At 35.5% G+C, this 57,671-nt stretch carries 43 protein-coding genes (2 of these 43 cut by a window edge); 30 read left to right on the top strand and 13 right to left on the bottom strand.

Going from position 1 to position 57,671, the window contains the following annotated elements; genetic code table 11:
• On the bottom strand, positions 1 to 336 hold the 5' end (the start) of the coding sequence (locus tag J7604_RS11585; RefSeq protein ID WP_293895882.1) for a DUF58 domain-containing protein. It extends 537 nt beyond the left edge of the window; only the first 336 of its 873 coding nucleotides appear in the window; the start codon lies at positions 334 to 336; the stop codon falls past the left edge of the window.
• Positions 337 to 399: 63 nt separating this feature from the next.
• On the opposite strand from J7604_RS11585, the gene J7604_RS11580 reads away from it, so the two are divergent.
• Entirely contained in the window at positions 400 to 741 is a 342-nt protein-coding gene (locus J7604_RS11580) for a DUF4296 domain-containing protein (protein ID WP_293895879.1), read from the top strand.
• Between the two features lies 1 nt (position 742).
• Here the strand turns inward: J7604_RS11580 and J7604_RS11575 are convergent, their stop codons facing one another.
• Genes J7604_RS11575 through J7604_RS11555 form a run of 5 tightly spaced genes read right to left on the bottom strand, consistent with a single transcriptional unit; the run spans position 743 to position 4,992 of the window.
• Positions 743 to 1,006 carry a hypothetical protein gene (locus tag J7604_RS11575; RefSeq protein ID WP_293895876.1) on the bottom strand — a complete coding sequence of 88 codons (264 nt, stop codon included), beginning with the start codon at positions 1,004 to 1,006 and terminating at the stop codon, positions 743 to 745.
• Positions 1,007 to 1,008: 2 nt separating this feature from the next.
• Complete coding sequence (locus J7604_RS11570; protein WP_293895873.1) at positions 1,009 to 1,575, bottom strand: sigma-70 family RNA polymerase sigma factor; 567 nt, start codon at positions 1,573 to 1,575, stop codon at positions 1,009 to 1,011.
• Between the two features lie 54 nt (positions 1,576 to 1,629).
• Positions 1,630 to 3,138: a lipopolysaccharide assembly protein LapB gene (locus J7604_RS11565; protein ID WP_293895870.1), complete on the bottom strand. Its 1,509-nt coding sequence runs from the start codon at positions 3,136 to 3,138 to the stop codon at positions 1,630 to 1,632.
• A gap of 4 nt (positions 3,139 to 3,142) precedes the next feature.
• Entirely contained in the window at positions 3,143 to 3,889 is a 747-nt protein-coding gene (locus J7604_RS11560; RefSeq protein WP_293895867.1) for a C4-type zinc ribbon domain-containing protein, read from the bottom strand.
• Between the two features lie 5 nt (positions 3,890 to 3,894).
• Positions 3,895 to 4,992 carry a Nif3-like dinuclear metal center hexameric protein gene (locus J7604_RS11555; protein ID WP_293895864.1) on the bottom strand — a complete coding sequence of 366 codons (1,098 nt, stop codon included), beginning with the start codon at positions 4,990 to 4,992 and terminating at the stop codon, positions 3,895 to 3,897.
• 67 nt (positions 4,993 to 5,059) lie between these two features.
• On the opposite strand from J7604_RS11555, the gene lpxK reads away from it, so the two are divergent.
• The 3 genes from lpxK to J7604_RS11540 all read left to right on the top strand — a co-directional run bounded on the left by lpxK (position 5,060) and on the right by J7604_RS11540 (position 8,694).
• The gene (gene lpxK, locus J7604_RS11550) at positions 5,060 to 6,121 is read left to right on the top strand and encodes a tetraacyldisaccharide 4'-kinase (protein WP_293895861.1); all 1,062 of its coding nucleotides are present in this window, start codon (positions 5,060 to 5,062) and stop codon (positions 6,119 to 6,121) included.
• 54 nt (positions 6,122 to 6,175) lie between these two features.
• Positions 6,176 to 8,011 (top strand): putative porin, encoded by a 1,836-nt coding sequence (locus J7604_RS11545; protein ID WP_293895858.1) that lies wholly within the window; start codon positions 6,176 to 6,178, stop codon positions 8,009 to 8,011.
• A 101-nt stretch (positions 8,012 to 8,112) separates the two neighbouring features.
• Positions 8,113 to 8,694: a tRNA-(ms[2]io[6]A)-hydroxylase gene (locus J7604_RS11540; protein ID WP_293895855.1), complete on the top strand. Its 582-nt coding sequence runs from the start codon at positions 8,113 to 8,115 to the stop codon at positions 8,692 to 8,694.
• Between the two features lie 44 nt (positions 8,695 to 8,738).
• On the opposite strand, the gene J7604_RS11535 is transcribed toward J7604_RS11540, so the two are convergent.
• On the bottom strand, positions 8,739 to 10,001 hold the full coding sequence (locus J7604_RS11535; protein WP_293895853.1) for an asparagine synthetase B: 1,263 nt from the start codon (positions 9,999 to 10,001) through the stop codon (positions 8,739 to 8,741).
• 375 nt (positions 10,002 to 10,376) lie between these two features.
• On the opposite strand from J7604_RS11535, the gene J7604_RS11530 reads away from it, so the two are divergent.
• Positions 10,377 to 11,153, top strand: a complete 777-nt coding sequence (locus J7604_RS11530) for a hypothetical protein (protein ID WP_293895851.1) — start codon at positions 10,377 to 10,379, stop codon at positions 11,151 to 11,153.
• A 335-nt stretch (positions 11,154 to 11,488) separates the two neighbouring features.
• On the opposite strand, the gene J7604_RS11525 is transcribed toward J7604_RS11530, so the two are convergent.
• Entirely contained in the window at positions 11,489 to 13,678 is a 2,190-nt protein-coding gene (locus J7604_RS11525; RefSeq protein WP_293895849.1) for a glutamine synthetase III, read from the bottom strand.
• Positions 13,679 to 13,995: 317 nt separating this feature from the next.
• Here J7604_RS11525 and J7604_RS11520 point away from each other — a divergent pair, with 317 nt between their 5' ends.
• The 18 genes from J7604_RS11520 (at position 13,996) to J7604_RS11435 (ending at position 35,597) form a co-directional block, all read left to right on the top strand.
• The gene (locus J7604_RS11520; RefSeq protein ID WP_293895846.1) at positions 13,996 to 15,831 is read left to right on the top strand and encodes an LTA synthase family protein; all 1,836 of its coding nucleotides are present in this window, start codon (positions 13,996 to 13,998) and stop codon (positions 15,829 to 15,831) included.
• A gap of 13 nt (positions 15,832 to 15,844) precedes the next feature.
• Entirely contained in the window at positions 15,845 to 17,167 is a 1,323-nt protein-coding gene (gene mtaB, locus J7604_RS11515; protein ID WP_293895843.1) for a tRNA (N(6)-L-threonylcarbamoyladenosine(37)-C(2))-methylthiotransferase MtaB, read from the top strand.
• A gap of 416 nt (positions 17,168 to 17,583) precedes the next feature.
• Positions 17,584 to 17,886: a glyoxalase/bleomycin resistance/extradiol dioxygenase family protein gene (locus J7604_RS11510; RefSeq protein ID WP_293895840.1), complete on the top strand. Its 303-nt coding sequence runs from the start codon at positions 17,584 to 17,586 to the stop codon at positions 17,884 to 17,886.
• A gap of 129 nt (positions 17,887 to 18,015) precedes the next feature.
• Positions 18,016 to 22,725: a hypothetical protein gene (locus J7604_RS11505; protein ID WP_293895837.1), complete on the top strand. Its 4,710-nt coding sequence runs from the start codon at positions 18,016 to 18,018 to the stop codon at positions 22,723 to 22,725.
• Positions 22,718 to 23,170, top strand: a complete 453-nt coding sequence (locus J7604_RS11500) for a hypothetical protein (protein WP_293895834.1) — start codon at positions 22,718 to 22,720, stop codon at positions 23,168 to 23,170. Before J7604_RS11505 ends, J7604_RS11500 begins: the two co-directional genes overlap by 8 nt.
• A 5-nt stretch (positions 23,171 to 23,175) precedes the next feature.
• Positions 23,176 to 23,619, top strand: coding sequence for a YbjN domain-containing protein (locus tag J7604_RS11495; RefSeq protein ID WP_293895831.1), 444 nt, complete (start codon positions 23,176 to 23,178; stop codon positions 23,617 to 23,619).
• 197 nt (positions 23,620 to 23,816) lie between these two features.
• Positions 23,817 to 25,280 carry a hypothetical protein gene (locus J7604_RS11490; RefSeq protein ID WP_293895828.1) on the top strand — a complete coding sequence of 488 codons (1,464 nt, stop codon included), beginning with the start codon at positions 23,817 to 23,819 and terminating at the stop codon, positions 25,278 to 25,280.
• A 2-nt stretch (positions 25,281 to 25,282) separates the two neighbouring features.
• On the top strand, positions 25,283 to 26,101 hold the full coding sequence (locus J7604_RS11485) for an SMI1/KNR4 family protein (RefSeq protein WP_293895825.1): 819 nt from the start codon (positions 25,283 to 25,285) through the stop codon (positions 26,099 to 26,101).
• Positions 26,102 to 26,446: 345 nt separating this feature from the next.
• Positions 26,447 to 27,010, top strand: coding sequence for a hypothetical protein (locus J7604_RS11480; protein WP_293895822.1), 564 nt, complete (start codon positions 26,447 to 26,449; stop codon positions 27,008 to 27,010).
• A gap of 14 nt (positions 27,011 to 27,024) precedes the next feature.
• Positions 27,025 to 27,201 (top strand): hypothetical protein, encoded by a 177-nt coding sequence (locus J7604_RS11475; RefSeq protein ID WP_293895819.1) that lies wholly within the window; start codon positions 27,025 to 27,027, stop codon positions 27,199 to 27,201.
• Positions 27,202 to 27,702: 501 nt separating this feature from the next.
• Complete coding sequence (locus J7604_RS11470; RefSeq protein ID WP_293895816.1) at positions 27,703 to 27,891, top strand: hypothetical protein; 189 nt, start codon at positions 27,703 to 27,705, stop codon at positions 27,889 to 27,891.
• 79 nt (positions 27,892 to 27,970) lie between these two features.
• Positions 27,971 to 28,222 (top strand): hypothetical protein, encoded by a 252-nt coding sequence (locus tag J7604_RS11465; protein WP_293895813.1) that lies wholly within the window; start codon positions 27,971 to 27,973, stop codon positions 28,220 to 28,222.
• Positions 28,191 to 28,448, top strand: coding sequence for a hypothetical protein (locus tag J7604_RS11460; RefSeq protein ID WP_293895810.1), 258 nt, complete (start codon positions 28,191 to 28,193; stop codon positions 28,446 to 28,448). Before J7604_RS11465 ends, J7604_RS11460 begins: the two co-directional genes overlap by 32 nt.
• Before the next feature lie 28 nt (positions 28,449 to 28,476).
• A complete protein-coding gene (locus tag J7604_RS11455) occupies positions 28,477 to 29,355 on the top strand; it encodes a hypothetical protein (protein ID WP_293895807.1) in 879 nt (292 codons plus the stop codon).
• Between the two features lie 617 nt (positions 29,356 to 29,972).
• Positions 29,973 to 30,683 carry a cytochrome c3 family protein gene (locus J7604_RS11450; protein ID WP_293895804.1) on the top strand — a complete coding sequence of 237 codons (711 nt, stop codon included), beginning with the start codon at positions 29,973 to 29,975 and terminating at the stop codon, positions 30,681 to 30,683.
• Positions 30,673 to 31,494, top strand: coding sequence for a DUF3365 domain-containing protein (locus J7604_RS11445; RefSeq protein WP_293895801.1), 822 nt, complete (start codon positions 30,673 to 30,675; stop codon positions 31,492 to 31,494). The genes J7604_RS11450 and J7604_RS11445 overlap by 11 nt, the downstream gene beginning before the upstream one ends.
• Positions 31,495 to 31,974 carry a hypothetical protein gene (locus tag J7604_RS11440; protein WP_293895798.1) on the top strand — a complete coding sequence of 160 codons (480 nt, stop codon included), beginning with the start codon at positions 31,495 to 31,497 and terminating at the stop codon, positions 31,972 to 31,974.
• Between the two features lie 152 nt (positions 31,975 to 32,126).
• Positions 32,127 to 35,597, top strand: coding sequence for a DUF2126 domain-containing protein (locus J7604_RS11435; RefSeq protein ID WP_293895795.1), 3,471 nt, complete (start codon positions 32,127 to 32,129; stop codon positions 35,595 to 35,597).
• A 186-nt stretch (positions 35,598 to 35,783) separates the two neighbouring features.
• Here J7604_RS11435 and J7604_RS11430 read toward each other — a convergent pair whose 3' ends face one another.
• From J7604_RS11430 to J7604_RS11420, 3 genes are all read right to left on the bottom strand, one after another.
• Positions 35,784 to 36,656: a transglutaminase family protein gene (locus tag J7604_RS11430; RefSeq protein WP_293895793.1), complete on the bottom strand. Its 873-nt coding sequence runs from the start codon at positions 36,654 to 36,656 to the stop codon at positions 35,784 to 35,786.
• Between the two features lie 12 nt (positions 36,657 to 36,668).
• Complete coding sequence (locus J7604_RS11425; RefSeq protein ID WP_293895790.1) at positions 36,669 to 39,221, bottom strand: circularly permuted type 2 ATP-grasp protein; 2,553 nt, start codon at positions 39,219 to 39,221, stop codon at positions 36,669 to 36,671.
• Positions 39,222 to 39,461: 240 nt separating this feature from the next.
• Positions 39,462 to 41,339 carry a malectin domain-containing carbohydrate-binding protein gene (locus tag J7604_RS11420; RefSeq protein ID WP_293895787.1) on the bottom strand — a complete coding sequence of 626 codons (1,878 nt, stop codon included), beginning with the start codon at positions 41,337 to 41,339 and terminating at the stop codon, positions 39,462 to 39,464.
• 401 nt (positions 41,340 to 41,740) lie between these two features.
• Here J7604_RS11420 and J7604_RS11415 point away from each other — a divergent pair, with 401 nt between their 5' ends.
• The 4 genes from J7604_RS11415 (at position 41,741) to fabF (ending at position 47,904) form a co-directional block, all read left to right on the top strand.
• Entirely contained in the window at positions 41,741 to 44,227 is a 2,487-nt protein-coding gene (locus J7604_RS11415) for a hypothetical protein (RefSeq protein WP_293895784.1), read from the top strand.
• A gap of 509 nt (positions 44,228 to 44,736) precedes the next feature.
• Positions 44,737 to 45,753 (top strand): glutamine synthetase beta-grasp domain-containing protein, encoded by a 1,017-nt coding sequence (locus J7604_RS11410; RefSeq protein ID WP_293895781.1) that lies wholly within the window; start codon positions 44,737 to 44,739, stop codon positions 45,751 to 45,753.
• Between the two features lie 132 nt (positions 45,754 to 45,885).
• Entirely contained in the window at positions 45,886 to 46,230 is a 345-nt protein-coding gene (locus tag J7604_RS11405) for a tRNA-binding protein (protein WP_293895778.1), read from the top strand.
• A 429-nt stretch (positions 46,231 to 46,659) separates the two neighbouring features.
• Positions 46,660 to 47,904: a beta-ketoacyl-ACP synthase II gene (gene fabF / locus J7604_RS11400; RefSeq protein WP_293895775.1), complete on the top strand. Its 1,245-nt coding sequence runs from the start codon at positions 46,660 to 46,662 to the stop codon at positions 47,902 to 47,904.
• A gap of 62 nt (positions 47,905 to 47,966) precedes the next feature.
• On the opposite strand, the gene J7604_RS11395 is transcribed toward fabF, so the two are convergent.
• Complete coding sequence (locus J7604_RS11395) at positions 47,967 to 50,795, bottom strand: Ig-like domain-containing protein (RefSeq protein WP_293895772.1); 2,829 nt, start codon at positions 50,793 to 50,795, stop codon at positions 47,967 to 47,969.
• A 553-nt stretch (positions 50,796 to 51,348) separates the two neighbouring features.
• Here J7604_RS11395 and J7604_RS11390 point away from each other — a divergent pair.
• A complete protein-coding gene (locus tag J7604_RS11390) occupies positions 51,349 to 52,614 on the top strand; it encodes a glycosyltransferase family 2 protein (RefSeq protein ID WP_293895769.1) in 1,266 nt (421 codons plus the stop codon).
• 334 nt (positions 52,615 to 52,948) lie between these two features.
• Here the strand turns inward: J7604_RS11390 and J7604_RS11385 are convergent, their stop codons facing one another.
• A complete protein-coding gene (locus J7604_RS11385; RefSeq protein ID WP_293895766.1) occupies positions 52,949 to 54,118 on the bottom strand; it encodes a glycosyltransferase family 2 protein in 1,170 nt (389 codons plus the stop codon).
• Between the two features lie 126 nt (positions 54,119 to 54,244).
• Here J7604_RS11385 and J7604_RS11380 point away from each other — a divergent pair, with 126 nt between their 5' ends.
• Together J7604_RS11380 and J7604_RS11375 are read left to right on the top strand one after the other, a co-directional pair.
• Positions 54,245 to 56,413 carry an AAA family ATPase gene (locus tag J7604_RS11380; protein WP_293895763.1) on the top strand — a complete coding sequence of 723 codons (2,169 nt, stop codon included), beginning with the start codon at positions 54,245 to 54,247 and terminating at the stop codon, positions 56,411 to 56,413.
• Positions 56,414 to 56,522: 109 nt separating this feature from the next.
• A protein-coding gene (locus J7604_RS11375) for a flippase (protein WP_293895760.1) crosses the window boundary here: on the top strand, positions 56,523 to 57,671 show its 5' portion. 213 nt of this gene lie beyond the right edge of the window; only the first 1,149 of its 1,362 coding nucleotides appear in the window; its start codon is at positions 56,523 to 56,525; its stop codon lies off the right edge, out of view.

The raw sequence follows: 57,671 nt of genomic DNA, 5'->3' as shown, positions 1-57,671 counted from the left end.
TTTAACTGCTGACAAAGCAAGGACAGCACATATTTCTCTGGCAATGTCAATTTTCCTGGTATTTTTTCCTATTTCCTGTGATGCACTTACATCCAGAATGAAGAATACGTTTTGTTCTTTTTCTTCCTTAAAAGTCTTGACAAAAGTACCGTGACCTTTGGCTGAAACATTCCAATCAATAGTCCTAACATCGTCTCCGTACTGATAAGAGCGGACATCGTCAAATTCCAGGCCTGATCCTTTAAATACAGAATGAAAATCACCATGCATGTGATTATTCACTGCTTTTCTAATTTGTATTTCGTATTTCCGTATTTTCTTCAGTAGTTCTTTCATTGCTGAACTTAAACAAGGGAAAGAGACTTTTTAAAATTAGCATTAAAATAAGTAATTTTCGACGTGAAAAAGTTTTTTTTGGTTTTATTATTGGCTGCCGCATCTTGCAAGGGGCCTGCTGAAGAAATTCCAGAGGATATTCTTCCAAAGGAAAAGATGGTTCAGCTACTTATAAGAATTCATATTGCAGAAGCTGCAGTGGGAATTAAAAATTTACCTTCAGACTCAGCTTCAAAGCTTTATAAGTCTTATCAAAATAAAATATTCAAAGAAGAGGCTGTGGAAGATTCGGCTTATGCCAAAAGTTATTCTTATTATGTAGTAAGGCCGGTGTTAATGGATGAAATTTACGGCGAAGTAGTAGATAGTCTGAGTCTTCGGGAGACAAGAGGTAAACTGGATTAGTTTACCTGTCTTGTTCTTGTTTCTGATTTTTCAGGGGACTTTCCGAGGAATTATCTTCATTTTCGGAAATCCAGATTGCTAGAAATACTATTAGGATAATCAGGATTAATCCGAGGAACTTTTTGTCTTTGTATAGTGGCTTTACTGCCTTTTTGTAGTCAGTCAACTGATTATAATTTTTTATTAACTGGTCAAAGTTTTGATGGCCGGCAATTGTATCGTCAGAAGGTCGGGGTTTATTTTTGTTAATTTTAAATTTTCCCATGATCAGGCTTTAAATCTTTGATTAAGGATTTCCCTTAATTTATCTAATATTCTGTACGTTTTTACTTTAGCGTTATTTTCAGTCATTCCTAGTATATATCCAACTTCTTTGAATGATTTTTGATCAAAGAACCTCAGTTCTATTATCTGCATTTCTTTCTCATTCAGATTTTCCATGGCTTTGAGCATTCCATCTTCAAGGTCCTCTGTTTTATCCAGATGAAGTTCTTCCTTCAGTTCCAGGATATCCGTCTCTTCAATGTTAATTGAACGAACTGATTTTGTTTTTCTGTAATACAAATTCACTTCGTTTGTGGCTATGCGAAAAAGAAATGCCGAAAAGGGGAGTCCTTTAAACTCATACTTTTTGATGTTCAAAAGTGCCTGTAGAAATACATGACTGGTTATATCTGCCGTCAGGTCCTCATTGTCAGTTCTTTTATAAATAAACAGGAAAATTTTTCTATAATACTTATCATAAATATGAGAAAAATATTTTGGATCAGACCTTGAGGCCTGTATCCATTCCAGTTCCCTGGCAATTTCTTCTTTGGTCTGATGGTTAATCAAAATAAAAAGTTTATATCATAATACGAAAAATGTAAAAAGATACAGTCTGATCCATTAGATTTTTTTTATTTCATTTAAAGCTCCGCGGGCTTTGTTGTCAATACTGTTTTTATAGTAGTAGTCTTTATAATTAAGAGCTTTTTCAAAGTAAAAAACTGCCTGATCTTTATTGTTCTGATTTCTGAAGATATAGCCCAATTGCAGTGCTGCATTGGGGGCAAAGTATAGTTTTTTGTAGCCCGAAAGGTCAATTGTTTTTTTGTAATGCTTTATAGCCTCTGAGATTTTGTCTGTTTTGTGGTAGAGTCTGGCAAGCCTGTAATAATATTCTATTTCATCTTTTGTGGAGTGAAAATTCTTAGGTGATAATTTTTCCAGTATATCTGCGGCGGAATCGAAGTATCCTCCATCAATGGCCAGCCGGGCTTTCATAATATTTTTATCAGAAAAATCTCTGTTTTCAGCAAAGTAGAGTGCATACTTATCCCCATCATAGATAGCATTACCTTCTTTTATTATCTGCGGCAGTATAAGCATCGCTTTGTTATCTTCATTATTAAGCCAATAACAGAGGAAAATTTTATAATAGGCTTCTTTTTTAAAATTAACACCCCTGTAATCACTAAGAAATCTTTTATATAGGTGAAATGCTTTGGTATAGAAACCTTTTTGTAGATAGATATCTCCAAGCATTAGTTGGAGATAGGCAAAGTTGAGGTAAGTATTGTTATAGGGGCTGTTTTCCAGAATACCAAACGCTTCCTCCGAATGCGCATTTTTCATACAAATGGAAGCATATAAAAAAGTGTAAAGTAAATTGTCTTTATCAGTGAGATATAAGTCTCTTACAGCCTTCTCTGATCCACTTTCCTTTCCTAAGATATAATTTAATACAGCTATCCGTAGTATTTTTGCCTCTGTAGCAAATGGGTTTGAAGATTCAGATAGTATCCGGAGCATTTCTAATCCATCTTTCACACTACCTTCCATACCCATTAGGTTTACAATCCAAGTATATTTTTCAGGAATTGAACCAATTAAAATTTTTAAAAGTCCGATGGATTTATTGTTGGGAAGGAAATCAGGGTGCTTAACTGCATTTTCTGCAAGTGTTTTATACGCAAGTCGTAATTCCCACATGGAACTGATTTCTTCTCCGAACTTAAGTTTTACAAAAGCCCTTTGAAGTTTTATTTCACCTATTACAAATAAATAATAAGGAGAATGTGGGTTTAATCCTGATACTTTGTTTTCTGCAGCTTCAGACTGTTGCTTGTATCTTTCAAGAAGTGCCGGATTTTCTTCTACTAGCATTTTTATAGTCTCGGCAAGATGTTCTATATATATATTTATTCCATTTGCTGTTTGATCCTGTTGTGAAAGAGCTAAGCCGGTTACGGATTTTAGTTTAAGTACTTCGTGATATTTGGCTTTGCTGATTTCGTTGAAGGAAAATTGGGCGTAAAGAGTGGCCGAGATGGAAATGAAAAAAAGTATAAAAAAAGGGCGTACTAGAATAGTCGCCCTTTTTTTAAATATTCTATTAAAAACTTCAAACTTCAAATTGTTATTTTTTTGCAGACTCAAGCACAACAGTTTCAACATCTGCGAAAATACGACCGCAATGTTCGCAAACAATCAACTTTTTCTTATCTCTGATATCTACTTGTCTTTGTGGAGGTACAGTGTTGAAGCATCCGCCGCAGGCATCTCTTTTAACTGAAACAACAGCAAGTCCATTGTTTGCGTTAAGGCGGATTTTATTGTAAGAATTGAGTAATCTTTCTTCTATGGATTTTGAAGCTTTTTCTCTTTCCTTTAAAAGTTTAGCTTCTTCGTCTTTGCTTTCTGAGCTTAAAGTTTCAAGCTCATCTTTTTTAAGTTTTAGATCTTTCTTTCTGTCATCTAGAATTCTTTGAGTATTCGCGATGTCGTCATTTTTCTGATTGATCTTATGCTGGTATTCTTTAGATCTTTTCTCACTAATTTGAATTTCAAGCTGTTGTAGCTCAACTTCTTTAGTGATAGCATCATATTCTCTGTTGTTTCTTACATTTTTCTGCTGATCTTCATATTTTTTAATATTTTTCTCAGCATCCTTTATTGCAAGCTTGTTTTTTGTGATTTCGTCATTTAGGTTTTGGATATCACTAAGATACTTACCAACCCTTGTCTCGTATCCTTCAAGCTCATCCTCAAGATCCCTAACTTCTTCGGGTAAGTCACCTCTTATTTTTTTTATTTCCTCGAGTTTAGAGTCGATGGTCTGAAGTTTTACCAGAGCCTCAAGTTTTTGTGCTATCGTGGTTTCCATTTATTCTAAATATAACTTATGGGGTTTGTGTTAATTTTTGACAAAACGACTGCAATATTAGTAAAATTTTTGTTCAAAAGCTCGCAAATTAGCTCTTTTGTAAAAACTTCACTTTCATAATGGCCAATATCAGCTATGACTATCTTTCCATCTGCATCAAAATACTCATGATATTTGAAATCTGATGTGATAAATACATCTGCTTTTTGCTGGATAGCATTCTTTAAAAGAAAATTTCCTGCGCCTCCACAGGCAGCCACTTTTTTAATTTTTCCTGAAAGCAATCGGGTAAATTTAATTACTGACAGATTCATTCTTTCTTTTAAATATTTCAGAAATGCTTCCGGATCCATGGCTTCGTGCAGCTCTCCTATAACACCGGATCCTGTTTCTAAGTTCTCATTTTCCAATAATAATATATCAAAAGCAGGTTCTTCATATGGATGTGATGTTCGGAGAGCCTGAACTATCTGTCTTTGGAGATGACCTGGGAATATGACCTCTATTCTCGTTTCTGTTACAAATTCTGGCTCATTGGCTTTGCCAATATGAGGATTAGCGTTTTCATTCGGCATAAATGTACCCGTTCCCTCAAGCTGAAAGCTGCAATTGCTGTAATTTCCAATATTACCGGCCCCGGCTTTATAAAGAGATGACAGGACATTTTCTTTATTGGCAACAGGTACAAATGATATGAGCTTTTTTAATAATCCGGTTTTGGGTGCAAGAATTTTTGGATTAAGGAGTGATAGTTTTTCTGCAATTTTAAAGTTTACTCCATTTTTTACATTATCCAGATTTGTGTGAATGGCATACAGACAAATGTCATATTGAATAGCTTTAATCACTGTACGCTCCACATAGTTGCTTCCTGTAAGTCTTTTAAGGCCTCTGAAAATAATTGGATGATGGGCTATAATCAGATTGTATCCCAATGATTTGGCCTCTTCTATAACGTCTTCAGTTAGATCAAGGGTAACTAAAACTCCTGAAAGCTCAGCCGCTGCATTGCCTGTAAGGAGCCCTGAATTGTCATAATCTTCCTGATAGGCAGGAGGGGCAAAAGATTCAAGAAAGGTTATAACGTCTTTAATTTTGGTCATTTTAACACCTTTTAAAAAATAACATGCTATTTTACTAAATTGCGGCCTTGACAGCAATTAAAATGAAATGTTTGTTTTGAAAATATTACTTTGGCCTTTTGCAGTTCTTTATGATGCTGTCACAAGAGTAAGAAATTACCTTTTTGACATTGAGAAAAAGCCTTCTTTTTCTTTTGAAACATTTGTAATCAATGTTGGAAATCTTACTGTTGGAGGGACAGGAAAAACTCCTCATGTTGAATTTCTTATAAGAGTTTTGGCAGATCAATATAAGATTGCTACACTTAGCCGTGGCTATGGCAGAAAGTCCAAAGGATTTTTGCTTGCAGATAAAAATTCCGATGCGAACTTATTGGGCGATGAGCCAATGCAATTTTTTCATAAATATGGAGAAAGGGTCACCATTGCTGTTGGGGAGGAGAGGGCACATGCAATTCCTTGCATTTTACATGAAAGAGAAGATACAAAAGTTATTCTGCTTGACGATGCCTATCAACATCGATATGTAAAACCTGATATAAATATTCTCTTGTCGGATTATTCCAGGCCTTTTTATAAGGATTGGGTTTTACCGGCTGGCAGACTCAGAGAATCCAGAAAAGGTGCGGATAGGGCGGATGCTGTAATTGTTACCAAATGTCCTGATCTAATATCTCCATCAGAGCGAGATGATATCAGCAATAATGTAAGAAAATATGCTGGTAAGGAAAAACCTGTCTATTTTACTACAATAAAGTATCTAAAACCTGTACCTGTTTTCAAAAAAACTGAGGATATCCCAAAGAAAATAGTTTTTTTTGCAGGTATTGCCAACCCATCGCAGGTAATTGAAAAAATCAGTAATGATTATAACCTAAAGGAAAGTGTCAGATTTCCGGATCATCACACTTATACAATAAAAGATGTGGGGCATTTAATAGCAAAAGCCAAGGAATTTGGTAGTGATACCGGATTACTCACAACAGAAAAGGATATGGTACGACTTTTGACCCCGGAATTTGCCGAAATGTTGAAAGGTATTCCTTTTTTCTATGTCCCTATAGAAGTAAAATTCCTTGAGGGAAAACAAAAATTTGAAGATTGGATTTTAAATTCTGTCCATTCTAAATACAGTTCTGACAAGATTTGATTAATATTGAAAGTGACTCTTAGACTACTTTTTATTTTATCCATTAGTTTATTCATGTTTCTGCACAACGCCAGTGCACAGATTCTGGATGATTCTACCAAAAATATTTATGGGCCTACTACTACCAGATACATTCTGGAAGAAGATTTATATAATATAAAAGGCGGACCTCATGGTTTGGATACTTCTCTTACCAATGCACACCTTTATGATTATCTTTATGGCGCAAACCCATATCAAAATCTGGGTATGATTGGTACACCTTTAAATCCGATCTATTATACACCTCCTCAGACCATAGGAAAAAATCTGGGTATTACCATTTTTGATGCTTATGCCTATGATCCTAGTGGTATCAATTATTACGATACTAAATCTCCCTTCAGTAAATTAAGGTATGTGCAGGGGAGCAGAGGTCAGCAGATTCTTGAAGCTGATTTTGCCAGAAATGTTAATCCTCGCTGGAATCTTGGGGTTGATTTTAGAAGAGTAGCATCTATGAAGCAGGTAGGATCTACCATTGCTCGAGATCCTCAAGCCAGTGGTTATGCTGCTGCAGTATATACCAGATACTTTACAAAAAATCAAAGGTATCAACTCTTATTTAACTATACCCACTTACACCAAACTAATAATGAGTTCGGAGGTATTAGAAATATTGATTCAATTAAAATTGAAGGACTAACTAATTACAGGGGGATTGACGGTCAGTTAAATAGTGGTGTAACAAGGGAAAGGCGAAATAACTTTCATTTGTATCATCAATATGGAGTTCTGAAGGATTCAGTATTGCAAATCTTTCATATTGCAGATTACCAGTATAGAGATAATAGGTATCGGGACCTTGCCATAGCCGGTGCTGACACATTGTTTTACCGTAATCTGAATGTAAAGCCAAGAAATTCATTTCAAATGACTGACAGGACTGATTTTGATCTTTTGGAAAATAGAATCGGGTTAAAGGGGCAAATTAAAAGATTAAATTATAAAGCTTATTTCCGGGCAAAGCAATTTACTTATGAGCAGATTTCGGATACTCTTAGTAAGACGATTAAATATAAAGAGAACTTTTTGGGTGGAGAACTTGCATACGTTTTTAAAGACACTTCCGTCTTATCCTTCTCAGGTCAAAAGTATGTGGGGGGAGAAGATTATTACCTAAAGGCATATTATACAGGCAAGTTTTTGTCCGGAGGTTTTTATAGAATAAACTATTCACCTACTCTTGTTCAGTTAAATTATTTAGGTAATTTTTTGAGCTGGAACAATGAAAGTTTTAATAACACTACTACAGATAATCTTTGGGTGGATTTAAATTTGAAAGTTGGAAGGATATTGAGGATAAATCCGGGAATCAGATATACAGGCATAACAGATTATATATACTTTAATGAAAGCTTTGTTCCGGCTCAGGAAAAGAGCAACATTAAGTTGTACATGGCAAGTATGAATTTTTTCTTACGATTGGGGACTTTTAATATTAATGAAAGATTCATTTATACAAAGTATGATGGGGCTCCTGTATTGAATGTTCCGGAAATTTACAGTCACACTCGGGCTTATTTTCAAACGAGAGCATTTCATAAGGCTGCTGTTTTGCAACTGGGACTTGATGCATTCTGGAGATCTACTTACAATGCGAATGGATACATGCCTGTGATACAGCAATTTTATCTGAATAATTCAATACCGGTAAAAAATTATATGCTTGTTGATTTATTTTTTGACGTAAGAGTTAAAAGAGCAAATGTATTTGTGAAAATATCCAATTTGCTTCAAGGAGTAGGCTCTCCCTCTTCGCCGTTTAGGAATACATATTATACTACTCCCGGGTACCCAGGTCTTCCGAGATCCTTTGATTTTGGTATTACGTGGATGTTTTTTGATTAATAAATGGATATAAGCATTAGTTATAATATGAAGGCCGGACGCAATTCCGGCCTTTTTACTTTTTATGAAGAGTCTTATCTTTGTGGTTTATTTAACGAATTATGCTTGGATTAAAGCTTCCTACAGATCCGCGCTGGGTTAATCTTGCGGAAAAAAGTATTGAAGAGATCTTGATAGATCATGCCTATTGTGAGCAAAAGGCTGCTTCTACCTGTATTTCGCTGATTATTCAGTTTCCTGAAAAAGAAAAAATGGTTGAAACTCTAATGCCGATCGTCACGGAAGAGTGGGGGCATTTTCGAATGGTTCTCAAGGAGCTTAAAAAAAGAGGTTATTCACTCGGCCCAAAAAGAATTGATAAATATGTTGTAGAGTTAATGAAGCTGGAAAGAAAAGGCAATAAACTAGAAAGACAACTTATGGATAAATTACTGATTAGTGCCTTGATAGAAGCCAGATCTTGTGAACGATTCAGACTTTTGTCAGAAAGCATTTCAGATTTAGAATTAAGGGATTTCTACAGAGAACTTATGATTTCAGAAGCGGGTCATTACCGTACCTTCCTGGATCTTGCAAAAGAATACATGCCAGAAGATGTAGTGAAAGTAAGGTGGCAAGAGATGCTGGATGCGGAGGCTGAAATCATCACCAATCTTGAGATCCGCGGAGACAGAATGCATTAACCACCAAGGAAAATATCTAGTGAAATTTGCAAAGCAAAAAACAATCAGGTTTTTTGCTTTTTCTTTTTAGCAGCAGGAAATAGAATGTTATTGAGAATCAATCTAAAACCCGGAGAATTGGGATGTAAATTCAGATCTGTTGGTTCTTCTCCTACAAAGTGCTGATAGTCTTCCGGATCATGACCTCCATAAAACGTCCAGGTACCTTTTCCATATGAACCGTGTATATATCTGGCTTCGTTTATAGATTTGGTTTCACCAAGTACTAACACATCAGTTTTTAGCAATTTTTTCTTAAATGCAGTTGTTTGGCCCATAAAACCTTTAATGTTAGATTCATGAGACTGGGTGAGCATTGTTGGCACTGGATCCCACTTTGCAGAAAACTGGAATAAGTTAAAATAATCATTGTTTTCAGCTAGATTCCTTTCCTGAGGAAGATTATCAATATTAGAATATTCGTATTCATAAGGATCCATGCTGATGGTAAAATCTTTGAAAGCAAAAGTTTTTGAGTAGTCCAGTTTCCTTTGAGCAGACGGATCTGCCTGATCTCCATCATACATAGATTCGCAAATATCTACGCCTTCTGCAGAGAGTGCTATGTCATAGGTATCAGTCGCAGAACACATGGCAAAGAGAAATCCACCACCGGCACAGAAATCACGAATCCCTTTTACCACGGCGAGTTTTAGCTGAGAAACTTTATTGAATCCGTGTTTTCTAGCAGATTCTTCATATTCCTGTTGTTGTTTGACATACCATGGCTGAAATTTATACATGGAATAAAATTTACCATATTGTCCTGTAAAATCCTCGTGGTGGAGGTGGAGCCAGTCATATTTGGGCAAGTCTCCATTGAGCACTTCATCATCAAAAACTACTGTGTAAGGAATTTCAGAGTAGGTAAGTACCATGGTCACAGCATCGTCCCAGGGCAATTTGGTTTTAGGGCTGTATACAGCAATTTTCGGAGCTTTTTCCAGTTTAACAACATCCATGTTTACATCGGGACTACTGATTTCTTCAAGAATGGAAAGTTGCTGGGCGTCTGAAATTACCTCATAACTTACACCTCTTATCACAAGCTCATTTTGGAATTCCTGATTTTGTTTGAATAAAAAACTACCACCTCTATAGTTTAATAACCAGTTAACTTCTACTTCTTTGGTCAGAATCCAGTAAGCAATACCATAAGCTTTTAAGTGATTTTTCTGAGTATTATCCATTGGTACCAAGAGGTAGGATGCTTTTACCTCCGAAAGGATAAATAATAAAGAGAAAAAAAACATCAGTCGTTTTAGCATAAACTATAAATCAGAAGTAGTAGAAACTGTTAACTCAAAGAAAAAAAATCTGTAGTTTTTTTTCTAAAAATAGAACGATTTTTTAGAGAATACGATATAAGACTAAAAATATTTTAAACGAATTAAACTCCACTTTTAAAAGAAATAGCTTCTGATTTGTCAACGGAAATATAAAGGATAAGCAAATAAGTTCATTAATTTCTCAGGAAACTGAAAACTTTTTTTAAAAATTTTTGTCTAACAAAAGTGATAAAAATAATAAGTTTTGTTACTTGTAAAATTATTAAATAATGCGCATTTTTGCTTAGATTTGTATTTAATGGATAAGTTTAGGCTTATCAAATTCTTTTGCTTATCAAGAACTGAATGAAATTTATGAAAACCAAATTTTTGTTATTGTCGCTGATTCTCTTTGTTACCGGAGCAAAGGCTGGGATTTTAACAGTTTCAGGCGTTTATCAGGGAAAAAATCTCTATGTGCAGAATCCTTTCACAGGGAACATGAAGGATTTTTGTACTAATGACGTTTTTGTGAACGATGTAAAAGTCATGTCTAATATTCAGTCTAGTGCTTACGAAATTGACCTTTCAAATTTAAAGTTGAATGATCCGGTTACCGTAAAAATCACTCATAAAGACGATTGTAAGCCTAAAGTTCTTAATCCTCAGGTAATTAGGGCCTCTAGTAGCTTTCAGTTCAGTTCATTCAATATCGATCCGGAAAATATCATGTGGGCTACTAAAGGAGAAAAGCCAAGAGGTAAATTCTTTGTTGAGCATTTTATCAATAACAGCTGGGTTACCGTGAAAGAAATATCCGGTAAAGAATCAGGAATGTTAAACAACTATGATATTAAATCAGCTCACCATTCAAAACTAAATAAGTATAGAATCAAATATCTTGAAAATGATGGGCAAGTATTTTATTCTCAGGTTCTAGAGTTTAATTCTGACCTTGCTCCAATCACCTGGTATCCAAAAAGAGTTACTGATAAGATTTACCTTTCAAGAGAAGCTGATTTTGAAGTATTAGATGCATATGGAAATGTGGTGAGAAAAGGTGCTGGGAAAGAAATAAACATGGCTGACTTATCTTCAGGCGTTTATTACCTGAATGTAGATAATACAACTAATAAGGTTTTGAAAAAGTAAGCTTATAGAAAGCAATAAAAAAGAAGAGGCGGCCTATTCAGGCCGCCTCTTCTTTTTTATACTAATATCAAATCATCCTAATTCGGGTGTTTAAATCAGCCCATATGCTTATACATCTGAAACAAGCAAGTTTAATCTCAATAATAAAATATTGAACTTGCTGGATGATCTTAAAATTGGTCCCAAACTCAAGGTGAAGAGAAAGGGCAAAAGAAGGGCTATTTGTTTGATAGGGGGATCAGAAATATAAAAGACCGACTTGAAATGAATCGGAGATCTTGAGGGGGGGAATAAAAAAAACTCCGGAATAATTTGCTCCGGAGTTTTTTTGGAAATTATCTTAAGAATAACATTTCTCTGTATTTAACCAAAGGCCAATCTTCGTCATCAACCAATAGCTCTAATTTGTCAACAGCGTATCTGATAGTCTCAAAATGACCTTTAACGTCACTGCCATACATAATTGCTCTTTTTCTTGCTTCCTCAACGTTGTTAGCTTTCTTTCTAGCTTCAGTCATTTCCTCAACTTCTGTCTGGATGGTACTGATATGCTTAGAGATTTCCTTGATAATATCAACTACAGGTTTAGATTCTTTTTCAAGACCAAGATCTTTCAATCCTTTCACGTTAGTGATAAGTTTGTTTTGGTAAGCGATAGCCGTAGGTATGATATGGTTTAATGCAAGATCTCCAATTACACGACCTTCAATCTGGATTTTCTTGATATAGTTTTCCAGCATGATTTCATGTCTTGCATGAACTTCACGCTCGTTCATTACATCATGTTTCGCAAATATCTTAACAGCTTTTTCAGTAGAGAAGAAATCTAGCGCTTCAGGAGTTGTTTTTACATTTGCCAATCCTCTTTTTTCAGCCTCTTTAACCCACTCTTCTGAGTAACCGTTTGCTTCAAATCTGATTTTTTTAGAAGCAACGATGTAATCTCTCAATACATTGATAATGGCTACTTCTTTCTTAGTTCCTTTTTTAATTTGCTTGTCAACATCTTCTTTGAACTTAGTAAGCGTTTCAGCAACTATAGTATTAAGAACAGTCATAGGAAGAGCACTGTTCTGGCTTGAACCAACCGCTCTGAATTCAAATTTATTTCCTGTGAAGGCAAATGGAGAAGTTCTGTTTCTATCAGTATTGTCCAAAAGAATTTCTGGAATCTTGTTGATTCCAAGTTTCATATAAACGTTATCACCTTTGTCAATTTTGATGTTACCATTTTTCTCTAATTCATCAAGCATTTCACCCAAAGTCTGACCTACGAAAACAGACATAATTGCCGGAGGTGCCTCATTAGCACCTAGTCTGTGGTCGTTACCTGCAGTTGCAATAGATGATCTTAATAAATCTGCATAATCATGTACAGCCTTAATTACGTTCACAAAGAAAGTAAGGAAGATAAGATTCTCTTTTGGTTTGCTGGTTGGTTGAAGAAGATTTTTACCAGTGTTAGTACTTAGAGCCCAGTTATTGTGTTTTCCACTACCATTAATTCCAGAGAATGGTTTTTCATGGAAAAGAACTTTCAAATTATGTTTTTCGGCAACTTTCTGCATCACATCCATCAAAAGCTGGTTATGGTCGCAGGCAAGGTTACACTCTTCGTAAGTAGGAGCTACCTCGAACTGGCTTGGAGCCACTTCATTGTGACGAGTTCTTACAGGAAGACCAAGTTTTAAAGCTTCAATTTCAAAATCAACCATGAAGTTGTTTACTCTCGGAGGAATTGAACCGAAGTAGTGATCTTCAAGCTGCTGACCTCTTGCAGGTGAGTGACCAAATACAGATCTACCCGCCATAATAAGGTCAGGACGAGCCATATATAGGGCTTTGTCGATAAGGAAGTATTCCTGCTCAGCACCAAGGGTTGCAGTAACTTTAGTAATATCTTTATCAAAATAATCACAAACATCAACTGCAGCTTTGTCAATTGCAGCAAGTGATTTTAAAAGCGGGGTTTTATAATCAAGGGCCTCACCTGTATAAGATACAAAGATTGTAGGGATACAAAGGGTGTTGGTTCCTGAGGAATTTGGCATTAAGAAAGCGGGAGAAGAAGGATCCCACGCTGTATATCCTCTGGCTTCAAAAGTATTTCTGATACCACCATTTGGAAATGAAGAGGCATCAGGCTCTTGCTGAACTAGTGCAGATCCTTTGAATTTTTCAATGGCTCTTCCATTTTCATCAGCTTCAAAAAAAGCATCGTGTTTTTCTGCAGTTGCATCAGTTAAGGGTTGAAACCAGTGAGTGTAGTGGGTAGCACCTTTTTCGATTGCCCAGGCTTTCATTGAAGCAGCTACAGCATCTGCAGTAGCACCATCAATTTTTTCGCCTTTTTCAATCGCAGTTATTACTTTTTTGAGGACAGCATTTGATAAAGTCTGTCTCATAGCTTCAGTGCCATAAACATTGGTGCCGTAATAATCAGAAACCTTAATTGAAGGTACTGTTACTTTCACAGTTTCCCTGTTTCCTACAGTTTCAAGCGCCTTAAATCTTAAATAAGCCATATTAGGATTTTTGAATTTTTGGTTTTGTGGTAAAAATATGAAATTTTTATTATTTGGTCGGTTATTCTAATGTTTTTTTGTCGTTTTGACCTAAAAACAGATTTTTTTTAGAAAAATTCCATTAAAAATAAATGAGTTTTTCTAAAAAAACACATTTTTTTGAGTAATTCCCTGTCATAATTGCTTCTTTGTCAGTTCTATCTTTTTAAAGGCCAGAGAATTAGTTTTTTAATATTTTTTCTAATTCTCATAACAAATTTTATGATTGAATTATTTTATCCCCAACTTTGTAATCTAATTTCAAATAATATTTAACTGTGAAAGCTAGAATTGAATATATTTTCAGATACCTGTTTTTCTGGGTAGCTTTTTTCCTTCTTGCAAAGGTTTTATTCTTGATTTATCATTTTAAAACCTATTCAGAATTTGGTCTGGTTAATAGTCTGAAGGTCCTTTTTTATGGACTTAGACTTGATTTGTCTATTACGGCATATTTCTCAATCTTGCCTTTTCTGCTAATCGCTGTTTCTTCGTTTTTTCAGAATTTTAATCTTTTTAAAAAGATTATTAAAATATACACACTAGCGTTGGCTTCCCTGGTGACTTTTCTCCATATAATAGATCTGGAGCTCTTTTCATTCTGGGGGTATCGTCTGGATGCGACTCCACTGAAATATATAAATACTCCAGGAGAAATGCTTGCATCGGCAGGCGCTTCTCCTGTAAGTCTTTTATTGGGAATACTGGCGTTATTAATCTTTTCTTCTTTCTTTCTATTCTATTTAGTTTTTAAAAATGTGGATACAAAAAAGAAAAGTATCGGAGCTATCTTTCTTGTACTTCCTCTTACTGCATCTCTGATCATTCTTATCAGGGGAGGTCTTCAGCTTGCACCTATCAATCAGAGTGCGGTTTATTTCTCAACCAATAGCTTTTTAAATCAGGCGGCTGTTAATGTTCCATGGAACCTTACTCATTCGCTTCTTGAGAAAACTTACAGTACTAAAAACCCTTTTGTGTTTTTGAGTAAAGAAGATAGTGAGAATGTTGTCAATTCATTATACCAAAAAGAGAATACACCTTCTATAAGAATTTTAAAAGAAGGGAAGAAAAATATTATCCTAATCATATGGGAGAGCTTTACTGCAAAGGCTTTGAATGATGTAGAAGGAAAGCAGATTACTCCAAGGTTTAAAGAGTTGATCAAAGAAGGGGTTTACTTTGATAATATTTATGCAAGCGGTGATAGAAGTGAAAAGGGAATCATCGCTTTGCTGAGCGGATATCCGGCACAGCCAACAACATCTATCATAACATTTCCCGGAAAGACGACCAAATTGTCAACACTTCCATCACAATTTAAGAAGGATAAATACTATACTTCTTTTTATTATGGAGGAGAAATGGAGTTCGCCAATATCAAGTCTTACCTGTGTCACTGCGGCTTTGACAAGCTTACAGGAATTGAAGCATTTGATAAAAAAGAACAAAATTCCAAGTGGGGAGCGCATGATGAAATAGTATTAAACAGAATGCTACATGATACAAAATCATTTAAAGAACCATTCTTTAATACTTTATTTACATTAAGCAGTCATGAACCCTTTGAGATTCCCGAGAAACCTCTCCTATCGCCTGATACCAGAGAAAGAATGTTTCTAAATTCTCTTCATTATACTGATGCAAGTATAGGAGCTTTTATAGATGAAGCAAAGAAGCAACCTTGGTGGGATAATACACTTATCATTATTACTGCTGATCACGGGCATGCTATGCCTGGAAATGATATCGCAACTCATCAACCTCAGGAATTCAAAATACCGATGCTTTGGTTGGGCGGGGCACTTGAGAAAAAAGATACAGTTATCACTCAAATGGGATCTCAAACGGATCTTGCAAGCACTCTTTTAACTCAGTTTGACAAAACTTCTGAAGGATTCCGCTTTAGCAGAGATTTGTTTTCCCCGTGTAAAAATCCATTTGCATACTACGCATTTAATAATGGATTTGGGCTTATGAATGACAGTTGCAAAGTGGTGTATGATAATATCTCTAATCAGCCTGTATTCAAAGAAGGAACGGGTGATACTCAGTCTATTAAAAATGGAAGGGCTTATTTGCAGGTTTCTTTTCAGGATTATCTGAATAAATAAGTAAATTTGCAGTATGAAAAAAGTAGCTTTTTATACCCTTGGCTGCAAATTAAACTTTTCTGAAACCTCTACCATTGGAAGGCTCTTTGAAACGAATGGCTTTCAAAAGGTTGAATTTCAGGAAAAAGCAGATGTATATGTCATTAATACATGTTCGGTGACCGAAAATGCAGATAAGAAATGCAAAAAGGTTGTAAAAGAAGCGCTTAAATATTCTCCTGATGCTTTCATTGCAGTGATAGGCTGTTATGCCCAATTAAAGCCTAAAGAAATTTCTGAAATCCCCGGAGTTGATGCCGTCTTGGGAGCTGCGGAAAAATTCAGATTGATTGAATTGCTTGGCACTTTTGAGAAAAAAGATAAAGGCGAGGTATTCGCATCTGAAATAAAAGACGCAACTTCATTTAATCAAGCTTATTCTTATGGAGACAGGACAAGAACCTTTCTTAAAGTTCAGGATGGTTGTGATTACTCTTGTTCATTCTGTACTATTCCTCTCGCACGTGGGAATAGCAGAAGTGACACTATAGAAAATATTCTTGCAGGTGCACGTGAAATAGCTGCTACAGAAGTTAAGGAAGTTGTCCTTACCGGCGTTAATATTGGTGATTACGGAATTATTAATGGAGAAAAAGTCAATACATTTTTTGATTTAGTTAAAGAACTGGATAATGTTGATGGAATTGAAAGAATAAGGATATCCAGTATTGAGCCTAATTTGCTTACCAATGAAATCATAGACTTTGTATCTAAGTCAAATAGATTTGTACCTCATTTTCACATACCTCTTCAATCAGGAAGTAACAAAATGCTCAAACTGATGAGAAGAAGATACCAAAGAGAATTGTATAAGGAAAGGGTTGAAGCTATAAAATCTGTGATGCCTGATTGTTGTATAGGCGTTGATGTTATCGTAGGATTTAACGGTGAAACTCATGAGGATTTTCTTGATACCTATAATTTTCTGAATGAATTGGATGTTTCCTATTTGCATGTATTTACCTATAGTGAAAGAGCCAATACCCATGCGGTGAAAATGGCAGGAAAGGTTCCGATGGCTGAAAGAAATGAACGTTCAAAAATGTTGAGAAGCCTTTCAGAGAAGAAAAGACGCAAGTTTTATGAAGAGCAGTTATCAAAAACAAAGACGGTACTTTTTGAAGCGGATGAAGAAAACGGTATGATGTTCGGGTTTACTGAAAACTATGTCAAGGTAACTGCTAAATATGATCCGGTGCTGGTGAATGAAATGAAAAAGATAAGGCTTACCGGAATTAATAGTGAAGGCATAGCTGAAATTGAAGAGGCAGAAACAGAACAATTAATTCATAAATAAAACTAAAAGCTGAAGGAGACTTCAGCTTTTAGTTTTATATCTATTTTGTATTGATATTTTTTGAAGTTAAAACGGAAGCTCCTGTGATAATAATTGTTCGCAACAGCTCTTCGGTTAGCTTATTCAGCAAAGAAATAAGATATAAAGATTGAAAAAATATCTAAACTCTAAATGCCTCAACTACTTTGTTAACTGTCATCGATGAGGGCTTGAGTTCAAAGATTAAATTTAAGTAAATCCCTATTTAAAATCAGAGGAATTTTTTAAAAATAATCCTGCCTTCATCGGAATAATTGTATAAAATCTTATTATTGTTGAAGTATACTTACTTAATCTCTCCAATTCAACTTATGAACATTCCGCAGAATTATCTTCCTGTTATGCCTTACCTTATTTTGAAAAAGTCTAAGGCTTTTATGGATTTTACTAAAATTGTATTTGGTGCAAAGGAACAATTGATTGTTCCGGGAGAAAAAGATACAATTATGCACGGCGAACTAAAGATTCACGATGCCGTAATCATGTTTGCACAAGCAGGGGAGACCTGGACGGAAAAAACTGCTGGTATGTATATCTACGTGACAGATGTAAACAACGTATATCAAAAAGCTTTGGAAAATGGGGCCACTGCTCTGATGGCTCCAGAAAAGAAAGAATATGGATATTCAGGCGGATTTGAAGATCCTTTTGGAAACCATTGGTGGATTGTAGAAGACTGATCGGAAAGTTTTCATATTGCCCAAGCTTCTTTTTACATATTTTCTGGCAAAATAGGATCTAACTTATTACATTTAAGGAGAATATTCTGTTTAAATGTTCCATTTTTAATTCAACCATATTTTTGATTCTTGGCAAAGAAAGTTAAAATACCGGTAAAAGAAGATACCCGACAAAATTCCACACAATATGGATATCAGGGCAATGTCAGGAATCAATATGGATATAGTCCTGCTGATGTTGATTTCTATGATCATAAAGATGTCGTAGAAAAAAAAGATAGCAGACAATCTCAGGTTGTAGATGATTCTCATGAAGAGAAATTATATCGGTTATTATTCAGGATATCAAAAAAACTGAAAGAGGAGGAAGAGAAAGCGGCGGCATCCTCAACAAAAGAACCGGAGATTAAAGCACCTCAAACACCTGCTGCTTCAGATCCAGATCCTCAATCAGCCGCCAGTCCTGATTCAAAGACATCAGCAGAGCCGGATGGAAGGGAATCAGTAGTACCTATTTCAGCTTTAAGTCCTAAAAAGACTGAGGCCAAAGATCTTGAAGAACCTCAAAATACAGCCAGTCCTGCCAACGATTCCAGAGATAGTGTAACTGCTCCTCCAGCTACCGCTGAGGCAGCAGCTGGAGCCAATGCAAAGGCAGAAACGCCAACAAACAAGGAAAAGCCTGCTGTTCCAAATTCAAATACCTCGGAAGAAAGTAAATCGGAAGAAAGCGAATCAGCGGAAAGCAAATCAGAAGAAAGCGATTCAGAGGAAAAGGCTGATGTTGCAGAACAGCCTGAACATGCTCAGTCCGCAACTCCTTCGGATAATAATTCAGATAATTCAGGAAAGGCACAAGAGCTACCTTCTCTTGTAGGTGCAGAGAGTAAGGCAAGCGCTGCTTCTGTTGAAGAGAAGTCAGCATCAGCAGAAGATCTTCCGGAGCCAGAGAAAAAAGCAACAAGTGGTGGTGGAAGCGGAGGAAGAATTATCGATATGGCTGATGCCTCTATGGATGGAGGACCAGAGCGGGTTGAACAGGAAAATACTGCTCTTGATAAAAAAGAAAAGACCCATCTGGAAGCTCATTCCAAAGCTAAGGCAGCTCAGGCTGGCTCGAAGATAGGAGGCTTAAGCACTAATCAGAAAAAGAAAGAAGACGCTACAACCAAACTGGATAAGACCAAAGGAGCTGTTGTAGAAAAAACATCAGAGAAAGAAGCAGAGGTCAATGCCGGACAGGTAGGCAAAGTTGCCGAAGCCGAAGCTCCTGAAGTAAATAAAGATGAAGCAAAGTCTACGCTCAATCAATCCTTACAGGCATCATTGCCTCAGAAGGTAGAAGATGTAGATAATTTCAAAGACAATCGTGTCGCCTCTAAAATTGGGGATAAGGTAAAGGCAGCGATTGATGCCAAAGCAGGTGAAGTGACAGGAACCTTTGAAGTCCTTGATAAGACTCCACAGCCTGATGAGCCTCGCAAATCTGTTCCTTTTGCAGACATAGAACAAGCTCCTGCAACTCCTGAAATTAATCCAGGAAATAATCTTATACCAAAAGTAGATGAAAAGTCTATAGATCTTAACTCTTATCTTACCGAGTCTGATAATCTTCTGAAAAAAGAAGGTATCAAACAGGAACATCTGGATCTGGTTGATTCCGGTGACCTTTTTGAAGCCAAAAAGATTCAGAAAGATATAGATAAAAAAGCCAAGGAAGAGCCTGGTAATTTACGTTCAGAAGAGAAAGAACTGCACGGCAAGAACGAGGCGGAGCTTCAAAAGAAAGAAGCTGATGAAAAAGGCAAGATGGAGAAAGAGCGTGCAGCCGGATTGGGCAGCGCGCGTGGAAGCCAGGTAGGGACAAAGGGAAGTCTGGAAGACAAGAAGAAAGAGGTTACCGATCACATCAACAAGATCTATGAAGATGTAAACAAACAGGTTCAGGATAAACTCACCAAACTCAAGACCGATTCGCTTGCAGCCTTTGACAGAGAGGAAGCATCAGCGTCTTCTGCATTTGAGAACAATGTCAACACTAAAATGGAGAAGTTCAAAGATGAACGCTATTCAGGTGTTGGAGGTAAGTTCAATAAAGTCCGTGACTGGTTCCTGGGAATAGATGATCTTCCTGAAGTAAAGCAGATATTTGAAGAAGAAAAAGCAATCTATATTACAAGAATAGATGGAGCAATTTCTAAAATAATAAACGATAGTCAGAAGGTAATTGATGAATGCAAAACATTAATTGCCAATGCAAGGAAAGAGATTGAAGAATATGTAAAAGGCCTTAGTCCGGCTCTGCAGAAGATAGGAGAAGAGGCTGAAAAAGAAATCAAGAAAAAACTTGATGAACTTGATGAGAAAGTAAACAAAGCTGCTGAGGAACTTAAAGAAGAACTTGCCAAGAAACGTGCTGAAGCCATAGCCAATATTGACAAGAAGATCGAAAAGATGAAAGAGGAGATGTCTGGTTTCCTTTCTAAAATGGGTGATCTTCTGGTTGATGCCGCACTTAAATTTTTTAAATGGGCCCTTGAAACTGCAGGCCACAGTGCAGACGAAATCATGGGCATAATCAACAAGGGGAAAGCTGTTCTTACTGCTGTAGTAAGTGATCCTATACAGTTCCTTAAAAACCTTGCTGCTGCTGTTGGCGGAGGTGTTAAGAACTTCGGCGCAAACATCATGAAGCACCTTGGTGAAGGCTTCATGAACTGGCTTACAGGTCAGCTTAACTCCCTTCCGATACAATTACCTGAAAAGTTTGACCTTAAAGGGATTGTATCATTGACCCTTCAGGTACTAGGTCTTACTTATGCAAGCCTCAGAAGCAAGCTTAGCAACAAGGTTGGAGAAGACAAAGTGCAGATGGCTGAGACAGGTGTCGAAATGATGATGGAAGTGAAAGAGAAAGGTCCTATTGCCATGTACGACATGATGGCTGATAAGGCAGATTCTATCAAAATCGAATTCATTGAAGGCGCCAAAGAGTGGGCTATCACCAATATGATCAAGCAAGGTCTTATCAGACTTGCGACGATGATCAACCCTGCAGGAGCTATTGTTCAGGCTGTATTGGGGATTTACAATGGTGTTATTTTCCTTGTCAATAACTGGGACAGAATACTTGCCTTTGTTAACTCTGTTTTTGATTCCATCGCAGCTATTGCCAGCGGAGCACTTGGTCAGGCATCTGCATTTATTGAGAAGACAATGGCTCAGACCATTCCTCTGATTCTTGACTTCATTGCTCAACAGCTAAACCTGAGTGGTATAGCTGAAAGAATTACGAAGATCATTCACAGGATCAGGAAGCCGATTGATCAGGTGATTGATAAGGTTATTGATTTTATTACCAATAAGGTTAAGAAGATAGCAGGCAAGCTGCTAGGCAAAGATAAAGACAAGGCAAAAGATAAGGACAAGCATAAAGAGAAAGCAGAGGATACGAAGAAGGATTTTGAGAAGGATAAGGGAGATGATAAGACAACGGATGTTGATAGGAAGGAGCATAAGGTTTATGTTCAGCAAATTATTAAACAGCTTCAATCTCCTCCAAAAGCTAAGAAAGTTGAAGCCGAATACAATGAAAAATTAGCACAGGCAAAAGAGCTCGAAGCTGAATATAATAAGCGTTTAAAAGATTCACTAAAAACAAGTATTACATTTGAACCAATAGGCAAAGTTGAAAATGATAAGAAGATAAGCATCAGAGTTACCATCGCTCCTAACAATACAACTGCAGATGGTGTTATAATGCTCGAAAATCCTGAGGACGATAAGAAGTTTGTTGTTATATTGAATAGAGCATTAAAAGAACTAGGCAGGGAGATGTATAAGGGGTTTTCTAAGGAGAAGATTGAGGAAAATAAACTTGCGACACAAGAACAAAAGTCTAAAGAAGTTTCCACAAAAAGGTCTTCTGGAGAAAAAAATAATACTAACGTTCAAGATGAAAAATTAAAGCTACAAGCTACAATTGATAAGAAAAAAGAGGAAGAAAAAATAGGCAAAGAGGCCAAAGATGCTCATGATGCTTTGGCAAGTATTCAGATTGAATATTCCGTTGCTTGTGGGGCCAAATATTATGATAATAACGTATTTACTGCATTAGGATATAAATTCTTTGTAGATCAAAGTCTGAATTATTATATATATCCGAATCGGGTTACTGGAGGTGGTGCATACTATCTTGATAGTAATCTTTATGAAAATGGGATAAAACACAAAGATAAAGAAAGGCGAAATGAGCCTGTAAAAGAGGGGAATAAGCATTTTTACAGAATTGGACCTTTAAATGACGTTGAAGGAGGATATAATTATAAAAACTTTAATATTTCTCCTTCACAAATGAAAAGCGTTTTTGAAGCTTTACCTAATCCTATAGGACTTTCGGAGGATAAAACGGCTATGTTTCTAGCTGCAATGGTTGCCGAACCAAGCAGATATTCAATAGCTCATATTACTCACCTTTTAGTTACCAAAAGTGACGTGCTTGCTGAAGAAGAAAAAATGGCAAAAGAAAAGAGTCTTCCACCAATAAGTGCTTTCGATCACATGTCAATGACACAAGGAGGCTCAGATGCACGAATGAATCCTACAATAAAAGAAGATATAAAGCAAGTTGATCCTCGTTTAGTAGATAATGAAGGAAATTTAGAAACAGACAAAAAGAAAAAGGTTACAAACAGAGATCTAGAAGCTGTCAAAAGCAATACTCGCTTAATGGACAATTTAAAAGCTGCATTTGAATTATTTAAAGAAGGTCATATGTCTGAAAATGAAACTTTACAAATGTTTAAAGAAACTATTAAGGGGTATATACTCAATGAATAATAATAGAATAATTATATTATCTGGATTAGAACATCTTGGTTATGTTCTTGTACAATCTTCTGAAAATAAATTTCGATTTGGTTACGTAAGTTCTGCTGGGTATATATTAATGAATCTAATTCATGATGATGAAAGAGGCTTGTTATTGTTTCAAGGAATTATTCCTTTTGATATTCCTTCAGAGAAAGTAGATGAGATTTTATTTCTTATAAATCATATAAACAATAAATATCCTATAGCCAGATTCATTTATAATGAAGAAATCAAAAGAGTCGTAGTTGAAAGCTCTTTAATTTTAATAAACATTAGACTTACTGAAAAGCTAATTGAAAATACACTTAGCAGGTGCGTTGAAATGATAAATGTTTATAGCAAAGCTATAAAACTTATCATTAATTCTAATTTTAAATATGAAGAAGCTTATAATACAGCAAGACAGAATTAATAGTTATGGGGCCTCTAGATAATTTTATTGAAGAATTTGCCAAAGAAAATTTTTTCTTCCATCAAGAAAATGCTAATTCCTATAGGATGGAATTTACAGGAACGATAGATACTTTTACTGTTTGGCTAAAAGTCAATAATTATACTAATGGTATTATTTTTTGCGATGCCATATCGCCAATTAACGTGGACCCTTCAAGATCACTTGAATTTATTAATTTTTTTAATCATATAAATTCAGGTGTTAATCATGGTGCATTTGGGTTAGACGTAAGTGATGGTGAATTTGGATTTGCCACCTCCATTGTTTTTACTGATGATGAACTCACCTTTCCAATGTTAGAAAATCCAGTTAGATTTGTAAGTTACATGATGGATAAATATATTCCCGTAATAGAAGCTGTACAAAACGGTAGCTCACCAGAAGAAGCTCTTAAGCTTGTTGATTAAACTTCGTTAACTCCGTCTTCGACTCTATCGCAGCTATTGCCAGCGGAGCACTTGGTCAGGCATCTGCATTTATTGAGAAGACAATGGCGCAGACGATTCCATTGATTCTTGATTTCATTGCTCAACAGCTAAACCTGAGTGGTATAGCTGAAAGAATTACGAAGATCATTCACAGGATCAGGAAGCCGATTGATCAGGTGATTGATAAGGTTATTGATTTTATTACCAATAAGGTTAAGAAGATAGCAGGTAAGCTGCTAGGCAAAGATAAAGACAAGGCAAAAGATAAGGATAAACATAAAGAGAAGGCTGAAGATACTAAGAAGGATTTTGAGAAAGATAAGGGAGATGATAAGACGACTGATGTTGATAGGAAGGAGCATGAAAGGATAGGTAAGGAAATTAAGAAAAAACTCGAGGCTCCTATAACGAAAAAAGAAACTGAAGCGAAGAAATTTTATGATGAAAAATCTAGATTAGCAAGAGATCTTGAAAAAGAGTATCAGCCAAGTTTAAAGAATAGTAATAGATTGAAAATTAGTTTTGATAACCTTCAAAAGGTAGAAGAAGATCATGAATTCGATTTTCATATACAAATTACAGCTAATAACTTTGATATATATGGAGATGCTAAGTTCCATGATCTACTTTTGCCTGAAAGCCTATTGATAGGTGATTCAATTAAATATACGGCAAGTCCTGGGGCATATGGCATTAATTTAAATGATATATACATTATTACGAAGGTAGAAAACCCAAATGTAGTCTTCAAGGGAACGGAAGAGAAGTATATCTCATTACCTGTTGAATCGTTTATTCAACATTATAAAAAAGGATTAGTGAGTGAGGTAGCACCAAATGAAAACAAAGAAGTTGTTAAACGTTGTTTAGAAATTATAGAAAATATTGATATTGAAACAATCCGAGTTCCCATTAGTGGAGACGCTCCTAGAATTGAAGCAGATATGAGGACGAGGTATGAAAGTCTCTTCACAAGATATGATACAATAAAAAAGAAAATATCTAAGAGACCAGAGATTTTAACAAGTGAGGATTTAACAGCAATTAAGGAAATTAAAAAGAATGTTGATGTTTTGAAACAAATTATTGAGACAAGGCTTGTAACCGGCTTAAATGATCCGAAAGAAGGCTTAGGAAACAGTAATTTTGCTTATGGTTTTTATAGCATAAAGGTAGATGATCAAATTGTAGATGCATCAAATTTCGCAACTATTAGCTCTAAATATAATCCAGTTAAAACTTCACAAAAAATTGAATGGAGTAAAATAGGATTTATGACAGAAGTTCCCAAAAATATGAAGTTAATTTTCAGCCCTGTTCGAACATCAGGGGATCCTGGGTATGGTAAAGACTCAAGTCAAGATGCCGAACGAAAATTGGTAGCGTATATATACGATGTGGTTATATCAACAATCACAGGAATTGCAAGGGAAAAATTAAATAATCCGCAGCAGTTTCCTGATAAAAAAAGGTCAGAGGCAGAATTGGAAGGAAAAGAGAGAGTTTCAGGTGAGGTCCATATATTTACAGAAATGCCCCCTTGTTCTGCTTGTGATAATGCTATTTCTAAATTAAAAGGCATGTTCCCTCATTTATCAGTAAATGTTCAATATGGAGTATATTATGATAAATCTAAATAGTGATGCCAACCTATTCGTTCATATTATCAATTAGAAAAGCACTTTCAGAGCTGGTAGACCTTGACTCAAGAGAAATAATTGGGTGTACAGAAGAAGATCTTACTTTTTTAAAAGCATTGCATCCGGCAAAAATAGAATTACCATCTTCATATAAAGAGTTTATGAGAAATTTTGGAAGGAAAATATCTCATATGCAACCCGTCTCAAATTTTTTTTATACTCAAATTGTAAGATCTTGGAGTGATCCATATGGCTGTCTAAGGCTATTTGATAAAGAATATTATCACAAAATGTTTGTTCCTTTATCTAACCCTGCCTTGATTTTCCCCGAAAATGGTTTTGTTTTTTCAGTACATGAGGGATATCAATATAGATTCTTCCTTTGTAATGAAAAAAGTGACCCTCCTACTTATTTTATTGAATATGACCCGGAAGGAAAAACTGTTGATGAGGAACCCGTATTTTCAGAGCTAATGTGTATTTATATTAATAATTTTATTAAAGATCACAAATTGCTTTTGGAACAGCGACCTGATATTTTATCTGCATTCGCTGAATTTAAAACTATGTTTTTAGATTTATTAGATTTACTGGAAGTATTGAAACAATATTCTCACAGTATTGAGGATTTTGAACGGGTATATATTTTTTATTCTTCAATAAATATTTATGAGGTTTTTAGATATAGACGTTTGGAATTAGGTACTTATATTTTAATGGAGCCAAGGGGAGACATTGATTATTCATTATTTAAAATGTTTATAACAAAAGCCGAGGATGTGAAAAATTTTTACAGAAAATTCTTCAAGTCGACCAATTAATTGTCAATATCTTGATCCCTTTGTGTAAAAAAAGCTTGGTCGCTTAAATATCTTTTTAGATGGCGCAAACTATTTCATTGATCCTTGATTTCATTGCTCAACAGCTAAACCTAAGTGGTATCGCAGAAAGAATAGATTGAGAACTTTTTTAGACTAAAATAAATGGAATTGTACTTAAAAGTTCTAAAGTTAGAATATACAAGAGACTTCCAGATAACTTAATAAGCAAATTTTCTGATTTTGTCTTAAGATTGGAAACTTTATTAGAAGTAAAAATTTGCTAAAAGTATAAGCAATAATGACCTCAGTTGGATCGCCTTTCCTGGCAAGAACATATCTCTCACGTTGTTAAGCATAGAGCCATTAAATGTCTATGAGATAAAAATAAAAACAACAACCCCTTCTTTAACTCCAAGCATTTTTAAAGCTATTTCTGAACAATTTGAGTATTACAATTTGGAAGAAATTTTAGAGAAAATATCAAATACAAATGGCTATAATGAAAGATACCTAGGTATCTTAAATGATGTTGCTGTAAATGGCGAAAAAGTTGATTTTAGAGTTGTTAATTTATATTCTGAAGCAATTGGGGGGGATCCAGATATTAGAGCAAGTGTACCATGGTACATTTATAACAATTCTCATTATTGGCTTCCATGTATAGACTTTGTTCTGAAAGCTTTTCAAAAAGAAAATGTAGAAAGAGTAAAGATTAGTATATCGGGTGCCTTAGAAATGATAATAAAGGACTTTCTGGAGAATACAATAAGTTCATTTTATAATGAGGGGATATTTGAAAATGCATTTGGCACTCCTGGAAACGATTTTAATAATACATTGAATAAACTATTAAATAGTGGGGGGGCGGATACGATGAAATTCTTGAATATATCATTGAGAAAGCCTTAGACTCTCGGGAGGAAATGTTAGAGATAAATGGAATTTGGTCTATTTATTATATAGGCAAGAATTATAAGACATCCTTGTGGGATAAATTTATCCCAATTATAAATCAACTTATTGCTGAAGGAGGAAATGATGAGGTGATAGCTAATGGAAGAACAATGCTTAATTGGATAAGCAGTAGCAGAAAGATTTAAAACATTTGAGAAGCAAATGGCCATGAAGCTATAAGCCACTAAATTAAAGTCTGGAAGTATTATTGTCCAGACTGTGCTTGATGGCTACAATCGAGTTATTTTCCTTGTCAATAACTGGGACAGAATACTAGCTTTCGTAAACTCCGTTCTTCGACTCTATTGCAGCTATTGCCAGCGGAGCCATCTCACAGGCATCAGCGTTTGTCGAGAGACAATGGCTCAAACCATTCCGTTGATCCTTGACTTCATTGCTCAACAGCTAAACCTTAGTGTATTGCTGAAAGAATTACGAAGATCATTCACAGGATCAGGAAGCTTATTGATCAGGTGATTGATAAGGTTATCGACTTTATCACTAATATGGTTAAGAAGATAGCAGGAAAGCTGTTAGGCAAGGATAAACATAAAGAGAAAGCGGAAGATACTAAGAAGGATTTTGAGAAGGATAAGGACAAGGATAAAGTTTAGGATAGCAAACACACATATCAAACTTCTTTTTCAATGAGTGGAGAAGGCCATAGACTGAAAGCCACGGCAAGTGAAGATGGCGGAGTTTCTGTAATAATAGCCAGTGTTGAGGGAGAGCTATTGGCTAAGATAAATGCCGAAATAACACAACAGATTGAACTTCGGAAACAAGTAATAATAAACAAACTAAAAAACAGAGTAGAAATGCTGCCACTCAGTTGAGAGAATTAAGGATTGGTTTAATGCTTCAAAAGGTAATGTAGTAAAATCTAAGGACCAGATTGCATCCAAACTACAGGCATTGATTGAACAATTAAAAAGTAAAATTATATCCGTAGCTAATGAATTTGGCTTAAAAGATTTTATTTATGATGCTTTTGATCTCAAGACTCCATTACTAATAATTCAAAAACAAATTGAAGATCAATTAGAGAAACATCTTGGATCAACTTCATTAACTGTTATAGGAGACGGAAGAAATAACAGTGCAGTTGCGGCTGAATTATATTTAGGTTGGGTTCATGAGACAAACACAGGCATTACATTTAGATAAAGCCCAAACGGCAATAAGGATAATTGGTGACCAACTATTAGAATTATATAAAGTAATCCAAAATGGAGGAGATAAATTGGGAATTGACCAAGAGCAATGGTATGTCAGGGGGAAGGAAGCTATAAAAGATTGTGAATTTGCTATTAGCAGACCCAAAGAGTATTTGCTTTATAGGGGACAAATGCACCATTTTATTAATGATGTCAAAAGGCAAAAGGAATTTTAATTGGAAAACCAGTAATGGCCTTATATAAATGAAAAATATCGAGTTATATAAAGTGAATTATCTATTAAAAGTCGGAGATATTTCAATGGCATTTGATTTATTTAAATCTACACTTTCATTAAAGATTGGGATAGATAAAAAAAGTCTTTTTCTGTGTGATGTTGACGATTTGAAAAAATGCAATTCTTTGCCGACTCTATTTGGTAGATTATCCAATCGAAATTATAGACTAATAGCATTCTCTTCTGTATTTTCAAATACAGTGCTCTCCGTCCCTTCATCGGATATATTTAATTGGATATATTCTCATGATTTTTATGAAAGAACCGTTATTGATATTTATGGATTACAAGAAGCTTTTAATAAGCCTGAAGAAGATTATGTTCAGATTTTGGATGCTATAAAGAGCTTATGTAATATGGGTTTTATTAACCCCAATTATACCCCTCATCAAAATTCAACAATTAACGGACAGCTAATTATTAATGAAACTTCAATAGATGAATTTTATTTCGGGAATTGGCCAAAATCTTTTGCTGAAGAGTTGGTAAGCACGGTGTCAAACTGTTACAGTCAATTGCCAAAGAATATATGGAATCAGAGAGGACAAGAGTATGTCGAACTTAACCTCTTGTTATTTTTCTATACCTTTTTTGCACCAGAACTTGTGAGTAAAGATTACCTCTTTGATCTTCTAAACTTGTTAAGGGAGGCTAATAATAATTTCAAAAAATCGATATTGAATTCTCTTAAGATAAGTCTTGATAAATTTAGTACAGACGAAATAAATGAATTAGTTCTATATGCTGGATGTATAAAAGTATCAGACGGAAAATCTTTTATTCAAGAGCTGATAGATTATTTAGAAAAAAAGAGAGAAAATTTAGGGGGCTTTAGTTTCATCTAGAATAGTCTTTTATACAATTGGTTCAATGATTTATAAATGGATTATGGTAGAAATGATATAGTCTAAATTACTTAAGAGCAAGATTGAAAATATTAGTTTTTTTAATTAAAAACATTCCGGCATCCGTTAGTACATTCAAATATTCTATAATTCCTAGAGATACAACGGAATCATTTTCCTAGTTAATAACTGGGACAGAATACTAGCCTTTGTTAACTCTGTATTCGACTCTATTGAAACAATGCCAGCGGTGCTATTTCACAGGCATCAGCGTTTGTCGAGAAGACAATGGCTCAAACCATTGACTTCATTGCTCAGCAAATCAACCTGAGCGGTATCGCTGAGAGAATTTCCTGATCAATTGGCTTCCTTGTTAAGGGACGTATGTATAATACTGTAAATTTTATTCTCAATTTTTTAATACGGACTTATTTTTTTTATAACGCAATGAATGATAATAATCTATTCTATAAATTTTAATTTAAGACCGATTTTAAAGAGGTGTTGAGGATTAAAAATAACCTTTTGATAGAAATGTTGCATTGGCATTTTCAGTGCTCCGGAATGCCTTAAATAAGCCTTATATACTATTTATAAATCTTTCAGAATGATGTTTTATGAAATTTTTTTCTTTAAAGAATGTAAATAAAAACAGACGAAGACAAGTAATAGGGGGAATAGCCGGATCAGTATTCAGTATTCTTATGATTCTTGTATTGACAATGCCATCAAATGAAAAGCTTTTATGTAAAGGTCCAATGAATATAGGTCATGAAACGCTTGAGTGCTCCTCGTGCCATCAAAATGCCCAAGGCACAATCAGGCAGCAGTTTCAGGCAAAAGCAAAACTTCTGCTTTCATTAAGAAAGGATGAACCGGACTTTGGCAAAATGGATGTAGATAATAAAGGTTGCATCAATTGTCATCAAAGGGAGAATGACAGGCATCCGGTAAATAGGTTTATGGAACCAAGATTTGAAAAAGTAAGATCGGAATTAGCAGTTGAAAAATGTGAAACCTGTCATCGCGAACATCAGGGAGTAAGGGTTACTTTAAATGATATTCAGTATTGTGAAAATTGTCATGATGATTTAGATGTTAAAGAGGATCCCTTAGATGTTTCTCATAAAGTTCTTGTAAAAAATGCACAATGGAATACCTGTTTGCAATGTCATGATTTTCACGGTAATCATCAAATGAAGGTTCCGGTATTATTAAAAGATACGATTCCCCATATTAAAGTAATGGAATACATCAATGGAGGGCTGGATCCTTATTCAGCAGATAAAATTTATAAAGCTATTACTGATTTGAAGAATGAAGAATAAAAATTTATTCATCCTCTCTCTCTTAATATTTGTTACTCTAAATGTATATCTATTTGTCGAGGCTCCTTCTCCATTACCAGAATATACAGGAAAAGGTGCTATAGTTTACTCCGTTGAAGATGCATTCAGGATTGTAGCTATGGAAAATAATGTTGTAAGAAGGTTATATACAAAAGAAATTGTAGGAGAGGGGATAAAACGAAACTTTAAGTTTGATGAGCATTGGAGAAATGAGAGTATTGAAGCAGGTCCATTGCCCGCGCTCTTTCTAAGAAGCGTCTCTTCTAACCTGGAAAAGCATAGTTCTCCTTTAGGGGTGTTTCTAGGTTCAGATTATCCAATTAGTCCATCAAATAAATTTTCCGGTAAGCAACAGAACCTTTTTAATCAAATCAGAAAGGATAGGTTGCCTAAATTCTTTTTCGATGATGATACTAAAAGATATACAGCCATGTTTCCGGACTTTGCATCAACAATCACTTGTGTCAATTGTCATAACAATCATAAGGATTCTCCGAAAAGAGATTGGGAACTTGGAGATATGATGGGAGCCACCACTTGGACTTATCCATCGGATTCGTTGTCGTTTCAAGAGGTTCAGGAAATGGTAAATGCTTATAGAAATGGAGTCGAGCAGACTTATCTTCTTTACCTTAGTGAAGTGCAAGGGTTTAAGCAAAGGCATAAGCCTGAAATCGGTTCCAAATGGCCAAAAGATGGTTATTATATTCCAGAACTTAAGTCATTTATGGATTCCGTGAATATAATAGCATCTCCATACACATTGTCATACCTACTTTCCTTGAAATAAATGAAAAGGAAGGAATATATGTTGATTGGTGTCATATGTTTGATGTTGTATTTTATTCAGCATATAGCAGACTTGAGGTGGTCATATCTTTGGGAGTTGCAGCAGAATGAAACTTTCAAAAGATTATCAGGCCTAGGGCTAATGTTATTTGTCTGTTTTCAATGGGTATTAGCAATAGTGAGGGTAAATAAAAAGGTAAGCTCAGTTTCAATGAAGAGTATATATAAGCTGCATAAATGGTTGGGTGCTTTATCTCCGATTTTTTTCTACATACATTCAATGAAACTAGGATTTGCATATCTATTCTTTCTTAGCATTGTCTTTTTTTCTAATATACTATTAGGTTTTGCCAATTCTGAAATTGTTAAAAACCAACCTAAATGGTTCTATAATATATGGATGATTACGCATGTGTTTTTATCACTAACAATTTCAAGTCTCGCGCTTTATCATATCTGGATAGTTTTTTATTTCGAGTAAACTTTATGAATATTTTATTGTTGCACTTTATTGATATGGAAGATGTAAGATTTAATGAATTTCAATAATAGTATTGTAAAATATTGTAAAGTTGAATTTTTCTTCTTTCTTAGTAAAACATACTTTTTTCTTACCACTTCATTCATGTTTTTATGGCAATAAAAGTCGCAATTAATCATTGTACTACTTACAGTTATGACAGGCTGGTATCCCTGTCTCCTCATGTATTCAGACTCAGACCTGCAGTGCATTCAAGGACTCCGATTGAAGCATATTCTCTAAAGATTACTCCGGAACAACACTTTATCAACTGGCAACAGGATCCTTTTGGTAATTACATGGCAAGGGTAGTTTTTCCAGAGAAGACCAGGGAAATGACAATAGAAGTGGAAGTAATAGCCAATCTTGTAGTAATAAATCCATTCGACTTTTTTGTGGAAGAATATGCAGAGTCTTATCCTTTCAAATATCAAGGGCAATTAGAGAGAGAGCTTTCTCTATATATGGAGAAAAAGGAAAGTGGTCCTTTGCTAAAAAGGTGGATTGGAGAGCTTGATTTAAGTAAAGAGATGGGTATTGTTGATTTTCTGGTGATGATTAATCAGAAGCTCAACAACGACATTAATTATACTATCCGCATGGAGCCAGGTGTACAGAGCTGTGAAGAAACACTAGGAAAGGCTCTTGGATCTTGCCGGGACTCTGCATGGCTTCTAGTACAGGCTTTAAGACATCTTGGACTTGCTGCGAGGTTTGTATCCGGATATCTCGTTCAGCTAACTGCAGATATAAAATCTCTTGATGGTCCCTCTGGTCCGGAAGAGGACTTTACAGACCTGCACGCGTGGACAGAAGTGTATATTCCTGGAGCAGGCTGGATAGGCCTTGACCCTACTTCCGGATTATTCGCAGGGGAAGGACATATCCCACTAGCTTGTACTCCAGACTATGTGAGCGCAGCTCCTGTAGTAGGTGCAACAGATAAATGTGAAGTTGATTTTTTCTTTGATAATAAAGTTACCCGCATCCATGAAGATCCTAGGGTAACGATGCCATATACCGAAGAACAATGGGCTGCTATCAATGCTGTGGGAAATAAGGTTGACGATGATCTGGAGAAGTGGGATGTAAGAATGACAATGGGGGGGGAGCCTACATTTGTTTCTATTGATGATATGGAATCTTCTCAATGGAATACGGCAGCAGATGGACCTCATAAACGATTGCTTGCCCATGAGCTGGTATTCAGGCTTAGAGAAAAGTTCGGTCCGAAAGGGATGTTGCATTACGGACAAGGCAAATGGTATCCCGGAGAACCCTTGCCACGCTGGCAGTATGGACTTTTCTGGAGAAAAGACGGTTATCCTATCTGGAAGAATACAGAGCTTATAGCTCACGAAAAGACCAATAAAACATACACTGTTGAAGATTCCAGGATTTTTATGGAAGAACTTGCCAGGCATCTTGCAGTCAGCAGATATAATATTTCCCCGGCATATGAAGATGCATTTTATTTCCTTTGGTCAGAAGGAAAGACACCTATTAATATAGATCCTCTAAAATACAATCTTAAAGATAGTCTTGAACGACGGACGCTTGCCACGCTTCTTGATAAAGGGCTGAATAATCCCGTTGGTTATTCGCTTCCGGTAGAATGGAATTACTGGACTGGGAAATGGAAAAGCTGCAAATGGCAGTTTACACGTGACTACCTGTTTCTCATACCAGGCAATTCTCCTATAGGTTTCAGATTGCCTCTCGAATCTCTTGCTTTTGTTTCCAAAGGTCTAAGACCACAGGAAATAGAAAGGAGTTTATTTGAAGAATTACCTCCCTTGGAAAATTACCATGAGAAAATAGCCCTGAGGTATGGGCGAATTTTTGAACATGTAGCTCCTCCTCAGAGAATAAGACATCAAGAGTTAGCAGTTAATGATGGGGATAACAAAAGTATCGGAAAAGACAGAAGAAGCCGCAATGCTGTTAAAACGGAGGATGAAGAGGGTGAGATAAAACCAATGTTTGAAACAGACATCATAAAGACTGCTATATGTACAGAGGTTAGAGAGGGATACCTTTATGTATTTCTTCCGCCTGTTAGCTATCTTGAGCATTATCTGGATTTGGTAGCTTCAGTAGAGGCAACTGCGGAAAAATTAAATGTGCAGGTAAGAATAGAAGGTTATGAACCTCCGCGTGACTATAGGGTTGAAAGACTTGTTGTATCCCCCGATCCTGGAGTTATAGAAGTTAACATTCATCCTTCTAAAAACTGGAAAGAACTTAATAATATTTTAAATACGCTTTATGAGCAAGCTTATCTTTCCCGACTGGGTACTGAAAAGTTTATGCTTGATGGAAGACACACAGGTACTGGGGGAGGAAATCATATTACTATCGGAGGAAGCACTCCTTCAGACAGTCCGCTTCTAAGAAGGCCGGATCTTTTGAGAAGCTTAATTGCTTACTGGCAGCATCACCCAGGCCTATCGTATTTATTTGCAGGAGCTTTTGTCGGACCTACAAGCCAGGCGCCAAGGATCGACGAAGGAAGAGATGAGAAACTGTATGAAATGGAAATTGCCTTTGATCAGGTGCCTGAAAGTGGTTTTGTTCCTTATTGGCTTGTTGATAGAATATTCAGACATTTGCTTACTGATATCACCGGTAATACACACAGGGCAGAATTTTGTATAGATAAATTATATTCTCCTGATTCTTCTTCAGGAAGACTCGGGATACTTGAATTCAGAGCATTTGATATGCCTCCTCACAGACAAATGAGTATGGTGCAGATGCTACTTATCAGAGCTTTGGTAGCACGTTTTTGGAATAAACCATACAAGTATGACCTTGTAAGATGGGGAACCGAACTCCATGATAAATTCCTCCTTCCGCATTTCGTATATGAGGATATAAAGGAAGTGGTGAGTGAATTGAATGAGGCTGGCTATCCTTTTCAAATGACCTGGTTTGATCCGTTTTTCGAATTCAGATTTCCAAAGTATGGGTCTGTGATGGTGAGAGGAATAGAAATGGAAATCAGGATGGGAATTGAGCCATGGCATGTGTTGGGTGAAGAAATGAGTAGCTCTGGTACAGCCCGTTTTGTAGATTCTTCTTTGGAAAGGATACAGGTAAAATTAAAAGGATTAAATAATTCAAGATATATACTATTGTGCAATGGCTGCAGAGTGCCAATGAGACCAACAGATGTAAGGGGTGAATTTGTAAGTGGCGTGCGCTATAGAGCTTGGCAACCACCATCTGCACTACATCCTTCCATTGGAACCGATACCCCTTTGGTTTTTGATATAGTCGATACCTGGAACAACAGATCAGTAGGAGGTTGTACGTACCATGTATCTCACCCGGGAGGAAGAAGCTATGATACATTCCCTATCAATACCTATGAAGCTGAATCAAGGAGAGGAAATCGTTTCTGGGAACATGGACATACACAGGAAGTAATGAGGCCTGCTCCATATTTATCTCCTATATCACATTATATCAAGCAGGATAGACCTCCGCTTGTGAAATATGATCCACCAGTGGTTGAGATAAACAAAGATTATCCAAGTACATTGGATATGAGAAAATACCGAAAAGTTAACAGAAGTTAGTAAGTAGGGGATGTAAATGGGGGAGCGAAGTCGCTCCCTTTTATTTTCAGATAAGTAGGACTTAGCTTTAAATTTTTTTAATAAATTAATGTCTAAGAAGAAAATTGTAACAATCAGAACTCTCTGTGTAATTTTTTAAAAGTTAGAAACACAATGAATTGATAGAGTTACAATGAGAATGTTAGATTATGCCCTTTTTACATCCACTTCAACACTTAGCTTATGACTTCCACTGCTGAAAATAACACCTTTTAAAGGAACAATATCTCTGTAATCCCTGCCCCAGCCGATGGTTATATGTTTCTGGGAAGGAGTCATATTGTTAGTAGGATCAAAGTCAACCCATCCGATGTTAGGAACGAAGATAGAAAACCACGCATGAGATGCATCAGTACCAACAAGCTTTTCTTTGCCTTTTGGTGGAATGGTTTCAATATATCCGCTTACATATCTGGCAGGTAAACCAAGAGAACGAATACAAGCCAAAGCAAGATGGGCAAAATCCTGACATACTCCTTTTTTATGCTTCATTACTTCTGATGGCGGAGTGGCAATAGTTGTAAATCCTGGTTGAAACTTAAAATCATTGAAAATTCTTTGCATTAAATTTACAGATGCCTCAATGAATGGCCTCCCTTTAATAAAGGATTTTAGCGTATACTCAACAATAGCCTGGTTAGATGAAGTCATAGCTGTTTCCTGAATGAATTGACGAGCTTCAAAATATTCTTGCTTGGGTTCGTATAACATACCTTTTACTATCTCCCAGGAGAGTTGATCATATAAAGAGATCTCGGGTACTTCATTATGTTTTTCAATCAGAGAGTCAACTGTTACAGTTAATTCTTCATGTGCTTTCTGTAAAGAAAAATAAACTGATTTATTACCGAAATAATCTTCATATTCATTTAAGACATCAGGCTCTGGAAAAATTTTAATTTCGCTTTTGATGCAACTCTGATTATCCGTATTGCGGGGAAATAACTTGGCAATATTCTGACATAAGCTTACTTGTTCATTGTAAGTATATTTTGTTCTATGGGAAATGCTATACATCATAAAGAAATATGCTTAAGCGAGATCTGAAGAAAATAATTGCTTTTGGCTTTGCGCATGTTTGAAAAATGTCCTGGAGATTTCAAACGGAACAGATGAAATAATAGTGTGCAATTTCGAAAGAAGTCCATCAAGATGCTTGTATTCCTTTGTTTCAGGATCAGATTCTATTAAAATTTTTTTATTCGCAATTTTAAGGATTGTGATGGCTTCAATAATAAGTTTTTCATGAAGATGTAATTCATGCACATTGGTTCTTTTGGGTAAATCCTCAAAGTGGACTTTTAATTTTTCAAGTAAATGAATCAATGAATGCGGATTGTGATTGTCGAATAGCATTAGTTCTAGTACAAGCGGCATTTGAATATGAGTCTTATAGGAGTATCTGTAATTTACAAGACTTTCATTGCTGGATAAAAATGTTTCCATCATATCGTATTGACTTGATGCTCCATGGTCCTCAATCAATAGTGATCGTAGCATAGTAATCAAAAGAAGACTCTGTTCTATTTTCCTTCCGCTGTCTAGAAGAAGCCAGCCATGTTCTCTTGAAATGCTTTCTCTGTTAAGACCAATAAATGCCACCATGGATGTGATCAAATTATCCAGGGAGCTGATCAGTTTGTGACGATTTTTAAGTGTCTGTTGATTCTGCCAGTTTTCTTCGAAACTTTTTAATATTCTCCAGGTATCTGCAGACCAGTAATCCCTCACTGCATCAGCGGATCTCAATATCATGTGTACATTGTATCTGAGGCCACCGATTCTATCTACATTCATGAAGAGATCATAAATTTCCGTCCATGGATTTTGTATAATTTCTATATTTTTCTCATCAGTAAACCCGGGGTAAGTAAATGTATAATGAGTTAAGGCACTGAGCAGAATTTTTTCTGCATGATTATCCTGATCTGTAATAAAGCCACCTTTGCTGTTGATGTATTGAATAACAGCTCTCATGTATCTGGCATTAGCTAATATTCTATCTGCATATCTTCCTACCCAGAATAAGTTTTCAGCAGTTCGACTTGGTAGTGCATCGTTATATTGATGACGCTGTGGTTGCTGCAGATCTTTTGGAGCTTCTTCCGAACGAGTCTTTTCTGACGAAATGATCCACGTATCTTTACTGAGTCCCCCTGCCTGATTGGAAATAATAAAACTTTTAGCATCAGAGGATATTCTTGTAAGGCCACCGGCCATAGCTTCATATGACCCGTTTTTACTTACAAGGAAACTTCTGAACATAACATTCCTTGGTTCAATGTTGCCGTTTATATAAGAAGGAACAGATGAAAAAAGAATTTTTTCCTGACCAATATATAAGTAGGGTTTCATTTTAATTTGATTCTTTAACTCCTTTAATGCTGGAGAAGATAAAGAAGAAGCGTCTATAGAAGAACTTGTAGCCATGTCTCTATATATTCTGCGGATAACGAGAGAGCTCAGATTGTCGAGTACATATTTTAATTCCCGTGGTTGTCCGCACCACCATGATGCAAGAGTTGGAAGAATAAGCTCTTCTCCTGTAAAATAGTTAGAGATGTTTTGCAGAAAAGGGAGCAGGCCAGGGTTTTCCAAAATACTGCAGCCAAGTGGGTTTGCAAGACTTACATTACCGGCGCGTATTACCTGTAAGAGTCCTGGAACACCCAATTGAGAATCTTCCTTCAGTTCCAAAGGATCACAATAAATATCATCGACTCTTCGGATTATAACATCAACCTTTTCAAGTCCTGCAATTGTTTTAATCCATACATAGTTATCCTTTACCATTAGGTCATCTCCTTGAACAAGAGAAATACCCAAATAAGAAGATAGGTAGGAGTGTTCGAAGTATGTTTCATTCCTCGGTCCTGGTGTTAAAAGGACTATGCGAGGTTGAGTATTGGTCGCTGGAGCAATTGAATTAAGTGTATTTCTTAATGAGTTAAAGTAGGAAGAAAGTCTTTTAACTTTTACTTCATTGAAAAATTCAGGAAATATTCTCGCCATTGCGGCTCTGTTTTCCTGGGAATATCCAGATCCGGATGGGGCTTGAGTACGGTCATTCAAAACCCATATGTTTCCGTCCGGACTCCTTGCTACATCTGCAGAATACAAAATCAACCCATGTCTATTCTTAAATGGAATTCCTGCACATTCTCTCAAATAACCTGCATGATTGTATATAAGCTCAGCTGGTAGTATACCATTTTTGATGAGTTTATTCTCACCATAAATATCCTTAAAAATAAGATCTAATAAATGAGCTCTTTGCTTTAAACCTGACTCGATTTTTTTCCATTCTTTATTATCCATTAAAAATGGTATAGGATCAAGATTCCAGGTTCTGCTTTGTCCTGTAGGGTCTCCATAAACATTATAAGTGACTCCGTTCTCCTGCAATAACTTTTGAAGATACTGATTTCTGTTAAGGAATTCTTCGTAACCCAGCGTTTTATATACTTCAGAAAACTCTTTCCAATGGGGGTACATATTCCCATCCTCATCGAGTAATTCATTATACGAAGGCTGTTTGCTTATATAATTTTTAAATATTGTTTCTTCTGTATTACCTAAAGGCATGAATGTGGTTTATAGTAATTAGGAATGATGTAATTATTCAATATACATTTTATTTAGATAAAAGAATAACTCAATGTTCTGATGGATTTAATCTTCACAGGAAAATCAAAGGATTTCAGGATAAGTTTATAAAATCTGATTGAATGGTCTGATGCATATTTGATGTTTTTAAATCGAAAAAGCAAGGCTCAAAATCATAGCCTTGCTTCTCAATATATTAATTATGAAATAAATTTAATGTTATTTTCTAATCATTATTTTCTCAGTAATGTTATGACCATTAGATCTGAAAGTAATGAAATATAGTCCTGAAGATAATCCTTCATCGGCGAGATTAACACTCACTGATTGGCTAGCATTTGAAGTTCCTTTAAAAAGTGTTTTTATAGGTATTCCTTTTTGATCCAATAATTCTATTGTGGCAATGTCCTCATCAGGGAGATTAAATTCAATTGTAAGGCTTTCTTCAACTGGTTCAGGGTAATGCTTGAAGTAAAACTGTGATAATGTATTGGTCAAAGCTTCTGTTCGTAAGGCTGCAGATCCACTTTGGGATATTTCTATTCCATCTATTTTAGCGGAACCAAGAGTTGCAGATAAACTTAGGTCTAGAGATTCATCATTTACATCAATAGCAAAATTCTGTTGTCCACCGGCCTCACCAAATGTTTTATGGATATCAAATTCATGAAGAATTTCATTTCCTTCAGATTGAACATTAATCAACCTGGTTCCATCTTTTTTCCCGGCATCTGAAAAGTATAGTTTTAATATATATTGTCCTGGAATTACAGGGAAACTCCACTGCATTGTCGTATTGTTTTGGAAACAGTAGCGGTTATTCCCAAATACGTTGTTAGGTGCATCGGAATTGTTAAGCCCTTTCCAGTAGTCACTTCCCGTGGTGAGTGTCGCCGTCGAAGCTTCAAGATATTCAGATGGTGTAAGCTGTTTGTCCAACGACCAGTTTAGTATAGAGTCTTGAATTTCAGAACCGCCACAATTAATTCTATAGAGAATAGAGGCTTCAGTAATTGGTTTGTTAACAAAAACTTTAATGTGATCAGAACTGGAGGCACCTTCATTATCAATAGCTCTGAATTCAAATGTGTATTCCCCCTCAATAAAGCCATAGGCATTGGTTGTAATGTCATTGCCGTTGGATAGTGTAATCAAGTTTGGACCTGCAATCTGTGTCCAGGAGTATTGTTCGATTATGCCATCTTCATCTGATGCTACACCTGTAAGTACAATTTTGTCAACGGGCAACTCAGTTAAAATATCTTCTCCTGCAAAGGCTAGGGGATAAATATTGGGAGTCGTATGATCTGTGCTGTAACTTAGTAGCCAGTCGTATACAGCATTTTGATATAAGCCAGTAGAATCATTTGATGGTGATAGGGGAAGGTTTTGATAAACAGTTCCCCAAAGGGAGGTGTTATGACCTGCACCTGTGATGACAGTGAGTTTGCCTGGGATAGGAGGATTACATTTGTTGTAAGCCGTGTTCCAGTAAGTTGCGCTTTTACCATCATTCTCCCCCTGAAATGACCAGACAGGGACATTTTTAGCATTGCAAACATTGCTATTGACTGTGACGGCCGCAATGGGAAGGATTGCTGCTACTTTATCAGGGTAGGCAATAGCATAATCCCAGGTTCCTCTGCCTCCGGCACTTAAGCCAGTTACATAGATTCTAGAAATGTCAATTCTATACTTAGTTTTTGCCATTTCTATAAATTCATCAATAAATGAAGGGTACCAATATGTCCTTGGACTTTGAGGAGACAAAACGATAAAATTGTTGAGTCCATCTGTCTGTCCATCTGCTATGAGTTTCGGAGGCACACCGGGAACGAGTGTTTTTGAAAGTACAGTCCCTGCTTCACCTGTACCATGTAGGAAAATTAATAATGGAAAGGAGTTGCTGGAGTTTGAATAAGAAGGAGGTAGGTATTCATAATAGTTTATGGTAAATCGAAAGAATTTTGAGGGATAGGATGCTGCTATCTGCTGGCCATGGGAGATTTGTGAAATAAAGGTGAAATAGATAAATGCAGCTGCCTTAAAACATGGCAGTGGTATGGCCAATAATTTTTTAGTTGATATTTTTTTCATGGTTTTAGTGGTATTTGACTGTTTTATGGGGGAAAATTTTAAAGTTTTGACGGTGATTTATTTTAAAGCCAAGGTCTCTAAAGCTGATAAATAAATTTTAGATCCCTTAGAAGCGTGCGGATTATTACTGAATTTGTAAAGTACAGTATTTCAGGTAAGTAAAAGAGAAGCTAAGAAAATGTTTGAGTTTAGAATGGTGTATAAAAGGTCTCATAAATAAAACAGTTTAAAATAAATAGAGATAATACATGGTTATAATTGACTAATCAGATATTTATTTCGCAGCTTCCCAAGGCAATATATTAGGATTATTTAATGATTTTTTTAAAATAAAGCATTATTCCATAACTTTTATTACATTTACCTAAATTCCCTAAATTAATATTTTATCAATAAAAAATATGAATAAATTTCTATCGCCAATATTGATATTCTTTGTAATGTGTTCATTTTCAGTAGATGCTCAGATGTGCCCACCAAAATCAGGTACAGAGTTTATTCCTGAAGGAACTTTTGAAAATGCGACCACAATAGCCAATGATTTTACTCAATGTATGTCAGGTTGCAATCCTCTTGGAGGAGATCAATTTGTTATTGGTACAAATCCCAATGATCATAATTCTGGATATTTTGCCAATATGCAAGATCATACACCAGGTGCCGGAAATAAAATGCTTATTTTTGATTTTAATGATGCTTCTACTGGAAGTGTTGTATTTAAAAAAACTAGTATTAGTGTAGAAGCGGGCAAAACATATTTTTTTTCTGCCTGGTTTGCTAATGTTGGTATCAATAATTATGTGGCATGTCCGACTTGTCCGGGCGGGCAGTATATAAGGAATTCACCAACTCTTAAATTTACTATAGATGGAAAAGATGCAGGGGTGGTGAAAACGGATAGTTTGTCTAATAATTGGACCCAGTTTTTTTCAGAATACACTGCAACTGCTAATAAGACAATTGAGATTCAAATTATAAATACCAGAGGAGGGAATCAAAGCAATGACCTTGCTTTGGATGATATATCCTTTACTGACGGATGTGATAAAATCAAGAACCTTTCTTCTTTAGGGCAAAGCAGTTCTTTGCCAGATATAATCTATAATTGCAATGTTGAATTTCCATATTCTTTAGATCCGGGCTTGCCAGCAACATATGGATATGCATGGAAAAAAGTTGCAGGGACGACATTATCTACAAGTAATACCTATGCCGAACTTCCAACTCCTGCTGATGGTACAAAGCTGTATTTATGCTATGAATATATTGCAGGTTGCCCAAGAACAGATTCAGTGATATTTAAAAATGCACCGATTAGCATGGAGTTAGGTTCTAATAAAGAAATGTGCGCCCCAATAAATTTTACGATTACTTCAGGTATTTCCACACCTCAAGCTACTATGGAATGGTATAAAGATGGAGTTTTATTGCCTACAGAAAAAGGCTCTAATTATGTAGCTACAGATGTTGGGACATATAAGGCGATAGCATCTCGAACAGGGTGCGGTTCAGCTATAGATCAGATTACCATTACTTCTCCTGTTTCTTCCTTTTCTGGAACAGGGAGTTATTGTGATTTAAATGACAAAGCTGTATTTACAACAACTGCATCTAAAGTTAAATGGTATACAGTGCCAACAGGAGGAACAGCTCTTAATCCATCCAATACCGATAATACAATAAATTTGGCTTATACAGCAACAAACAGGACTACACCCGGGTGTCCATCCGGACTTTATGTCGAGGATGTGTCTAGTTATCCGGGTGCAGCAATGCCAAGCGCTCCTTGCGCAGCTACAGTTGGCAATAATAACGCTTTTGTTGAGATAGAGGTGAATCAACAAATAGAACTTAATTCCTTCGACTTTTATCAGCCTACTAATTATGGAAGTACTGCTACATTTACATTTGATGTATTTGCTAACGATCCATTAAAAGGTCCATGGAATGGATCCGGAAATGCAGGTGGACCAGCAGCGACTTCTTTATATACTACTTCTATCGGACCCTTAACAGCTTCAGCTAATAATACATTAAGGACTATGCCAGTTAGTTTAACTTTGACTCCTGGTAAATATTGGCTTAGACTCAATTCTTCATCAGGTGTAGGTTTATTTGGGTGTTCTCCGGCGAGGCCTACAAACTCAAGCGAATGGACAACTCCGATTTCCGATAATACCGGAAATAACGTTTTGAAGTTAATTTCAGGTATTATAGACGGAAATCCCGGAACGACTAGCGGTAATCTTGGTGGGGCAGGTGCACTTTTCAATATGAAATTCCAGGTTGGATCTAATAATGCATGCAGCAGATTGTTTATATGTGCTTCTAAAAGTTGTGCCGCTCCAGTTGATTTTCTGAGCTTTGATGTGAAAAAGGTATCAAACGGCAATATGCTTCTCTGGAAAACAGCTTCAGAATCCAATAGCTCTCATTTTGTACTAGAAAGAAGTATTGATGGTATAAATTTCGAATCAATAGGGAAAGTCAAAGCAGCTGGGAATTCTGGTAGTATATTGTCTTACAATTATCTGGATAGCAAAATTTCTTCAAGCTATGAGATAGTTTATTACAGAATTCAAGAAGTTGACTTGGATGGGGCATTTATTTATTCAAAGCTAAAGTCATTAAGTGATGAGTCATCCGGATTTGTATCAGTATTTCCAATTCCGGTAAAAAGAGGGCAAATGTTAACTTTAGAGTATTTTAGTGAGGCGAATGCAGATCTTAGCATAGCTTTATTTGATAATGTGGGCTCATTTATATTAAATAAGGAATTTGAAGTTGAAAAAGGTTATAATACAATAGAAATTTCAACTAATGACTTGATGAGTGGGTTTTACATTTTAAAATCGGATTCATTTACTGCCAAGATTTTCTTAGAATAAATATATTATAAAGGAATTGATGAAAGGCCGGATAGATTCCGGCCTTTTTCATTTTACAACCTTATTAAATAATGGCTCTATATTTTATATCCAAACTGAAAATATTCCAGAAGAATAAATTGGGGTATAAACAGGAATATTTTTAGAAATATTATAAAACTCAGATTGAAAAATAATAGTCATCTTTGTTATTTTTTTGATTTTTAGTGATTTTGTCCTGTTTGTTAATGCGCTATGGGAAGAGTGTTATTTTGAAGAATATGGTAGATAAAGGATGTATTTTTGATAAATGTGGTTGAAATTAAAGGGGTACATTAGAAAAAATGCCAATTATTCACCTAAAAGAAGTATTTTTATGATGTGGATAAAAAAAATAAAAAAAATGACTTGATCTTTTGTTTTTTGGCTAAAATTCACAAAATTTATATAAGTTTTCAAAGTAACCCTCTTAAAAGAGGGTGAATTAAATAAAATCTTTACTAATTAATCAAAAATAAGCTCATTTAGCAATGGCAAAATCGAAATTAGAGTACATCTGGCTTGATGGTTACAAACCAACACAAAGTCTTCGTAGCAAAACTAAAATTGTTAATGATTTCAGCGGGAAATTGGAAGATTGTGAAATGTGGTGTTTTGACGGTTCTTCTACAGAGCAAGCTCCTGGAGGATCTTCAGACTGTTTGTTGAAGCCGGTTTTTATCTGTCAGGACCCGCAAAGAAAGAACGGTTACCTTGTAATGTGTGAAGTTTTAGCTCCAAACGGAACTCCGCATCCTACAAATGGTCGTGCTACTATCGATGATGATGATAATGATTTCTGGTTTGGTTTCGAGCAAGAGTACTTCTTGTGGAACCCTGCAACAAATAAGCCGCTAGGATTCCCTGAAAATGGATATCCAGCTCCACAAGGTCCATACTACTGCTCAGTAGGTGCTAAAAATGCGTTTGGTCGTGAAATCGTAGAAGAACATCTTGATGTTTGTCTTGAGGCTGGCTTGAATGTAGAAGGGATCAATGCTGAAGTAGCTGCAGGACAGTGGGAGTTCCAGATTTTTGCCAAAGGTGCTAAAGAAGCTGGAGATCAAATCTGGGTTGCTCGTTATTTACTTGAAAGAATCGGGGAAAAATATGGTGTTTCTATCAACTGGCACTGCAAGCCACTTGGATCACTAGACTGGAATGGTTCAGGTATGCATGCTAACTTCTCTAACTCTGCGCTTCGTACAGCAGGTAAGAAGGAAGTATATGACAGCATCTGCAGTGCATTTGCTCCTGTTGTAAAAGAGCATATCGAAGTTTACGGTGCTGATAACCACCTTCGTTTAACGGGTAAGCACGAAACTCAATCAATTGATACTTTCTCTTACGGAGTATCTGATCGTGGTGCTTCTATTCGTATTCCAATTGCTACAGTAGAGCGTGGATGGAAAGGTTGGTTAGAAGATCGTCGTCCAAATTCTGCTGCTGATCCTTACAAAGTAGCGTCAAGAATTATTAAGACGGTAAAAACTGTTTCTAGTAACTAACAATTCTTTTATATAAGAATTTTTTAAGGGAAAGGTGCGTTCTGCCATCTTTCCCTTATTTTTTTCTAAAATTCATAGGGTAAATCGAGCAGGGGTCTATTTTTAGACTAATTTTTCTGGTTATTTTGCAATATGGATGTAAAAGAATTTATTACCTGGTCTGACTTTGAGAAAATTGAAATTCGTACCGGTACAATTTTAAGTGCAGAAGATTTTCCTGAAGCTAAAAATCCTTCATACAAATTAAAAATTGATTTTGGAGTATTCGGTGTAAAGAAGTCTTCAGCACAAATCACAAGACTCTACACCAAAGAGGAGTTGGTAGGAAAGCAAATAGTGGCTGTTGTAAATTTTCCTCCGAAGCAAATAGCAAATATTATGAGCGAATGTCTTGTGCTAGGGACAGTTAATGATAATAAAGAAATTGTCTTGCTTCGTCCTGATACGAAAACTGAAAATGGACTGAGGATAGCTTAGGTCTTTGCGATCTTTAAAGGAGAGAAATGATTCCATTTGCAATTTTGGTTGGAACAGCCTATTTTTAGAGCCGAATTTTAAATTCAACAACGGCTGACTTAAATTTAACTGCAATAAAATTGATAAAGAGCATTGTTAGCTTTTATGGGTTTTTCTCTTGTAACCTCCACGATTATTTTCATCCCTTACGTTTTATTCTATTTCCTGGACTGAATTATGAAAGTAATTTTTGTAGTGATCAAGGAACTATAGAATGGTATTGCTACGTAGAAGTGGTCTGAATTAATTTGTATTGTTCTTTTTTGAGTGATTTGTCATTAAAATGAATTACCTGAAAAAAATAATTGTATAGAGAAGAATATCAGTTTATAGCCAATTGCTTAAAGAGATAAGAATCAGGGAGTATTCCTTGTAATCATAATTTTAAAAATGAAAAGAGTAGTAATTACGGGTACTGGAGCTTTAACTCCAATTGGAAACACGGCAGAAGAATTTTGGAAGTCTCTTATAGAAGGAAAAAGTGGAGCAGCCCCAATAACAAAGTTTGATGCACAACATTTTAAAACAAAATTTGCATGCGAACTTAAAAACTTTGATCCTCTAAAGTTTATTGAAAAAAGTGAAGCCAGAAAATATGATATGTTTACCCAATATGCTCTGATTGCAGTTGGAGAAGCTGTTAAAAACGCTAATATATCATTTGGTGAACTTAACCCTCATCGGATTGGTGTAATCTGGGGTTCTGCAGATGGTGGAGTTATTACTTTTGAAGAACAATACAGCGAGTATATTGTAAATAACAGAATGCCAAAGTTTAATCCGTTTTTTATTCCAAAAAGACTGGTGAACATTGCTTCTGGAATCATATCCATAAAATATGGATTAAAAGGGATAAACTTTACCACAACTTCTGCCTGTGCTGCTTCTAATACTGCATTGATCGATGCCTTCAATTATATTCGTTGGGGGAAAGCTGATATGATCATTACTGGTGGATCTGAAGCCCCTGTAAATCAAAGTTCTATTGGTGGTTTTAATGCTCTTAAAGCGCTTTCAACCAACAATGATAATTACTCTTGTGCTTCAAGACCATTTGATGTAAGCAGAGATGGATTTGTGATGGGAGAAGGGGCCGGAGCTATTATTCTCGAAGAATATGAATCAGCTAAAAGAAGAAACGCTCCGATCATAGCTGAAATAGTAGGAGGTGGAATGGCAGCGGATGCTTATCACCTGACAGGAACTCATCCGGATGGTGATGGTGCTTATAATGGAATTATGCTTTCTCTGGAAGATGCAGGCGTAAAGGCTTCTGAAGTTGGATATGTAAATGCCCATGCTACTTCAACTCCAATGGGAGATATGAGCGAGCTGAAAGCAATTGAAAGGGTGTTTGGAGTTAACTCGGGATTGAATATCAGCGCAACTAAATCTATGACTGGTCATTTGCTTGGAGCAGCGGGTGCTATTGAAGCAATAGTATGTATTAATGCAGTGAGAAATGACCTGGTGCCTCCAACCATCAATACGGAAAATGTTGATGGTGATTTTGGAAATAAGTTTGATCTTACCCTAGGTAAAGCTGTGAGTAAAAAAGTGAATTATGCAATAAGTAACACCTTTGGTTTCGGGGGACATATTGCAACTGCTTTGTTTAAAAAATACGAAAATTAAATTTTCTCAAATTCATAAAAAAAGAGGGTCACTGATTAGTCGACCCTCTTTTTATTGGCTATTTAGTTTTTAAGTATTGTTCTGGTGTAACTTCCATTAAGAGTTGTAATGTGAAGAATATACAAACCTTGGCTAAGATTTTCTCCTACCTCTATAGCTTCAGAATTCAATGGACCTGAAGAATAAACTTCTTTTCCTTGAAGGTCGCATATTTTTACAGATAAAATGTTGTCTCCATTGTCTACTGAAATATTTGTTGTAGATATAAATGGATGTGGAGCTGAATTAACTGCTGTTCTTTTATTGTCAGGACAGTTTCCTAAAAGGATCAATTTGGAGTATTCTTTATAGAATGGTGCAATCACATAGCTCACTCCTGCATATAATGAAACCGAAGTGTTATTATACTGGCTAAAATTGACATTTACTTTTTTATAATCGGAACCATCACGTATTATTTTCGCATCACTGATTGTCCACCAAGAGATATTGGTAGTTGGCTGGTCATTTTTGAAAGTATAGATATATGTAAGTCCTGCTTCTATGCATGAAGGACCATTAATGCCAACCGGTAACTCAGGAGATACAACGTTAATTGTAATTACTTCTGAAGATACGGATGCACCTTTGTTATCTGTTACTATAGCCTTGAAATTGTATGTTCCGGCAGCAATTTTAGATATTGTGTAAGTATATGGAGCAGTTGTTGAAGCGAATAGGTTTTCCCTTTCTTTGTAGAAGTTTACAACGCTTACTTGTCCGTCAGAATCAGTAGCCTCTGCTGTTATAGTAAGATCTGATCCTTCTGTAATAACTGTTCCTGATTTCGGAGAAGTGATAACAATGGAGGGGGGAATGTTGGGAATCTCTCTGATTATTAATGAGGAAATGGAATCGTTAAGTTTGTTGTCATACAAACAATTATCATTTACTCTTAGTGTTATTGAGCTTCCTGTAAAATTATTATTTTGATAAAGTGTAATTTCATAACCTGCAGTAATCTTAGCCCCTGAGATGTCCTTATCCTTGATACCCAATGATAAAAGTCTTTCTGTCGTATATCTGCCTGTATCCAGACCGATTGCATAACCAGTTAACTGGTAGCTGCAATGTTGGTAGATAGTAGCAATAGGGTTTTTGATAGAAATGGAAACCTCAGATGAGATAGTGTACGTTCCTTTGTTGTCGGTTGCTTTAGCGGTTAGCTTGATTATACCAGCAGTCGCAGTTTTCCATGTAAGAGAGAAGGGAGCAATTGTATCTTCTCCAATCTTGGTTTTTCCAGTATAAAATTCAACCTTTACCACTTTGCCGTCAGTGTCAATTGCATCAGCAATTAATTCAATTGATGGGGCTAGGAATATGCTTCCATTAGCTGGAATGAGCAGAGATACAGAAGGAGCCTTATTTATAGTTGGAGTGAAATTTATGATACCTGAAATAAAATATTCTCCGATTGAACCATATTCTGAATAGTCTATTGTTGTTAAACTAATTTTCCCTGATCCTTTAATATGGAGGTAATATGTTCCTGCATTGAGATTAACAGTTAGCTTAGAAGAAAGGCTATCTAAAGGAGATGAGAATGCAACAATCTTTCCTTCTCCATCAGTAATACTGGCATTTATATCGAGATTGGGATTAGATGAAGAAGGATTGATCAGCAAATTGGTTGAACCGCCAGAAGTTGTAAAGTAATATATATCTTCGTCTTCAGCACTAGTGATAACTCCGGAATTTTGATCTGCATTTACTTCTCCTGCATCTGTATAAACGAGTTGTTTGAATGAACCTGTAATAGTCCCAGCTTCATCTATTCTGAATCCCAGGTTTGCCACGCCTGAGGATATAATGGCAATATCGTCTTGCTGGTTACTCGCATCAGCATATTCACCTTTGCTCCATTGTACAATTTTGGAGTAATACCCTATCCCCATTATAGGAGCCCATTCTTCTGTACCTGAAAAGTATTCTTCTTGTGCTGATATCCTTCCATCATGACTGAGACCGAGAGTATGTCCAATTTCATGAGAAGCGGCTTCTCCGGCTCCTTTAATTCCATCATTAAATACCCAGCAAGGAGTATCAGTACCCCAAGTGAAAGAGCCAATATATGCAATGCCACCAGCACCTGGTGACGCGGTTGTGGTTGGCGTGAAAATGCAACGCATTCTTTTATCTAAAGGTGCAGCCTGATAGACACTTTCACTGGTAGTTATATTAATGTTAAATGGTCTGTAATCTTCACTTACAAGTTTCCAGACTTCTATAATTTCACTTTCAGAAAGAGCACAAGGAAGTGCGTCAATGGGATTACCTCCATTCCAGTATGTTCCCGAAATATATTGACCGTCAAAGTCAAGTAATATAACTCCTTGAGCGCCGGGTGAGCTTTGTAGGTTTAGTGCTGGGGCTGAAATGGCAGTTGAGGTATTGGTGTTAATCAGAGAATTGACTGGCTCGCCATAGTTTATGCAAATTACTTTATCTATTGCTACTTCTTTTACATAAACATCACCAAGCTGATCAGAATAATATTCATAAGCTTTTTCAATTTCCGGAATAATGGCCTTTCCATCTAGCTTTTCATTTTCGATGTTGAAATAAATATTGGATTTCGGATAGTCTTTAAGTGTTCCAATAGCCTTATTTTTTTGTCCCTCTGATGATATGAAATTGAAAAATCCTGAATAAGACGAATCAGTAGTTAGAAATATTTTTTCAGATTTTCCAGACCTTTTCTGCTTGCTTATTGAGCTTACAAAAGAGCTGACAGTGCCTATTTTCTTATGATTTTGTGAAAAAGAAACAAAAGGTATGATTAATAATAAAAAAAATATAAACGTGGTATTAAAGAAGGGGAGCCTTCTCTCAAGTAGCGGATTTTTCATGTTTGTTGTGTTTGTTGTTCTTTAAGTTTTTGTTCGTGTTTTGATTAAGGATTATTTCTTGTTTTTTCTTGAAAAGGATATGTATTGCAAATTGATGTATTATTTAATTTGGAAATTTATAATAAATGGGTCGATTGTATATTCTATTTGATAATGAAGTTTAATGTTTGTTGCTTGTAATTCGACGAATATTTATTTTATATAGATGTAAAATAATTTTGTAGTTTTTATTGCTTTTAGTATTGTGTAATAATTTTTCATGAAAGTTATTTTTTTGAAGCATAGTTAGATTTATTAATACTCTTGTGTTGGATATTGGGGAAGGCTTGTTTAGAAGGCACTATAAATTAGCAGGATTAATGAGGGGATTTAAATCAATTAGCAGCTAAAATGGATTATTCTAATATTTGTTTTAATTCATTTTAAAGCACTCTTGGTTTTAATCGGATTTTAATTAGCTGAATTTTATAAGTGATTGAAAGGTCTTGAGGATATTAATTATTAAAAATATTAAAAGTGTATTTATTTAAGGTTTAGCCGATTTTTTCTATATTTGGTAAGCAATTCTTTTCATGAGATCATTCAATTGATGGTACTTTTCAATGCTTTTCTGGGAGTAGTATTTATTTATGTATCAATTTCGGTTTTCTATGCTTTTATTTTTGCTTTGGCAGGAAGGTTAGGTAAAACGAAAAGTACCCCATATTCAACAAGTTTTAAAAAATTTGCTGTGTTTATACCATCTTATAAAGAAGATGAAGTGATTTTGAATACTGCAAAGGAGGCATTAAAGCAGATATACCCAGCTGAATATTTTGATGTTATAGTTATTGCAGATTCTTTAAAGCCAGCAAGTATAGAATTGCTCAAAACCATGCCACTGAAGTTGGTCGAAGTTAGTTTTGATCAAAGCACTAAAGCAAAATCCATTAATGAAGCATTTAGAGTCCTGCCTGAAATATATGATTACGTTTTGATTCTCGATGCTGATAATATAATGGCTCCAGATTTTATCGATAAGTTAAATTCACGGCTTGTTTATACTGGAGTAAAAGCCATACAAGGGCACAGAGTAGCGAAGAACCTTAATACTAAATTTGCTATACTAGATGCTATCAGTGAAGAAATCAATAATCATGTTTACCGAAAAGGGCATAGGGTATTGGGCTTGTCTTCTGGACTAATAGGGTCAGGAATGGCATTTGATTATAGGTATTACAAATCTTTAATGAAGACCAATAATGCAATTGGCGGTTTTGATAAAGAGTCTGAATTAAAAATACTAAGAGACGGATTGGAAATTGAATATGTAGAAGATGCATATGTTTATGATGAAAAAGTAGAGAATTCAGAGGTTTTCAAAAATCAAAGGAGGAGATGGATTTCTGCTCAGCTTCACTATTTTAGGAAATATTTTTTATCAGGTTTTTACCACCTGGCGAGTAGAGGTAATTATGATTTTTTTGACAAAGCATTTCAGCAATTTTTATTGCCAAGAATGTTATTGTTGGGTTTTGTATCCTTAATGGCCTTCATTTCAGTTTGTTTAAAAGGTGTATTTGCATTTGATTTATTTCCCGGAGTTTATTTTTGGGTAGCCATTGCGTTGGTTAAATGCAGTAGCGTATTTTTGTCTATTCCTAATAAGTATTATAACAAACAAACTCTCAATGCCGCGCTAGAATTACCAAAGGTTTTGATTTTGATGTTTCTGACTTTATTTAAACTGAAAGGCGCTAATAAAAAATTTATTCATACTCCTCATTCTGGTAATGTTATCATTAATACTGAAGAAGAAATAGAGTCAGGGGTAAAATAAATCTACACAGATTTCTTTCTTAAAAGGCTGGGATACTAGTATAAGCTCTGTGATTTACATCATATTGGTCTTATATTCTCTAATCATCTAAATTTTTATTAAGTACTTGATTAATGTAATCAAAGATATTGCTTAAAAGCTAAGTTTGGTTTGTTTAGACAAGTGTTGTGCAATATCATTTACTGTCTCCTTCTCATTGAAAAGATTTTTATAAGTAATGTGTCTATAGAAATAATAGCGTGTAGATTTAAAGTTGATCTCTAAATAAAAAAAGGACTTCCAAGTGTAATTGAAAGCCCTTTTTGATTCTTAATAAGTATTGATTGTTCTTTGGTTAAGCTCTTTTGGCTTTTTCCCATACTGCAGATTGTTTTCCTTTCAGGTATCTAAACAGGCCTAGATACACAGCATAGTTCATGATAAAGAAATAGTAAGGAACAAATAATGCCTTTATCCTGATTTGTTTATTTTCTAAATACCAGCCTAGAAGAGCCAATGCATAAAAGAACAATTGCCCGGCAAGTATAACTTCATACAAGGGAGAATTATTGATCAAAAGAAAATTAAGAGGAATAAGTATCAGTAAAAATAAAGGGGCAAGCGTCCATCTTAAAACCCTATGAGAAATATATTGAAATGTAAGAGTAAAATGTTTAAATGGATTTAATATGTAACTAAGGCGCACCATAGACTGCCAGGCACCTGCGCTAATTCTTATTTTACGTTTAAGTTCTTCCGTAACACTTTCAGAAGCAGTTTCCATAGCATAAGCTTTAGGCTCATATATTACCCGATATCCCTGAGAAGCAATTCTCATTGATACCATAAAATCATCCAGGATGGTGTCTTCTTCCAGATCAGAAAATAGTTCTTTTCTGAATGAGAATAATTCTCCTGCTGCACCAACGATTGTTAGTAACTCGGAGTCCATGCGTTTTAAAAAGGACTCATATTTCCAATAGATTCCTTCACCTGCTCCAGAAGCAGAATCCTTTTCTTTCTTTAAAATTCTTTTTTCACCAGATACTGCTCCAACAGCGGGGTCAGCATAATGCTTAACGATTTCCCTGATAGCATTGGCTGGTAATATGGTATTGGCATCAGAAAAGATGACAACAGGAGTATTCACAAATTTCATGGATCGATTTTCTGCAGCAGATTTACCACCTCTTTTGGCTTCATGAAGCACAGTTACTCCTTTATATCTCGACGCAATTTCCGGAGTGCCATCATTAGAACCATCTGTAATAAAAATCACGTTTAGTTTTTCTGTAGGATAATCAAAAGAAAGGCAGTTTCTGATTTTGTCTTCAATAATACCAGCTTCATTATATGATGGGACTATAAAGGAAACTTCAGGTTCGAAATCAGGATCTGAAGTAGAGGTAACAGGATTGAAAATTCGTTTGATTTTTACCAGTGCAAATAATAAAATGCCATACCCTACATAAGAATAAAAAATTGTGAAAATTCCTAGCCAGAATAGTACTTCAAAAATATTCATGTTAAATTAATTAAAGTTCGAAATTTAGGCTTAATTTAAGTAAATATTAGTAAAGAACATCATAAGTTTAATGAATATAATTTGTTAAATTTGTAATAAGCGATAAATAATAAAATTGTATTTAGCATGGATTTTAAACTTTTTTTAAAGGTTTTATTGAAAAGGAAATGGCTGATTTTAGGTATTACCATTTTGAGTTCAATGGCAACATTTTTACTTGTATCAAGAGCTCCCAAAATTTATGTTTCATCTGCTCAGTTGGCCACCGGGTTTACAGAAAGGAATGATGAAAAAAATGAAAATGCAGTTACTATTACTAATAAATTTAACAACCTTACTGAAATAATCAGTTCTCCACATTGTATGAGTCTTGTATCATACAGACTTGTATTGAATGATCTCCGTTCGGAACAACCATTCGGAAAGGTTTATAAAGTAAAGGATGAATTTAATACTGAAGAATTAACTGAAATTGTAAAGGTTTACAAAGCTAAGTACGATTCTCTTGATATCATTTATGGTAATGATGACCGCGAGCTGAATGCAATTAAGGTATTAAAGACCCTTGGTTACGAGTATCCATCACTTACGGATAATTTTACAGTTACCCGAGTTCCTAACAGTGATTACATTGAAGTAAAATTTTCTTCTACCAATCCTAAGTTATCAGCTTATGCAGTAAACGTGTTATGCGAAGAAGTGGCGAGATATTATGGGTACATCAAGAATCAGAAAAGTGAATCATCACTGAATTACTATTCTAAAATTTTAGTAGAAAAAAAGGAAGAGTTGGATAACAAAATTGATTCTTTGAATAAATTCAAAGAGATGCATGCTGTTACCAACTATGGTCTGGAAACTCAAGCGAAACTTGATCAGGCGGCACGATTGGAGCTTAGCAGGGAAGAGGAATACAAAAAGATACAAGCATTAAAGAGAGCCCTTGCATTAATTAAAAAGGAATTGAATAGGGGTGGTATCGATGAATCTGAAGTGTCAAATGGTAGCTCCAACTCAAAAATTTATGATTTGAAAGGTAAAATTTCTGATCTCAATAATAGGTATGTAGTTTCCGGAATGACCAACAAAGTACTTAGAGACTCTCTTAATGCTCTAAGGAATCAGTTGGAAAACCAGATTTCAAGATCTCTTAATGAGAATACTGGTGGGAGTATCAGCAATGCGGGGATAGATCTGATGGAGAAAAAGATCAATACAGAAATTGAGCTGGAAATTGCTACTGAAAATCTCAGTTCAATTGAAAGTTCGATTATTAGCTTGAAAGGAAATCTTTCAAATTTTGCAAATAAAGAAACAGCAATATCAAGATTGGAATTGGCAGTGTCTGTTGCGAAAGAAGAATACTTGAAAATCCTGGATAAATTTAATGCTGCTAAAAGTACTTCTGCCAATGCTGGTAATATTCGTCAGTCAGAGCTGGGGCTTCCGGCCAACGCTCCTCAACCTACAAATAAATCATTGCTGACGATACTAGCAGGAGTTATTAGCTTTACATTCTGTATCGTTTTTGTATTTGTACTTGAATATTTAGATGTGAGCGTAAGGACTCCTTCAAATTTTGTAAACCTTACAAACTTTGTTCTTTTGGGGAGCCTTCAGAAAATTAACACTAAAAAGGGCAATCTTTTAACAGCTATTGATGCGAGCAACTCCAATAATGCATTCAGAAATCAATTGAGAAAAGTGCGCTTCCAGATGGAGCAATCGAATTCAAAAGTATTCCTCTTTACCAGTACACAAAAAGGGCAGGGGAAATCATTTTCCATACTTGCACTGGCAAATACTTTAAGTCTTAATAACAACAAAATTCTGATTATAGACAGCAATCTGAAAGGGAATAATATTACAAAAGCACTTTCTGCTAAAGTTAAAATTGAGAATTATTTAAATCTGGATGATACCAATAGCAATAAAGATCTGGCTCAATGTGGATTTAATCTTATTACAAAAACGGATATAAACGGAGTCGATCTGATTGCATCAAAAAATACATTAGCGTCTCCTTCAGAATTTTTTGCTGGCAGAAACTTTGTTGAATTTCTGAATAGGGCAAAAGAGAAGTATGACTTTATAATGCTTGAAGCATCAGATCTAAATGAATATCCGGATGCATATGAGTTTGCAATTTATGCTGATAAAGTAATCGGTATCATTTCAGCAGATTCCGAAATAAAAAATGTAGATAAAAGATCATTCGAATACTTAACAGGTTTGAATGGAAAGTTTGCAGGCTTTGTGCTTAACAAGGTTGAAGCAGACCATATTATTTTATAATTAATAAAGGTTTATATAAATTAATAATATAGATTTTTGTGCACAGGGCCAGTGCTTATAGGGGATAAGGTTTCAGATTATATAATGTATTTTTAATATTCAGAAGATAATGAAATTTTCTAAAAATTCATACTGGATTCAGTCGGGTATATATACGACCCTTCAAAAGTTTGCCATCATATTTTTTAATTTTGGCGGGTTCTACTTTCTTGTAAGGACATATTCAAAAACAGAGTTTGGTATTTATGCTCTGTTTACAACAATATTTTATCTGATCGAAACTGCGAGAGCAGGATTGATAAGAAACTCTCAGGTAAAGTTTTTAGCCTCTGAACCTGAAGCCGAACATCCGTTTATTAATACTGCTTCACTGGTAATGAATGTTGTATTTACGCTGGCTACCTCAGTTATTATTGTAGCTATTGCATCCTACCTTACAGAGTTATGGAAGGCACCTAACCTGGATGTAATGCTCTATTATTCTTTGCTTACTTCTTTTGCTTTGATTCCCTCAACTCAATTTGAATTTATACAACATGCAAGGGGAGACTTTAAGGGCGTTTTTATCGCAACGATTGCGAGATACGGAACTATTTTCCTTTTCATTTTAATAAGCTACCTCATAGATTTCGAATATAGTTTGGTTACTCTTGTAAACGTTCAAACAGTTGCTGCCCTGATCGGGTCTCTGGTAAGTTATCTGGCAGTGAGGAAAGGGCTTGAGTTTTCTGCTTCGTTAAGTAAAGAATGGTTTAATAAAATTTTTCACTACGGTAAATATACCTTTGGCACAAATGTGAGTGCTATGGTAAATAAAAATATAGATCAGGCAATGCTGGGATCTATGATATCTACAGCCTCTGTTGCAACATATACAGCTGCATTGCGTATCTCTACACTTATTGAAGCTCCTACTTTATCTGTGGCAACAATTGTATTTCCGCAAAGCGCTAAAAGAATGCAATCTGAGGGCCCTTCAGCTGTAAAATATTTATATGAAAAATCAGTTGGAATCCTCATAGCAATCATGCTTCCTGCGATGATATTTGTTCTTGTCTTTCCTAAGTTTATTATTCAGGTAATAGCTGGAGATAATTATCTGGATACCGTGCCGATCCTGCAAGTGACAATCATTTATAGCTTTTTTGTGCCTTATGCCCGTCAGTTTGGAACTGTGCTGGATTCTATAGGAAAGCCCAAAGTTAACTTCTATTTTGTAATCTTCGGAGCATGTTTGACCGCACTGTTTAATTACTTG

Origin of the sequence: Sporocytophaga sp., assembly GCF_017745095.1 — a bacterium.
Classification (GTDB): Bacteria; Bacteroidota; Bacteroidia; order Cytophagales; family Cytophagaceae; genus Sporocytophaga.
The sequence above is the reverse complement of the archived record's forward strand: the minus strand, read 5'-3'. Positions and strand labels throughout refer to the sequence as shown.

What these genes read in the sequence shown, in the direction of transcription:
- J7604_RS11575 (WP_293895876.1), bottom strand. Translation starts at nt 1,006, where the DNA reads ATGGGAAAATTTAAAATTAACAAAAATAAACCCCGACCTTCTGACGAT.
- J7604_RS11560 (WP_293895867.1), bottom strand. Translation starts at nt 3,889, where the DNA reads ATGGAAACCACGATAGCACAAAAACTTGAGGCTCTGGTAAAACTTCAG.
- J7604_RS11555 (WP_293895864.1), bottom strand. Translation starts at nt 4,992, where the DNA reads ATGACCAAAATTAAAGACGTTATAACCTTTCTTGAATCTTTTGCCCCT.
- lpxK (WP_293895861.1), top strand. Translation starts at nt 5,060, where the DNA reads ATGTTTGTTTTGAAAATATTACTTTGGCCTTTTGCAGTTCTTTATGAT.
- J7604_RS11545 (WP_293895858.1), top strand. Translation starts at nt 6,176, where the DNA reads ATGTTTCTGCACAACGCCAGTGCACAGATTCTGGATGATTCTACCAAA.
- J7604_RS11540 (WP_293895855.1), top strand. Translation starts at nt 8,113, where the DNA reads ATGCTTGGATTAAAGCTTCCTACAGATCCGCGCTGGGTTAATCTTGCG.
- J7604_RS11535 (WP_293895853.1), bottom strand. Translation starts at nt 10,001, where the DNA reads ATGCTAAAACGACTGATGTTTTTTTTCTCTTTATTATTTATCCTTTCG.
- J7604_RS11530 (WP_293895851.1), top strand. Translation starts at nt 10,377, where the DNA reads ATGAAAACCAAATTTTTGTTATTGTCGCTGATTCTCTTTGTTACCGGA.
- J7604_RS11525 (WP_293895849.1), bottom strand. Translation starts at nt 13,678, where the DNA reads ATGGCTTATTTAAGATTTAAGGCGCTTGAAACTGTAGGAAACAGGGAA.
- mtaB (WP_293895843.1), top strand. Translation starts at nt 15,845, where the DNA reads ATGAAAAAAGTAGCTTTTTATACCCTTGGCTGCAAATTAAACTTTTCT.
- J7604_RS11510 (WP_293895840.1), top strand. Translation starts at nt 17,584, where the DNA reads ATGGATTTTACTAAAATTGTATTTGGTGCAAAGGAACAATTGATTGTT.
- J7604_RS11500 (WP_293895834.1), top strand. Translation starts at nt 22,718, where the DNA reads ATGAATAATAATAGAATAATTATATTATCTGGATTAGAACATCTTGGT.
- J7604_RS11495 (WP_293895831.1), top strand. Translation starts at nt 23,176, where the DNA reads ATGGGGCCTCTAGATAATTTTATTGAAGAATTTGCCAAAGAAAATTTT.
- J7604_RS11485 (WP_293895825.1), top strand. Translation starts at nt 25,283, where the DNA reads ATGCCAACCTATTCGTTCATATTATCAATTAGAAAAGCACTTTCAGAG.
- J7604_RS11475 (WP_293895819.1), top strand. Translation starts at nt 27,025, where the DNA reads ATGTTAGAGATAAATGGAATTTGGTCTATTTATTATATAGGCAAGAAT.
- J7604_RS11470 (WP_293895816.1), top strand. Translation starts at nt 27,703, where the DNA reads ATGAGTGGAGAAGGCCATAGACTGAAAGCCACGGCAAGTGAAGATGGC.
- J7604_RS11460 (WP_293895810.1), top strand. Translation starts at nt 28,191, where the DNA reads ATGAGACAAACACAGGCATTACATTTAGATAAAGCCCAAACGGCAATA.
- J7604_RS11455 (WP_293895807.1), top strand. Translation starts at nt 28,477, where the DNA reads ATGAAAAATATCGAGTTATATAAAGTGAATTATCTATTAAAAGTCGGA.
- J7604_RS11450 (WP_293895804.1), top strand. Translation starts at nt 29,973, where the DNA reads ATGAAATTTTTTTCTTTAAAGAATGTAAATAAAAACAGACGAAGACAA.
- J7604_RS11445 (WP_293895801.1), top strand. Translation starts at nt 30,673, where the DNA reads ATGAAGAATAAAAATTTATTCATCCTCTCTCTCTTAATATTTGTTACT.
- J7604_RS11440 (WP_293895798.1), top strand. Translation starts at nt 31,495, where the DNA reads ATGAAAAGGAAGGAATATATGTTGATTGGTGTCATATGTTTGATGTTG.
- J7604_RS11435 (WP_293895795.1), top strand. Translation starts at nt 32,127, where the DNA reads ATGGCAATAAAAGTCGCAATTAATCATTGTACTACTTACAGTTATGAC.
- J7604_RS11430 (WP_293895793.1), bottom strand. Translation starts at nt 36,656, where the DNA reads ATGATGTATAGCATTTCCCATAGAACAAAATATACTTACAATGAACAA.
- J7604_RS11425 (WP_293895790.1), bottom strand. Translation starts at nt 39,221, where the DNA reads ATGCCTTTAGGTAATACAGAAGAAACAATATTTAAAAATTATATAAGC.
- J7604_RS11420 (WP_293895787.1), bottom strand. Translation starts at nt 41,339, where the DNA reads ATGAAAAAAATATCAACTAAAAAATTATTGGCCATACCACTGCCATGT.
- J7604_RS11415 (WP_293895784.1), top strand. Translation starts at nt 41,741, where the DNA reads ATGAATAAATTTCTATCGCCAATATTGATATTCTTTGTAATGTGTTCA.
- J7604_RS11410 (WP_293895781.1), top strand. Translation starts at nt 44,737, where the DNA reads ATGGCAAAATCGAAATTAGAGTACATCTGGCTTGATGGTTACAAACCA.
- J7604_RS11405 (WP_293895778.1), top strand. Translation starts at nt 45,886, where the DNA reads ATGGATGTAAAAGAATTTATTACCTGGTCTGACTTTGAGAAAATTGAA.
- fabF (WP_293895775.1), top strand. Translation starts at nt 46,660, where the DNA reads ATGAAAAGAGTAGTAATTACGGGTACTGGAGCTTTAACTCCAATTGGA.
- J7604_RS11395 (WP_293895772.1), bottom strand. Translation starts at nt 50,795, where the DNA reads ATGAAAAATCCGCTACTTGAGAGAAGGCTCCCCTTCTTTAATACCACG.
- J7604_RS11385 (WP_293895766.1), bottom strand. Translation starts at nt 54,118, where the DNA reads ATGAATATTTTTGAAGTACTATTCTGGCTAGGAATTTTCACAATTTTT.
- J7604_RS11380 (WP_293895763.1), top strand. Translation starts at nt 54,245, where the DNA reads ATGGATTTTAAACTTTTTTTAAAGGTTTTATTGAAAAGGAAATGGCTG.